Below are 57,671 nucleotides of genomic sequence, written 5' to 3'. Positions count from 1 at the left end.
CTGCCCGTGCCTTGCTGACTCGCATGGTGATGCGCACAGGGGATTTGTTTCGCGCTGATAAGCTGAATTATTCGGAGTTGGGGTGCCCGGAAGCGGAGGCGCTTGATGAGTTGATTGCTGGTGGTTGGCTGGATGCCGATCCCCTGCTGGCTCTGGATGACATTTTCCGTCTGTTCACTCTGGCTGAATTGCGCACGGCTTTTGCACCAATACTGGAGCAAGCCGGATTTGCCAAAAATCTTTCCAAAGCCCGAATGAAGGAAGTCCTGCAGGAAACCTATAGTGATGCTCGCAGGCTGGAGGAGTGGTTTGATGACGCGGTTTCCCCTGTGGTGCAGGTCAGTTACATGGCTTTGTTTGATCGCATTCGCCTGATGTTCTTCGGCAACCTACGCCAGAGCTGGTCCGATTTTGTGTTGGTTGAGCTAGGCCATCACCGCTATGAGCAGGTGGAGTTTACCCCCGAAGCACGGGCGTTCTCTCAGCGCAGCGAAGTGGATACTTACCTGGCTATGCATCATTGCCGGGAGAGCCTTGATGCTGGCGTACCCGCTGTTGAGGTTTGGGCTAATATTCCGGCAGCCACAGACAACTCCTGGCTGACCAGCCGTCGTGATCGTTTATTGCTTGAGTTGGGGGGGCACGCGGAGCGCCAGAATGATCGGGAGCTGGCTCTGCAGGCATTGGCCTGCAGTGGTCACCGGGAAGCAGGATTAAAGCGGTTGCGCCTTTTGGAGCGAATGAAACGCTTTGAGGAAGCCTGGGCTATCGCCGCTCAGTGGGGAAATGGAGAGTTAAGCGATGCCGAAGCTCAGGGTTTGGCTCGTATTATTAAGCGGCTGGCGAAAAAGGTAGGCGAGCCGGTTCCGTCCGCGCCGGCAAATCCTGAAATCCGGGAGTTCACGCTGACCCTGCCACAAACCGGTGGCTCGGTTGAAATAGTGGTTCGGGATCGTCTTTCCACGCCGGAAGCGCCTGTATTCTATGTGGAAAATACCCTGATCAACGGCCTGTTCGGCTTGCTGTGCTGGCACACCATATTCAAAGCCATTCCCGGTGCTTTCTTTCACCCCTTTCATACCGGGCCTGCGGATCTGGTGCGGGAGGATTTTGTGAGTCGCCGGCAAGCAGCGTTTGATGAGTGTTTTGCGGCGCTGAAGAATGGCAGCTATCGCCAGAAAATTCTGGATACCTACGCCGCCAAACAGGGCATCAATAATCCTTTTGTTGCCTGGCCAGCGCTGGATGAAGAATTGCTGAACCTGGCACTGGATAGAATTCCCGCCGCAGACTTGCAGATTATGTTTGAACGGATCTTATTTAATATTCGCGAACATCGTAGCGGGTTCCCAGATCTTATTAAGTTTTCCATGGAGATCGACGAAAATAAGCCCCGTTATGAAATGATCGAAGTAAAAGGCCCGGGCGACCGACTACAGGATCACCAGGTCCGCTGGCTGCACTTCTTTGCCCGCAAGGGCATTGCCGCCAGCGTGTGTTACCTGCGCTGGCAAGACTCCGAGGCAACGCCGTGAAGGTTGCAGTCAGAACCCTCTGCGAATTTGCCGCTCGTGAGGGCGATCTGGATTTTCGCTATACCCCGGCACCCAGTGCTGAAGAGGGCATTCTTGGCCACCAAGCCATTCAGGGAAAACGTGGGTATGGCTACAAAAGCGAGTATTCACTTACGGGTGAATGCATGGGGCTGGAGCTTTATGGCCGGGCGGATGTGTATAATCCACACTCTGGCCTGCTGGAAGAAATCAAAACCCACCGTGGCGACTTATCCAGAATCCGGCCCCACCAAAGGGCTTTGCATCGGGCCCAACTAAGAGCCTACGGTGCCCTGCTCTGCAAGCAGGAAAGCCGTAAAAGCCTGAAGCTGTCGCTGGTGTATTTCAATATCGGCAACAACCGGGAAACATCGGTGGCTGAAACTGCCACTGCCAAGGAGCTATGGCAAGAACTGGAAATCCTGTGCGGACGTTATCGGTTATGGGCAGAGCAGGAAGCCCACCATCGGGAGCAGCGGGACATTCGCCTTGGTGCTCTGCGTTTCCCGTTCAAACAGTTTCGCCCTCGCCAGCGACAGCTTGCTGAAACCGTCTACAAAAACACCGTAAAAGGTGAAACCCTGCTGCTGGAAGCACCCACAGGCTTGGGTAAAACTCTGGGCACCCTGTTCCCCGCGCTGATGGCCATGCCCACAGCCAAACACGACCGGCTGGCTTACCTCACCTGCCGAAACACCGCCAGGCAGTTGGCGGTGGATGCGGTAGAGCGCTTGCGGGCGGCACAGGATGACCCACATATCTGGCCCCTCCGCACTCTGGAACTGGTGGCCAAGACCGATGCCTGTGAACACCCGGATAAAGCCTGCCATGGGGATTCCTGCCCACTGGCCAAGGGTTTCTTTGATCGCTTGCCGGATGCCCGCGCCGAAGCCGCTCAGGTGGGCACAACGTTAACGCAGAAGGCGCTGGCCAGGATCGCCGTCGGTCACAATATCTGTCCTTACTTTTTGGCGCAGGAAATGGCGCGCTGGTGTGATGTCATCATTGGCGATGTGAACCGGATGTTTGATCAGTCTGCCCTGCTTCATGGACTCACCCGGCAGAACAATTGGAAAACCTCCGTTCTCGTGGATGAAGCCCATAACCTGGTGGATCGGGGCCGTGGCATGTATTCGGTACAGCTGGATCAACAACGGCTGCTGAAGGTGAGAAAAACCGCACCCAAGGCTCTGAAGCCTCATCTGGATCGCACCGCCCGGGCTTGGCAGGGGGTTATTCGTGATCATTCAGAAAATGGCGATACGCCAGTGTTTCTCGACAGCCTGCCTTCAGCATTGACCGGCAGCCTGCAGGGGTTGGTATCCGGGCTGTCAGATTACCTGGCCGACAACCCGCCGGATCTGGCCCTGCAGGAAGTCTTGTTTGAATCCGTTGCCTTTATGAAGCTGGCGGACACCTTTGGTGATCATTCCCTGTGCGAATTTCGCCGCGAAGGCCGGGGCCGGGCAAGCGTTACCATTCAGAATCTGGTGCCGGCGGATTTTCTGCGGGACCGATTTCAGGCCGCCGCCTCAGTATTGCTGTTCTCTGCCACCCTCAGCCCCGGCGTGTATTACAGGGACTTGCTGGGTTTGCCCGAGGACAGCCGTTTCATCTCTCTGCCCAGCCCCTTCAGTGCAGATCAGCTACGGGTTCAATTCACGCCAAATATCAGCACTCGACAGGCTCACCGCGAGGCATCGGTGGAGCCCATTTCAGAACTGATCGCGAAGCAATTTCGGGATCGCCCGGGGCACTACTTGGCGTTTTTCAGCAGCTTTAAATATCTGAATGAAGTGAGCAACGCACTGAGTTACTTCGCGCCGGATGTGCCCCAGCGTTCGCAGCATTCGGGAATGAGCCCGCAGCAGCGACAAGAGTTTCTGGCAGGGTTCCGGGAAGAATCCGGTAGCGTGGCGTTTGCCGTTCTCGGAGGCGTGTTCAGCGAAGGTATCGATTTGCCGGGCGAGCAGTTGATTGGCGCGTTTGTGGCTACCCTGGGCCTGCCGCCGTTTGATGCCTGGCATGAGATTCTCAAACACCGCCTGCACAAGCGCTTTGGTGCCGGCTATGACTATACCTACATGATTCCGGGTTTACAGAAAGTGGCTCAGGCCGCTGGCCGGGTGATTCGCACGCCGGACGATCGTGGGGTGATCTGGCTGATTGACGACCGCTTTATGCAGTCGCAGATTCGAGGGTTGTTACCGGAGTGGTGGTTCAAGACTGAGACAACTGAATAACGCTATCCCAGTCTTGAGGCTGAGCAGATTAGCCGAACTGGAAAAACGCCAGCTTGTTGCCGTCAGGATCTTTCACATAGGCACCATAAAACTGGTTTGGAATACGCTGTCCGGGCTCGCCGTCACAGGTTGCACCCAGTTCAATGGCCTTCTTGTAGTAGGTATCAACCGCTTCTTTCGAGCCTGGCTGCAAGGCCAGCATATTGCCGTTGCCCGGGTGGTTCGGGGAGCCGTCGAAGGGCGTGCAAACCGCCAGCATCGGGGAATTCATGCTTTCACCAATAAATGCGATGCGGCCCATATCCAGCAGGAGCTTCGCGCCCATATCTCCCAGAAGTTCGGTGTAGAACTTCTTGGCCTTTTCCATATCACTGACACCAATGGTGACGTATCCAATCATGTTCTAATCTCCTGTATCGCGCCTTTTGTACCTGCGCGGTTGGCGTTAAGCGGTTAGCCTGTCTTCCCACCGGAAATGTTTTGCCCAATGCAGGGCTTCCGGAAGTGGTAGAGGCTTGCTGTAGAAAAAGCCTTGGCCAAGATCGCAGCCAAGGTCAATCAGTTTGCGTTCAACGTCGGCATTTTCAATGCCTTCGGCAACCAGCCTTCTCTTGAAGCTTTTCGAGAGGCTTACGATAGCACTTACAATCATACTGTCGTCTGGGTCGCTCAACATGTCCATTACGAACGAACGGTCAATTTTGATCTCTTGCGCAGGCAGTCGCCGGAAATAGTCCAGAGATGAATACCCGGTTCCGAAGTCATCCAGAGAAATATCCACACCCAGTTCACGGCTGGCTTTCAGGTTTCTGAGGGCGGTTTCGGTGTCGTCCATTGCGGTGGTTTCAAGAATTTCCAGAATGAGACGGCTGCGTAACTCTATTGGGCAGTCTTCCAGCGCACTCGACAAATCGTCTTTGAACTCTTCGCTCAGGAAGTGGCAGGGGCTCAGGTTCACGCTCAGCGTGTATGGAAGATCTTGCCGGGCAAAGGCCATAAGCTGCTTTACCGCCTCGCGGATGACGAAATTCCCCAGGGTGCGTGCGTGCTCCGTGTATTCAATATGCTCAAGGAAATGCGCAGGGCTAAGAACACCCTCTTTCGGGTGGTTCCAACGAATGAGCGCTTCAAACCCGTTTACACAGTGGTGGTGGAAACAGATCTTGGGCTGGTAGTACAGCTCCATCTGCTGTTCGCGCAGGGCCGTGTCGATCTGTTCCAGCACCCGAACCCGCTCTTTTCGGGAAGAGTGCGACTGAAGGTCGAATATCTTGTAGCAGTTTTTGCCGGTTTCCTTGGCCGCATACATGGCCTGATCCGCATGACGGAGGAGCAGATCAGAATCCACGTTATCTTCCGGGTATACCGTAACGCCCATACTGCCGGAAACCTGCAGTACATGGTGCCGAAAGTTGATGGGCTGCCGGATAGCATCCAGAAGGCGTGCGTAAACCCGTTCATCGCCTACATCCCGCAGGATAGCCACAAACTCATCACCGCCCAGGCGAGCCACAATGTCGTGGCTGCGTACCGTTGCCTTGAGCTTTTCGGCAACGGATTTTAGAACCGCATCCCCTACAGCGTGGCCATGTTCGTCGTTGATGCTCTTGAATCCGTCCAGATCAATAAAGCATACAGACACCTGGCCATTTCTTTGGCCAGCTTCATAGAGTTCCTGCTCAAATAATTCGGTGAGCCGGTGGCGATTGGGCAGACCGGTTAGCGCATCGTAATTCGCGGCCAGTTCAAGATCTCTTTTATGGCTGCCCTTCTCCTCGTACAGACGTTTACGCTCGATCAGATTCCCGAGGGTTTGTGACAGAGGTGCCAGCTCGTCTGCAAGCTTCTGGGAGTATCCTTCGGCTCGGTTAGCCAGGCCAATCATGCCAAGATGAGTATCGCCGGAAAATACCGGGATACCTATGTATGTATTGATAGTCGGGTGCCCGGCAGGAAGGCCACCGCGCCGGGAGTCCTGGGACAGATCGTTGGAGATAATGGTCTCGCCGGACACCATGGGTAGCCCGAGAATATTGTCCAGGCGATCAAAAACCATGCCCCGGCGTTCCACGTCCTGGTACAGGGCCTGGGTTTCCGGGCTCCATGCGATGTTGGTAATAGCGCCTACCTTGAGAAACGGTGCGCCGTTGCTCTTATGCAGTACTTCGCCGATAAGCCCGAATTGGCTACCCGTGAGGGCGAGCAGGTCATTGAGCATCTGGCTGAATGCCGAGCGTTCATTGTCGCTTGTGAGGAATACACTCTGGGCCTGATGAATGGCCCGGTTGAGTTGGGAGACAGGTACATACTCGCTCTTATCCGACTCAATGTATGAGCGCTCCAGCTCCTCCTCCACCATGGTCGCCAGGGTGCGGAGAACATCCAGGTCTTTCTCGCTGAACTGCCGGGGCCTGTCGTCGATGATGCACAAGGTGCCGACTTTGAAGCCGCCAGGCTCGCGCACTGGCACGCCTGCATAGAAGCGGATATGCGGGCTACCCACCACAAAAGGATTGTTTCGGAACCGTGGGTCCAGGGAGGCATTTTCCACAACAAAAATATGATCCTGCCGTATGGCGTGATCGCAAAATGCTACCGAGCGAGGCGTTTCGGTAACTTCCAGCCCCTGATGTGATTTGAACCACTGACGGTCGTGATCCAGTATCGTGAACAGCGCTGTTCTGACCCTGTAGTGCTGGCGGGCGATTCGGGTAAGGCGTTCAAACCGTTCTTCCGGCGGAGTGTCGAGGATCCCCAGCCGTATAACCGCTGCGAGTCGTCTTTTTTCATTTTCCGTCACGTTCATTCAGGATCCTTGGAGAAGCCGGCGAATGAAATGTTAACAGATCGAGATTTGATACTTTGTGACATTTAGTGAACCGGGTGAGCGTGAAACCTTGATATAAGATAATAGCAGTAGGGGGTAATAGTGCGAGTGAAGGTGACTTTGTCACTGAACAAAATGCAGGGTGGGTCTAGTCTGGGTGAATACCGATGATAAAACCCATAAAGGAGCACTCCATCATGATCAAATCACTCAAAGTATTAGTTGCAGCGGCCGTTTTTGCGGTGGCACCCATCAGCACTCAGGCAGGAGATGAGAAAATGGTTGATGAAGTACTGGTGATTCTTTCAAGCGAATCCCTGCAAACCCAGGGTATGGCGATGGTGCTTTCCAACACCATGGCGCAGCAGGGTGCCAAGGTGAACGTGCTGCTGTGTGACAAGGCGGGCGATCTGGCACTGAAAAGCTACGAAGCACCGGCATTAAAGCCGAAAGATCTCACCCCCGGCCAGATGCTGCGTGGCCTGCTGAAGCAAGGCGGTGTTGCCAACGTTTGCGCGCTGTACCTGCCTAACAGTGACTATACCAAGAACGACCTGATTGACGGAGTGGGTGTGGCTATGCCACCGGAAATGGCAGGCCAGATGCTGAACCCGGCGATGCGTACCTTTACTTTCTAAGACCTTTCCACAGTTTGGTAAGGCATAAAAAAGCCGGCTCTGTTCAATTCAAGGGCCGGCTTTTTTGTGGCTGTCTGGTTAGTGAACGGCCAGCGTATCAGTGCTTTTCTGCTGGCTCGTCCAGATCCTCGTAGCCAGTCACCATGGGTTTGATGTGGCTGGTGAGGGTATGCCCCATGGTGGTCATGTACACGTGGGCGATGATGAACACCAGCATGGCGAAGGCCGCACCCGTATGAACCAGTGCGACAGTTTCAAGGCTGAGTGCGCCTGCAATTACCGCAGGCCAATCGTTGTAAAACAGATACAACAGGCCGCTTAACCAGATGATGGGTGAGATCACCAGCTTGAAGAACAGGTACGCCAGCCGCTGCAGCGGGTTGTGCTTGGCTTTGGTGGTTTTGCGGTAAGGGTGCTCGGCACCGGTAAAGGTGCCAATCAGATAGTAGTGCATCACCGCAAACAGGCCATCGCGGGTGGGCACATACTGGCGCCATTCACCGGTGGTGATGTGCCAGAAGATGGCAAACAACCAAAGCACAATCAGTGACCAGGCCGCGATGGTGTGCAACCGCGTGGCGTCACCGAAGCCCAGAAGCGAATAACTGCCGTGGATTTCGAAGCCGGTAATCAACAAGCTGAAAATCAGCAAAGCCTGAAACCAGTGCCAGAAGCGTTCAAAGCGCTTGAAAATCATTACCCGGCTCATGATTGCTTCCTCCTGCTGAATACCACACGGGCAAGGGCGTGAATCACAACCCCGGCAAGGGTCAACGCCACTACTAGCCAGCCGACTCTATCGAGCCAGGGGCTGCTGCTATGCCCCGGCATATAGATGCCACCAATGCCTGCCAGGCGGCTTTCTGCGGTATGGCAGGAGCTGCAGCGCAGAGCCTTATCTGCAGTTGGTACCATGTGGGTTATGGGCCAGTACATTCGGGTTTCAATAAAGTCGAAGTGACCGCTAAAGGGCAACCCGGATTTTTCGCTGGCAAACTCCAGGGCCTTGGGCCAGTCGTAGTTGCTCCATAGTGAAGCGTCATCAGCGCCAAATACGTGGGTTGCCAACAAGGTTTTATACTCGGTATCAAAAGGCTGTTTGCCCTGCATCAGCTTGAACGGCCAGATGCGCGAGCCGGGGTCGTTTGGCTCACCATCAAGCCGATTGATCTCCAGCGGCGGGTTATCAATATCGAATTGTTCATCTACCATGGTGTATTCAACGGTGCCATCAAACCAGGCGTAGTAAGGCATTACATTTTCGCCGTGGCGGAAGTCGCCCTTCTCGCTCAGATAGCTCACATGGCCATCTTCATCGTAGGTGGTAATGGGTTTGCTGTTTTCATCGAGCTTGCCGGCAGTGGACCAGTCCCACCACATTTTGGTTGGCACACCACCCCGGGCAAAAGCGGGTACGTGGCAGGTCTGGCATGCCACTTTGTTTACGTGATCGTTCAGTTTTTCTTTCTCATGGGGGGCCGGACCATGGCAGGATTCGCAGCTCGCCCGGCTGAGATCGGTGTGGCCGGGGATATCAATACCCAGGGTATCTTTGGCGTTTACCTGATAGCGACTTCCGGAAACACTGTGGCCCCAGGTTGAGTGACAGTCGGAACAACTGAAGTTGGCGCCATCTGGTGACATGTGTACGTCGAGAGAGCGGTCAGGTGACACTAGCGAGGAGTCGAGGTCGCCGTGTTTTACACCGTCGCCTCCACCACCGTAAAAGTGGCAGCTACCGCAGTTAGCCCGGCCCGATGCGCCCACATGCTGGGCGATGTTGGGCAGGTCTGGCGGCTGAACCATCTTGCCGCTGCCTTTGGGCCACTCTCTGGGTATATAGGTTGGGTCGCCGGCGAGAGTCGGGAACTTCCAGTAGTCGCCGGTGGTGTCGTGGCACACCAGGCAGTCCACGGCAGAATCCGCCTCTGGTGGCGGCTCATTCATATCCTTCCAGCCGTAGCCTACGTGGCAGGAGGTGCACCGGGGCTCGTTGGTAACAGCCATACCGCAAAAGCTGTTGATAACCTTGTTTTTACCCAGGGTTTGCCCGGTTTCCTTATGTTGATAAAGCCAGGTCCAGTGGGTGGTTTCCTTGATTTGCCCTGCCGCTTCGGTGTGGCACTCCAGGCAGGCTTCAGTTACCTCGCTGGCGTTTTCAAACGGGCCTTTGAGGGATTTGAATTTGGTGTGATCGGCGGTGGCAGGGCTGCGCTCAATCGCAGCCCAACCGGGGGTGCCTGCAAACATCAGCAGGGCGGCCAACGCGCTTACCACAAGGTATTTACCTGGGTAAGCCATGATCAACTTGGCCATGACGTCCTCCATGTTGTTATCAGTCTAAGGAATCGCCCGTGCCCTGTGAGTATAGCTAGTGTCAGGGCTGGTATATCTTTTCCGGATTAAGCGTCATGGACCATGGCAAGCCATCGTTCTGCCAACCGTTCACAATTCTCATGCCGGCTTTTTTGCCTTCTTTTGAGCTGCTGCCCTGAAAACCATGGTCGATGTATTTCACGTTGGTGAAACCGCGCTCAAGCAGAAAATCGGCACTGGGCTTGCCACGGGTTGAACCAGATCGGCACATGGTGACAATCAGGGCATCCTTGCTGAGCCCCTTATCCTTAAGTGCCTGCTCAACACTGGCGGTAAAGTCCGGGTTGGGATGCATGGCAAACCGGCCTTTGTCAGAAAGAAACTTGCTTCGATCGGCCAGCATGAAGGGAATGTTTTTGTCTGCCACATCGGTGAAGCCGATAAACATGATTTCAACCGGATCCCGCACATCAATGAACAGCATCTGGTCGCCCTGTGTCTGAACCAGGTCGTAGGTTTCCTGTGGAGTAAGAGAGAGGGCTTCATCCGCTGACGCATGAAAGCTCAGCCCGAAGGTTATGAGAAGTGCACTTAATAACAGCCTCATCGCGTTTTCTCCTGAAGTCGCAATACAGTAGGGGCAGCATTTACCATACCCCTGACAGGGCGGAAGTCTCAAGAGTTGGAATAAGCTTATAATCACAGGTTTGATCGAGATCAAAATAGTGGCAGGAGAGCTGCTACACTTAACCCTCTAATTCAGAAGGAGTGCATCCATTGTTGAACCGGCCCAGGCGGCATTATCCGGGCTTTTTGTCCCTTCTTGCCATATTGCTGACCATAAGCGGATGCGCCCTGCCACCCTTGGTGGATCGTACAGAAAGTTGGTCGGTACCCAGTGATCAAACTGCCGATACCCGGCTGGGGCGCGCAATCGCTCCTCTGGCCCTGGTGCACCCGGGCAAAAGTGGCGTGGTAATGCTCGAGAATGCCCACGACGCGTTTGCTGCACGAGTGCTATTGGCGGAAGGCGCTGAAGCGACCCTGGATGTTCAGTATTACATCTGGCAATACGACATCACCGGAACCATGTTGCTCGACGTGCTCTACCGGGCCGCAGAGCGAGGTGTGCGCGTGCGTCTTTTGCTTGATGACAATGGCATCTCTGGCCTTGATGAAACGCTTGCCGCATTGGATACCCATCCGAATATAGAAGTGCGCCTGTTTAATCCGTTCGTGGTGCGCAGTCCCAAATGGATAGGCTTTCTGACCAGCTTTTCGCGCCTGAATCACCGCATGCACAACAAATCATTTACCGCCGATAATCAGGCCACCATCATCGGCGGGCGCAATGTTGCTGATGAATATTTCGGAGCTGGCACGGGGGCATTGTTTGCGGATCTTGATGTATTGGCGATTGGACCTGTGGTGAGTGAGCTTTCTGATGACTTTGACCGGTATTGGTCAAGTGCCTCTGCCTACCCTGCCGCGTCTATTCTGCCTGTGCCAACAGATACGGATTTGGCGGGGTTTGTTGAAACAGCCAGAGAATGCAGCAACAGTTCCGAGGCAAACAGGTATGTGTGTGCGGTGGCTGAGTCAGAGTTTCTGAGAAACCTGTTGGCGGGCAACCTGGAGTACACCTGGGCACCGGTATCCATGGTCAGCGATGATCCTGCCAAGGTGCTGGGGAAAAAGCCAAAGAATGGGTCTATGAGCCGGCAGTTGGCCGAAGCCATGGGTAACCCCGAGCACTCGATAACACTGGTTTCGCCTTACTTCATACCTACCAAGGCCGGAGTAGAGATATTTCGCAGTCTGGAGCAACAAGGCATTCATGTGCGCGTGCTCACCAACTCCCTGGAAGCCAACGACGTCGCCATGGTGCATGCCGGCTATGCCAAGTACCGCAAACCGCTGCTGGAAGCTGGCGTACAACTCTTCGAGTTACGCAAAGTGCCCGGAGAAGAGCCAGTAGAGCGCAAGCTACAAGATAACCTGATGGGCAGCTCCTCTTCCAGCCTGCACGCCAAAACCTTTGCGGTAGATGGCAAGCGATTGTTTGTAGGTTCGTTCAATTTTGACCCCAGGTCGGTTCACATCAACACCGAGCTGGGCTTTGTGATTGAAAGCCCGGAACTGACCCAGATGATGGAAAGCCAATTTGAAGAACAAGCCCGGGTTACCGCTTATGAAGTAGTGCTGGATGAGTCGGGTGATTTGCAGTGGATAGAACGTAATGGCGGGGAAGAGATCCGGCACAGCCGCGATCCCGGGACTGGGCTATTCAAACGGATGCTGGTTTCGGTGTTCTCGTTTTTGCCGATTGAGCATTTGTTGTAACCATAGCCTATGCTTTTTGATGCGCGTCATTATGGCGTAAGAATTTTTCGCTATGATGTTAGCAGCCTAACTTTAACTGTAATAATTGACGCCTGCACCAGGGAAGAACAATGACCGGTTCAAAGTCCAAAGTTCGCCAGAAGCTTCTCATTACTCTCGCTGTGATTGCTGCGATTGCCTTAGTCGCCTGGCAGTTCTTGCCGGATAACGGCCGGCTTCCAGAACACATTGCCTCCGGAAATGGCCGCATAGAAGCTACTCAGGTAGACATTGCTACCCGTATTCCAGGCCGCTTGCAGAGCTTTTTTGTGGCTGAGGGCGAGCTGATTGATGCCGGCAGCGCGGTGGCCGAAATGGACACCGACGAATTGCAGGCAACCATGGCAGCGGCTCAGGCCAATCTGAATCAGGCAATAGAAGCCCAAAACCTGGCCCAGGCAATGGTCGTTCAACGTGAAAGCGAACTCCGCCTGGCGCGTGCAGACTTGAGTCGGATGGAAGCACTGGTGGACAAAGGCCATGTCTCCCGCGAGCAGCTGGATCGTGCCCGCACCACCGCTGAAACCGGTGAAGCTGCGCTACAGGCATCAAGAGTTCAGGTAGCCTCTGCCCTTGCCGGTATTGAAGCAGCGAGAGCCAGTATTCGTAAAGTTCAAACCACCATTGACGACAGCCACCTTATCAGCCCGATTGGCGGGCGTGTGCTCTACCGTCTGGCCGAACCCGGTGAGGTTTTGGCGGCCGGAGGCAAAGTGGCAACGGTGATCGACGTCACGGATGTGTACCTCACCATTTTCCTGCCCACCGCCCAGGCCGGCAAGGTTCGGGTTGGTTCCGAAGCTCGTATCGTTCTGGATGCTTTGCCCGATTACGTGGTGCCGGCTGAGGTGAGTTTTGTGGCGGCCGAAGCCCAGTTCACGCCCAAGGCAGTTGAAACCCGCAGCGAGCGCGAGAAGCTTATGTTCCGGGTGCGCATACGGATTAATGCAGAGCTGCTTGAAGCCTACCGCGACCGGGTTAAAACCGGTGTGCCGGGGGATGCCTATGTACGTGTGGATGAAAGCCAGCCCTGGCCGGAGCATCTGCAAGTGAACCTGCCCAATGGTTAATGAGCGTAATGCCGGCGCCTTGGATACAAAGCCGGTTGCCCGGCTGGAATCGATAAGCCACTACTACGGCAGTCGCACCGCCCTGCAAAACGTTAGTCTGGAGCTTCCCGCTGGCTGCATGGTGGGCCTGATTGGTCCCGATGGCGTGGGCAAGTCGACATTGATGGGCCTGGTCGCCGGCGCTCGCCAGTTACAGCAAGGGCGCTTGCAGGTTCTGGGTGGCGATATGGCCGATTCGCGCTTTCGTAGCGAAGCTGCACCGCGCATTGCCTATATGCCTCAGGGCCTTGGCGGAAACCTCTATCACACCCTGACCATCGATGAGAATATCGGCTTTTTTGCCGACTTGTTCGGTTTGCGAGGAAAAAACCGCGCCAGCCAAATTGACCGACTGCTTTCGGCTACCGGCCTGCTGGAGTTCCGCGACCGGCCCGCCGGCAAGCTTTCCGGTGGTATGAAACAGAAGCTGGGCTTGTGCTGCGCACTGATCCACAATCCGGAATTGTTGATTCTGGATGAGCCCACCACCGGCGTAGATCCGCTTGCCCGTAAACAATTCTGGGATCTGATCGACTCTATCCGCGCCCAGCAACCCATCATGAGCGTGCTGGTGGCCACCGCCTATATGGAAGAGGCCGAGCGCTTCGACTGGCTGGTTGCCATGGACGGCGCCGCGATACTGGATACCGGCTCCCCCCAGGAGCTGAAGCAGAAAACCGGCACAGACACGCTCGACGAGGCCTTTATTGCCTTGCTGCCGGACGACCGCCAGGAAACCGCCGGCACAAACCCGAAAACCGCAGCGCCGGCCGTAGTTTCAGCCGATGACATCCCGGCCATAGAGGCCCACAACCTCACCCTGCGCTTTGGTGACTTTACCGCAGTGAAAGACGTCAGCTTCACCATTCCCAAGGGCGAAATATTCGGTTTTCTGGGTTCCAACGGCTGTGGCAAAACCACCACCATGAAAATGCTGACGGGCCTGCTAACCCCAACCGAGGGCGAGGTCTCGCTGTTTGGTGCGCCTCTGGACTCCCGTGATCTGAGCACTCGCCAGCGCGTGGGTTACATGTCCCAGTCGTTCTCGCTCTACAGTGAGTTGACGGTGCGTCAGAATCTGGTGCTGCACGCCAAGTTGTTCCATATAGCGCCGGAGCGTATACAGCCCAGGATAGATGAGCTGGTTGAAGAGTTTGATTTGGCCGATGTGATGGACGAGCTTGCCGGCGATCTGCCGCTGGGGGTTCGCCAGCGGTTGTCATTGGCGGTGGCGGTGGTGCACTCGCCGGAGCTGTTAATTCTCGATGAGCCTACTTCCGGGGTGGATCCAGCTGCCCGCAACAATTTCTGGCGCCTGCTGCTGCGGTTATCCCGCGAAGACGGTGTCACCATTTTTATTTCCACACACTTCATGAATGAAGGTGAGCGTTGCGACCGGATTTCTCTGATGCACGCCGGCGAAGTGCTGGCCTGCGATACCCCTGCTGCACTGATTGAGCAGGCCGGGGCAGAGAATCTGGAAGGCGCCTTCATGCAAACGCTTGAGGCAGCCATCGATCCGTCCACAAGTCAGGGCGACGGTAAGGTACTGGGCACCGACAACGCCTCTCAGCCTCGTCACCGGCGTTTCAGCTGGCAAAGGTTGCTGGCATACGCCCGGCGCGAAACCCGCGAGTTGCTGCGCGACCCTATTCGTATGTCGTTTGCGTTCATCGGTTCAGCCTTGTTGATGATGATTCTGGGCTACGGCATTACGCTGGATGTGGAAGATCTGCCTTTTGCGGTTCTGGATCAGGACCAGAGCCCCCAAAGCCGCGATTACATAACCGCTGTGTCCGGCTCCCGGTATTTCATTGAGCAACCCGCGTTATCCAATGTGGAAGAGTTGGAACGGCGAATGCAGTCCGGCGAGCTCAGTTTGGCGCTGGCCATACCGCCGGGCTTCGGCAAGGATCTCAAGCGCGGCCGGCCCGCTGATATCGCCGTGTGGGTAGATGGCGCCATGCCGTTTCGTGGCGAAACCATTCAGGGATACATCCAGGGGCTGCACTTCAGCTATCTGAAAGATCTGGCGCTTCGCACCTATGGCGCCGTGCCAGCGCTGAGCCTGGTAACCATCGAATCCCGTTACCGCTATAACCAGGACTTCCGGAGCCTCGACGCCATGGTGCCGGCGGTGATTCCGATTTTGCTGGTGTTCATACCGGCCATCCTGATGGCCCTGGGTATTGTGCGGGAGAAGGAGCTGGGCTCGATCACCAATTTGTATGTAACACCGGTGAACCGGCTGGAGTTCCTGCTGGGTAAACAGCTGCCTTATATCGGGTTCAGCATGTTGAGCTATGTCAGCCTGGTGTTGCTGGCGATCTTCCTGTTTGATGTGCCCGTGAAAGGCGGCGTGCTGACCCTGACCCTGGGCGCTCTGCTGTTCGTAACGGCCACCACCGGTCTGGGCCAGGTTATCTCGGCCTTTGCCTCTACCCAGGTTGCCGCGCTGGCAGCCACCGCCATCGTTACCATACTGCCCACCATTCAGTTCTCCGGCATGACAGAGCCGGTGTCATCACTGGAGGGTGCCGGTGCGGTTATCGGCCAGTTCTGGCCCGCCACCTGGTTTTTGCAGATCAGCCGTGGTGTGTTTACCAAGGGGCTTACGTTTGCTGATCTGCAGCATTCTTTCCTGATCCTGGCGGCGTTTATTCCGGTGCTTACGCTGATGTCTGTGTTCCTACTTCGTAAACAGGGGCGTTGATGATGGAATCAATCGTCAATATCTGGAATCTGGGAATGAAAGAACTGCGCAGCATCTGGAGCGATAAGGTGCTGCTCGTGTTTGTCGTACTGGCATTTACCCTGATGGTCTATACCGCTGGCTCTGCTGGTTCCATGGAGCTGAACAACACGCCTGTTGCAGTTGTGGATGAAGACCAGACCGCGTTGTCTGGCCACATTATCGATTCCTTGCAGCAGCCCTGGTTTCTTGAGCCCGATCACATCAGCTTTGGCCAGATAGATACCGTGCTGGACAGCGGCAGCCACACCTTCGCACTGGTGATTCCAGAGGGCTTTGAGCGCGATATGCGCACCGGGCGTGTAACCAGCCTTCAGTTGAATATTGATGCCACGCGCATGACCCAGGCCTTCATCGGTTCCCGTTACATTGAGCAAATGGTCACCATGGAGGTGGCGGAATTCCTGCGCAGCGATAGCGACAGCGCCGTCCTGCCGATCAACCTGGTGATCCATGCGAGCTTCAACCCTAACCTGGAGGGCACCTGGTTTGGTGGGGTGATGGAACTGATCACCATGATCACCATGATCAGTATTATTCTGTCGGGAGCGGCGCTGATTCGGGAGCGCGAACACGGCACGGTGGAACACCTGATGGTGATGCCAATCCGGCCCTTTGAAATTATGGCGGCAAAGGTGTGGGCCAACGGCCTTATTGTGATGCTGGCCGCCATTTTTTCGGTGACGGTGATTATTCAGAATGTGCTTGCGGTGCCGATACAGGGCTCGTTGCTGCTGTTTTTTTTCGGGGCGCTAATCCACCTCTTCTCCACCACCGCTATCGGCATTCTGATTGGCACTGTGGCGCGGACCATGCCCCAGTTTGGCCTGTTGCTGATACTCACCATCATCCCCTTGCAGTTGCTCTCAGGCGGTATAACACCAAGGGAAAGCATGCCGGACCTGGTGCAGAACATCATGCTGGCCGCGCCCACCACCCACTTCGTCAGCATGGCGCAAGCCATCCTGTACCGTGGCGCGGGGCTGGAGGTGATATGGCCACAAATGCTGGCGCTGGCGGGTATAGGTGTGGTGTTTTTCAGTGCTGCGTTGGCGCTGTTCAGGCGGCATTTGTCGGTTTAGAGGCCTGTATCCGGCGGATTCATGCGGACAGGGTTCAAACGAAAAACAGGGCGGAGTATAGCTGGGGTAAAGCGGGAAAATGGTCGGCGTGGCAGGATTCGAACCTGCGACCCCTTCGTCCCGAACGAAGTGCGCTACCAAGCTGCGCCACACGCCGATCAACCGCCGGTATTATACGGATTCAATTGACTAATTCTAGCCCTGAGCCAGACAACAGGGCATCCGCAAATGCACTGAGATTATCGTATATCGCAACGCTTGCGCCGGGAATTGCGCGGGCTTTCAGACTGCGTTTTGTGTCTTTTCCATTGCCGGTTCGAACCAGTACAGGCTGGCAGTTTTCGGCAGCGCCTGCTTCCAGATCCTTGCGGCTGTCTCCTACCATAATGGCGCCTTCGAGGGTGTCCAGTTGCAGGTGATTCTGGATCTGCTCCAGTAACCCGGTAAGGGGTTTTCGACAACTACAGCCATCATCGGGATGATGCGGGCAGTAGGCGATGAACTCGACTTGGCCGCCCTCGGCTGCCAGTAACCGTGTCATTTTTTCGTGCATGCCATCCAGAATATCGGTGCCGTAAAAGCCCCGGGCTATGCCGGATTGATTGGTGGCAATGGCGATGCGATGGCCGGCTTTGTATAGCCGTGCCATCGCCTCAATACTGCCGGGAATCGGGTGCCAGTCATCTACTGTGCAAATGTAGCTGCCATCGTATTCGTTGATGACCCCGTCCCGGTCGAGGATGATCAGCATGGGTTAGCCAGCAGCAGGGAGCAGTGAGATATCAGCCACCCGCAAGAACAGGTTGTGCAGGCGGTTAAGCAGCGCAAGGCGGTTGTCCCGTACGGCCTCGTCATCAGCCATTACCATCACTTCGTTGAAGAAGTTGTCTACCGGATCATGCAGGCTTGCAAGGGATTGCAGCGCACCGGCGTAGTCGCCTTTCTCAAATAGCGGGAGCACCTTTTCGGCTTGATGATTCAGCTGGTCTGCCAGGGTTTTTTCGGCGGCGTCTTGCAACAGGCTGTTGTTGACGGTCTCACCAACGCTTTCACCACCCTGCTTGGACAGAATGTTGGAAACCCGCTTGTTCGCCCCGGCAAGTGCCAGAGCTTCTGGCAGCTGACGGAAGGCCTCCACAGCTTTTACCCGGCGGTCGAAATCCAGCGGGCGCGTGGGACGACGTGCGTGCACGGCGAGGAATACCTCTGCGCCAATGCCGCGCTCATCGTAATAGGCCCGGAACCGTTCCAGCATGTAATCAACAACGTTGGCGGCGGTATTTTCTTCGGTCAACCCGGTGAAGTTCTCTTCTGCCCATTCACAGCAGGTTTGCAGATCCAGAGGCAGTTCCCGCTCAATGATGATGCGCAGTACGCCCAAAGAGGCGCGACGCAGGGCGAAGGGATCACGGGTACCGGAAGGTGGCTGGCCAATGCCGAACAGGCCTACCAATGAATCCAGGCGATCAGCAATGGCAAGGGCGCAACTGGTGAGCGTGGTGGGCAGGCTGTCTTTGGCAAAGCGCGGCATGTACTGCTCGTTCATCGCTTTTGCCACATCGGCCGGCTCGCCGTCGTCGGCTGCGTAGTACTGACCCATGATGCCCTGAAGATCGCTGAACTCCAGTACCATCTCGGTTACCAGGTCGGTCTTCGCCAGCATGGCGGCGCGCTCGGCCAGAGCCGGGTCACTGCCAATCGCTGCAGCGATCTTACTCGCCAGAGCAGCTACCCGAACGGATTTGTCATAAATGCTGCCAAGCTTGTCCTGGAAAACAATCGGTTTGAGCCGCTCTACACGATCTTCCAGGCGGATTTTCCGGTCGTTTTCGTAGAAGAAGGCGGCGTCGGCGAGGCGCGGACGAATCACTTTTTCGTTACCGGAGACAACCTGAGAGGGATCTTTGCTCTCAATGTTGGCGACGGTAATAAACAGGGGCAGCATGTCGCCATTGTTGTCGACTACGTGGAAGTATTTCTGGTGCTCTTCCATGGAGGAAATCAGGGCTTCCGCAGGAACTTCCAGGAAGCGCTGGTCAAACCGGCCCATAAGCGGCACAGGCCATTCGTTCAGGCCGGTAACTTCATCCAGAAGATCTTCATTGATCACCACTTTGCCACCCGCCTCAGCTTCGGCAAGGGCGCTGACGCCAGCACGGATCATTTCCCGGCGTTTGGCGAAATCAGCAATCACGTAGCCTTCCTGCTCAAGGACAATTTCGTAGTCTGCCGGCGTTGGAATAATCAGCGCTTTCGGACAATGGAAACGGTGGCCCAGGGTTTTGTTGCCGGGCGTCAGTTCCATGATAGGCGTGTCAATAACCTTGTTGCCGTACAGCATCACCAGCCAATGAACAGGACGCACAAACTCTGTGCGGTGAGCACCCCAGCGCATGCGCTTGGGAATAGGCAGGGACGCCAGCGATTGCTCAACCAGCCCGGACATAAGATCGACGGTTGGCCTGCCCTTCTCTACGGCGCGATAGACCAGCCAGGCACCTTTATCGGTTTCCAGAGTGTCGAGCTGATCCGGAGTTACGCCCAGAGATGTGGCAAAGCCGGTGAGTGCGCGAGTGGGGTTACCGGAATCATCGAACGCAGCTGTTACCGCCGGGCCGCGCTTTTCAACCGGCTTGTCGGGCTGTGCATCAGAAAGATCGCGAATGCGCACGGCCATGCGGCGGGGCGTGGCAAAGGCTTCTACCTTACCGAATTCGATGCCGGCAGCCTCCAGGCCCTGGATAATACCCTGAGTGAATGCATCAGACAGTGGCTTGAGTGATTTCGAGGGCAGTTCTTCAACGCCCAGTTCGACCAGAAAATCCTGCTTTGCCATGATTATGCCTTTCCCTCTGCCTGTGGTGCCTGCTTCGCTTTTTTACCCTTCTTGCCGTTGGCCTTGTTATCGGCTGCATCGGCAATAGCCAATACTTCCTGGCGTAAGGCTTCCGGGGCTAGCGGAAAGCCGAGCTTGCGGCGGCTGTCGAAGTACGCCTGGGCCACGGCGCGGGCCAGAGTGCGCACGCGCAGGATGAAGCGCTGACGCTCGGTGACTGAGATAGCGTGGCGGGCATCCAGCAGGTTGAATGTATGAGATGCTTTCAAAACCTGCTCGTAGGCAGGCAGCGCCAGACCAGCTTCAATCAGCCGTGCACTTTCGCGCTCGTGAACATCAAAGCTCTGGAACAGAAACTCGACGTCTGCGTGTTCAAAGTTGTAAGTGGACATTTCCACTTCCTGCTGGTGGAACACGTCGCCGTATGTGACCACACCGTCCGGGCCTTCGGTCCACACCAGGTCATAAACACTGTCTACGCCCTGCAGATACATGGCAATGCGCTCAAGACCGTAAGTGAGCTCGCCGGTAACCGGATAGCATTCCAGGCCACCCACCTGCTGGAAATAGGTAAACTGGGTGACTTCCATACCATTCAGCCAGATTTCCCAGCCCAGACCCCAGGCGCCCAGCGTAGGCGATTCCCAGTTGTCCTCTACAAAACGGATGTCGTGAACCAGCGGATCGAGCCCCAGAGCGCGCAGCGAATCAAGGTACAGTTCCTGAATGTTGTCTGGAGAAGGCTTGAGCACTACCTGAAACTGGTAGTAGTGCTGCAGACGGTTGGGGTTCTCGCCATAGCGGCCGTCTGTGGGGCGGCGACTTGGCTGCACATACGCCGCATTCCAGGTTTCTGGCCCAATGGCCCGCAAGAAGGTAGCCGGGTGAAAGGTTCCTGCGCCCACTTCCATATCCAGGGGCTGAAGTACTACGCAGCCATGCTGCGCCCAGAAGTTCTGCAGCGCCAGAATCAAGCCCTGAAACGTCTTGATGTCTGGAGTGGTGCTGATCGTTGCCTTGTTTTTCGCCTGCTCTGTCACAACGTATGCCTGCTGATTCGGTCTGTGTGTGGCCCGCTCACAAGAGGACCATTCGGAAAAAGGCGCATTATACGCGCGCCAAAGCGGTATTTCTAAGTTGTCTTCATGCTGTTGATTTTGAACTAGAAGAAGGTCAGCCCTACGGCAAAGAGCTTCTCAACTTCCCGTACCCGGGATTTATCCACCAGGAACAGGATTACATGGTCGTCCGGTTGTACTCGCAAGTGGTCGTGGGCGATGAGTACTTCGTTGTGGCGCACAATCGCACCAATGGTCGCACCTTGAGGCAGATTGATTTCATCCAGGCGTCTGCCAACCACCTTGGAGGATCTATGATCTCCGTGGGCAATTGCTTCGATGGCTTCTGCAGCGCCTCTGCGTAGCGAGTGAACGTTTACAACATCGCCACGGCGTACATGGGTAAGCAAGCTGCCAATGGTGGTTTGCTGAGGCGAGATTGCTACATCAATCTCCCCACCCTGGATCAGATCCACATAGTCGGGGTTGTTGATCAGGGTGAACACTTTGCGGGCGCCCAGGCGCTTGGCCAGCAAGGAAGCCATAATGTTGGCCTCATCATCGTTGGTCACCGCAATGAACACATCGGTATTTTCGATGTTCTCTTCCAGCAGTATGTCCTTGTCTGCCGCATTACCTTCAAGAACCACTGTCTTGCGCAAGCCTTCGGAAAGCAGTACACAGCGATCATGATCTCGCTCAAGCAGCTTTACCTGATAGCGATCTTCCAGGGTATAGGCCAGGCGCTGGCCGATGTTGCCACCGCCGCAAATAAAGATCCGTTTGTAGTTCTTTACCAGCGGTTGCAGCTCGCTCATCACTGAGCGTATGTGATCGGCGCCGGCGATGAAAAACACCTCATCGCCATCTTCAAGCACTGTATCGCCCTTGGGCATAATCGCCCGATCCTTTCGGAAAATGGCGGCAACCCGGGTCTCGATTTTCGGCATGTGCGTGCGCAGGTAAGACAGCTCGCGGCCCACCAGCGGCCCGCCTTCAGTGGCGCGGATGGCAACCAGTCGAACCAGCCCTTTGGAGAATTCCAGTACCTGCAGAGCGCCGGGGTACTCAACCAGGCGCGTAATGTGCCGGGTAACAAGATGCTCCGGGCTGATCATCACATCGATGGGGAAACCGGTCTCCCTCCCGAACAGCTTTTTGTTCGACAGGTAGGCGCTGGCGCGGACGCGGCTGATCAGTTTGGGCGTGCTGTACAGAATGGAGGCAATCTGACAGGCAACCATATTGGTCTCGTCGCTGTTGGTCACAGCAATCAGCATGTCGGCATCTTCTGCGTTGGCTTGGCTCAGAACAGAAGGGTAAGAGGCCATGCCCTGTACGGTACGAATATCAAGGCGATCCTGCAGCTCCCGAAGCCGCACGGCGTCTGTGTCGATAACGGTTATATCGTTGGCTTCACTGGCCAGGTTTTCTGCCAGTGTGCCGCCCACTTGCCCGGCACCGAGGATCAGGATCTTCATGATTCAGGTTTCTCCAGCACGGCATAGAAGAAGCCGTCATGGCTGATTGGATCGGGGAGAAGCTGTCGCCCGGCGCCCATATCAGTCCCCCACTGAGCCTCCGGCTCAATAAGAACGGCACTGCTCTGCTGTTTAATAAACCTCTGGATTATACGGTGATTTTCCTGAGGGAACACGGAGCAGGTGGCATAGACCAATCGCCCTCCCGGCTTCAGTACCTTCCACATGGCTTCCAGAAGCCCAAGCTGTATGCTCGCCAAGGGCACTATGTCGGTTTCACGGCGCAGCAGTTTGATGTCCGGATGGCGGCGGATAACGCCGCTGGCGCTGCAGGGTACGTCGAGAAGAATGCGGTCAAAAGCCTGGCCATCCCACCACTGCTCAATATCTGCGGCATCCGCCTCCAGCAGGCTGGCGTGCAGATCCAGCCGGTCCAGATTTTCCTGAACCCTGGGCAAGCGCGCGGCGGATTCATCAATGGCGACCACTTCGGCAAGTTCTGCCTGGCTTTCCAGGATGGCGCAGGTTTTTCCACCCGGAGCCGCACAGGCATCAAGAACCCGTTGCCCCGGTGCGAGATCCAGCAGGGTGGTGCAAAGCTGCGCAGCTTCGTCCTGTACGCTCACGGCGCCATCGGCAAACCAGGGCAATTGATCCACTTGCACCGGCCGGCCAAGCTGGATGCCGTGGGGTGCAAAGCGTGTGGCACTGGCCTCAATGCCTGCTTCGTTCAGCAAGGCCAGATATTCATTCCGGCTGAAGCGCAGGGCGTTAACCCTGAGTGTCATGGGTGCCTGGGCGTTGTTGGCTTCGAGAATCGCCTGCCAGCTATCGGGCCAGTTATGGCGCAGCTTTTCGACCATCCAGCCGGGATGGCTGAAACGGCTGGCGTCATCTTGTGGTTCCGGGGCCCCTTCGCGTTCGGCGGATCGCAAAATACCGTTCACCAGGCCAGTAAGATGGGGCTTGTCGAGGGCGCGGCAGGCTTCCACCGATTCGTTCAGAACCGCGTAGGAAGCTTGCTGGCTGAAGCGGAGCTGGAAAAGGGCGACCAGCATCAGGTGGTGAACAATACGGTCCTGGCTTTTAATAGGCTTTTTAAGCCGGCTATTCAGCTCACTGTCGAGGCGGTGAAACCAGCGGCAGGTGCCGTAGCACAGGGCTTGAAGCGCTGGGCGTTCGTTGAGAGCAACCCGTTGCAGTGCCGGTGGCAGGCACTGGGACAAAGATTCACCGCATTCCACCGCCAGAAGAACATCCGCCGCAACGGCGCGCAGGGGTTGGTCGTAGTCGCTCATGTCAGCGCAGCTCCTGTCCGGGTAAAAGCAGTTGTTTGCCCCCGTTTATCAGGTCATTCACGCTCTGGGCGCGAGACCCTGGCAGCTGTAGGCGGGTGATGCGCAAGGTGCCGGTACCACAGGCAATATCAATGCCTTCCCGTTCACGGCTTATCACTGTGCCGGCCGGTTTGGCGCTTTGCTCTTCAATGGCAGTAGCTTCGTGTATTCGCAGCCGTTGCTCTTCAAAATCCGTATAGGTGCCCGGCCAGGGGTTGAAGGCGCGAATCAGGCGTTCAATGGCCAGAGCGCTCAACGACCAGTCGATATGGCCTTCTTCCTTGGACAGTTTGTGGGCGTAACAGGCCAGTTCGTTGTCCTGCACTTCGCCTTGGAGGCTGCCCTTTTCCAGCAGGTCCAAAGCCTCGATGATCGCCTGGCCACCTAGCTCGGCAAGGCGGTCGTGAAGGCTGCCCCCGGTATCATTGGCTCCGATAGGCGTTGCGGATTTCAGCAACATGGCGCCAGTATCGAGACCTTTGTCCATCTGCATGATGGTAATGCCGGTTTCTGCATCGCCAGCTGCAATGGCACGCTGTATCGGCGCCGCACCACGCCAGCGCGGCAAAAGAGATGCGTGGATGTTGAGGCAACCGTGGGCGGGAATGTCCAGCACGGCCTGGGGCAGGATTAGCCCGTAAGCCGCCACAACCATTACGTCAGGCCGAAGATTGGCCAGTTCCTGCTGGGCTTCCGGGGTTTTCAGGCTTTCCGGCTGGAATACCGGGATGTTGTTGTCCAGTGCAACCTGCTTCACTGGGCTGGGCTGGAGTTTGCGGCCACGGCCAGCGGGTCGGTCGGGTTGGGAGTATACGCCTACAAGGGTGTGGTGGCTGCCCAGCAGCGCTCTCAAAGCGGTTGCTGCGAAATCCGGAGTGCCAGCAAAAACGAGTCGCACGGTGTTGGGTCTCTGTCTCGTTGAATACGAAAAGACCGGGCATGGCCCGGTCCGATACTGTCGAAGCTTTTACACTATCCTCACGCGGCCATCAGGCACTATTCACGCACTTTGCTTTTGAAGCTTTTCCAGCTTCTTGCGAATGCGGTTGCGCTTGAGGTTGCTCAGATAATCTACGAAGAGCTTGCCGTTGAGATGGTCCATCTCATGCTGGATGCAAACCGCCAACAGGCCGCGAGCTTCGAGCTCAAATGGCTTCCCGTTACGGTCCAGTGCGCGAATCATGCAGTGCTCTATACGCTCTACATCCTCATAAAAGCCTGGAACCGAGAGGCAACCTTCCTGCATGGCTTCGAGTTCGCCATCCAGTACTTCAACCTGTGGGTTGATAAACACCATTGGCTCGCTTTTGTCCTCAGACAAATCCATAACGATGATCTGCTTGTGAACGTTGACCTGTGTCGCGGCCAAGCCAATACCGGGCGCATCGTACATGGTCTCGAACATGTCGTCGATCAGCTTGCGGTCGGCGTCTGTCAGTTCGTCTACCGGCTTGGCAATGGTGCGCAGACGGGGGTCCGGGTATTCAAGAATATCTAGTATCATAATGCTCGTACTTTTGGCCTGTATGACGAACGTCAGGAATTTCGGCTGACATTCTGAATGACTAACGGCTTTGGCTGACTTTTAACGTTGTCTTTTGTAACCGTGTGAAAGCGATCTCTGAAATGCGACAGCGTAGAGCGCAAATTGTTCCCTTCACACTATAAGATACGCAGCGCGTTGCCTCTGATGGGTACATTATCCACCATATTGTCGATTGAGTACAAACTGACCAGGTAATCGCTGAAATCTTCGGTAAATCCCATAGAATTTACTGGAGGAACAAAAGATAACATCACAATTTGCGAGACATCTTCTATAGTAAGTTGCATAACAACGTAATAAGCTGCAGAAAACTGGCTGCATCCTTACCAGAATGCATAGAATCAAGGCACGCGATCAAGGACTTAGACAATGAGGAAACTGCTGTACGCTCTGGCAGCCACTACGCTGCTATTAACCTCCTGGGCTCACGCCGCACCTGAACTGCGGTCTGATCATCCTGAGCGTTACACTGTTGTGAAGGGTGATACTCTTTGGGATATTTCAGGGCGTTTTCTGAGCAATCCGTGGTATTGGCCGGAAATTTGGCACGTTAACCCCCAGGTTGCCAACCCGCATCTGATTTATCCGGGCGATCGGCTTGCTCTGGTTTATATCGACGGCAAACCCCGCGTCACCAAGGTAACGTCGAACAACGGTGTTGTGAAACTGTCCCCGCAGGTGCGCTCTGAGCGGATTGATACACCTATCCCGGCTATTCCTCTGGATGCAATCAGCAGCTTTCTGACGGACACCCGTGTCGTCACCCCTGAGCAGATCGATGCGGCACCGTATATCCTCGAAGGTAAAGACGCACGCATAGTGCTCGGTGCTGGCGATCGGGTTTATGCCCGCGGCAAGAAGCCAGCTGATAAAGTTGGCGTTTTCCGTCGCAGCCAGGAATTTGTTGATCCGGATACCGGTGAGTTTCTTGGCCTGGAAGCGCGCAGCATTGCCCGTGGTGATATCTCTGCAGAAAACGGCGAAGTTCTGACTTTGGATCTGACCCGCTCCAGTGAAGAAGTGCGTATTGGCGACCGCTTGTTGGTTAATGAAGACCGTCGCCTGACCACCAGCTTTGTGCCCAGCTCTCCAGCTCAGGAGATTGAAGGCAAGATGATGTCAGTGGACGGTGGCGTTACCCAGATTGGCCAGTACAACGTGGTTACGATTAACCGTGGTGCCCGCGAAGGGCTGGAAGCCGGCAACGTGATGGCCATTCTCAAGAGTGGTAATCTGGCCCGCGATCCGGTTACCAACGAAACCATTGAGCTGCCTTCCGAGCGAGCTGGCTTGCTGATGGTGTTCCAGGTTTATGAAAAAATGAGTTACGGGCTAATTTTGCAGGCAACCCGTCCGCTTTCAGTGGGCGATAAGGTTACCAACCCCTGATTCAGTGATCAGTTAATTAAAAGCCGGGCCAGGATGGCCCGGCTTTGTTGTTTTCAAGGATGATGTTGTGTTTACCTTCCCCTCTGCGCAGTGGCTGTTTCTTACCTGTTTGCCTAAATTCGGGCGTACCCGCCGGCGAGCTATGCTCGCAACCATTCCCAACCTTGTTGAACTGCTCACCAAAAACGCTGCGACACTCCGGGCACTTGGCTTGCACACTGAAACCGTGGCGGCAATTCTGGCGTGGCAACAGCAGGACGAGACCAACGCCAGTGTTCGCACTACCCGGCAAGTTCTGTTGGCCTGTGAACGACATGCCATCGGCATCCTGAGCTGGCAAAGCCCGGACTACCCGGAAGCCCTTCGGCACATCCACGATGCCCCTCTGGTGCTATACACGCGAGGTGATGCCAGCCTGTTGAGCCGCGAACAGATTGGTATTATTGGCAGCCGTAACGCCACGCCTGCAGGCCTTGACCACGCCCGTTCATTTGCTGGAGAGCTGAGTGGGCGGGGGTTGCTGGTAACCAGTGGGCTGGCCTTGGGGGTTGATGGTGCAGCCCATGCGGGCGCTCTGGATGCCGGGCACCCCACCATTGCTGTTATTGGCTGTGGCCTTGATCGCATATACCCGAACCAGCACCGCCGGCTTGGTGAGCGGGTGATCGCGAATGGCCTGCTGGTGTCGGAATACCCGCCGGGTACACCGGCGAGGGCCGCACACTTTCCCCAGCGCAATCGCATTATCAGTGGTTTGAGTCGGGGCATTCTTGTGGTCGAGGCCGGGCTTAAAAGCGGCTCTCTTATCACCGCCCGCCTGGCGTTGGAGCAAGGGCGTGAGGTGTTTGCAATTCCCGGATCGATCCACAGTCCGGTGGCACGGGGGTGCCATTATCTGATCAAACAGGGTGCCCGGTTGGTAGAACAGGTAGACGATATTCTGGAGGAGCTGGGTGCCTCCTGGGCGCAACCGCTGGAACAGCATTCGCAAGCACCGGCTGCCAGCCTGCTGGCAGGTCTGGACAGCAGGGAAATCGCGGTGTTTGAGGCATTAGGGTATGATCCACAATCAACCGATACACTGTGTATGGCTACCGGTCTTCCGGCAGATCAGCTTGTCCAGTCCCTTCTGCTTCTCGAGCTTGAAGGATTGGTCAGTTCCGCCCCCGGAGGTTTCCAGAAAATCGCCTGAGCCCGGTGTGATGATTCACCCCGTTTTGGTCTGACAACATCAGCATGGCTGCACCCAACCCGCTAAACGATCAGCAGATACAGCTTGCTTGCAGCACAATCCTGCAAGGTGGCGTTATTGCCTACCCCACTGAGGCTGTGTGGGGTCTTGGATGTGATCCCTGGAATCTCCAGGCGGTCACCCGAATCCTTCAGCTCAAGAACCGGCCGGTTGAGAAAGGCCTGATTCTGGTGGCGGCGTCTGTGGAACAGATCCGGTTCCTGCTGGACCCTCTGCCCGAGCCTCTTCAATTGGCGGCACTGAGCCACTGGCCCGGCCCGGTGACCTGTTTGCTGCCGGACGTGAACCAACAGATTCCAGAGTGGGTGCGTGGCAGTCACAGCTCCATTGCAGTGAGAGTCAGCGAGCACCCTGTGGTTAAAGCTTTGTGTGAAGCTGCGGATATGCCTCTGGTTTCCACCTCCTGCAATCCCGCCGGGGAAGAACCAGCCCGAGATGCAGAGCAGGTGGGCCACTACTTCAAAGATCAGCTTGATCAGATTGTGCCGGGAGCCCTTGGCGGTAACCGGAAACCCAGCCGAATTATTGATATTGTTAGCGGTAAACAGCTTCGTTAGGAGAATTCATGCCACAGCAACCCGATAGCAACGCGGTTAAGCAGTATCTGCTTGAATTGCAGGATGCCATCTGTCAGCGCCTGGAAGCACTGGAAGGTGGTGCAGAGTTTGTACGTGATGCCTGGGATCGCCCGGAGGGCGGCGGCGGTGTGAGCCGAGTCATCAGCGACGGCCGTATTTTTGAAAAGGGCGGGGTTAACTTCTCCCATGTAATGGGTGCGACCATGCCTCCGTCGGCCACTGCCCATCGCCCTCATCTTGCAGGTGCACCCTGGGAGGCTATGGGTGTGTCTCTGGTAATTCATCCGAACAATCCCTACGTGCCCACCTCACACGCCAACGTAAGGTTCTTTATCGCTACGCCGGAGAAAGGTGAGCCGGTTTACTGGTTTGGCGGTGGTTACGATTTGACTCCCTACTACGGCTTTGATGAAGACTGTATACACTGGCACAAAACCGCCAAAGACGCCTGTGCGCACTTCGGAGACGATACGTATCAGCGCTACAAAGACTGGTGCGATGACTATTTTTACCTGAAGCACCGGGACGAGCCTCGCGGTGTAGGTGGCCTGTTTTTCGACGACCACAACACCGGCGATTTTGAGCAGGATTTCGGGCTGATGAAGTCCGTGGGCGACAGCTATATTGAAGCTTATGAACCTATCGTAAGGCGCCGCATGGATCAGGCTTACGGTGAGCGCGAGCGGGATTTCCAACTCTACCGGCGCGGGCGCTATGTGGAGTTTAACCTGGTGTACGACCGCGGCACCTTGTTTGGCTTGCAATCTGGTGGGCGCACAGAGTCTATTCTGATGTCGCTGCCACCGCTGGTGCGCTGGGATTACAGCCGGGTACCGGAGCCGGGCAGTGAAGAAGCACGCCTGACGGAGCACTTTCTGACCGGGCGCGATTGGCTTGCCGGTAACGCGACGTAAACGAGGTTAGCAATGAGCAACGAGCTTTACGCGGTGGTAGGCCACCCGATCAATCACAGCAAATCGCCAAGAATCCATAGTCTTTTTGCAAAGCAGACAGGCGAGCCCGTGGAATACACCGCCATTCAGGCGCCCCTCGATGGCTTTGCGAATACGGTGCGTCAGTTTTTTGAAAGTGGCGGCAAGGGTTTAAACGTAACAGTTCCTTTCAAGGAACAGGCGTGGGAGCTGGCAGACCAGCGCACGGCACGAGCTGAAAAAGCCGGTGCGGCCAATACGTTGTATCAGAACAGTGAGGGCCGATTGGTAGCCGACAATACTGACGGCCAGGGGCTGGTGCAGGACCTTACCGTCAATCATGGTATTCAGCTTAAAGGCGCAAACATACTGGTTCTGGGTGCAGGGGGTGCCGTACGTGGCGTACTGGGGCCGCTGCTTGCACAAAAACCTGCCAGTATGACTATCGCAAACCGCACAGTGGCCAAAGCTGAGGCACTGGCTACACTGTTTGCAGAAGATGCCGGCGCCACCATACTGAGCGCTTGTGGGTTCGAGGCGCCAGATCAGCCGTTCGACGTTATTATCAACGGCACCAGTGCCAGCTTGCAGGGAGACTTGCCGCCCGTTCGCACAAATGTGATTACGGCAGGCACGGTTGTTTACGACATGATGTATTCTCTGCAGACGACCACATTTAACCAGTGGGCTCTGGATAATGGAGCCGTTCGGGTATTCGATGGTTTGGGCATGTTGATTGAGCAGGCCGCTGAATCCTTCCGTGTATGGCGGGGCGTGCAGCCAGACACAGCATCAGTTATCGATGTATTGCGAAACGACTAAGACAGCAACCCGTAAGGGCTATCCATAAATGCTATCCATGAAGGGCTATGCATGGACATTCTTACCCTCGTAGGGCTTGTCGCCGGCATTCTGATTGTGATTCTGGCGATGCTGGCCAACGCCTCGCTTCTTACCTTCCTCAATTTGCCGGGGTTGGCCATTGTCATTGGCGGTACCTTTGCGGTCACACTCGTAAAATTCCGCATGTCTTCGGTGATGAGTGCTTTCCGCCTGGCCATGAGCGCCGCCTTTACCGACAAAGTTGAACGCCCTACCGACCTGATTCGCGAGTCTGGTGAGCTGGCCATGGTTGTGCGTAAAGAAGGTATTCTGGGCCTGGAAAATCATCGCACTAGCAACGAGTTTCTGCAGAAAGCCATCTACCTGTGTGTAGACGGCCACCCGCCTGAGCTGGTTGAAGAGGCCCTGGCTCAGGAATCCCAACAAATGGCGGAACGCTACGAGGTGGCAGAAAGAGTATTCCGGGGTATAGGCGAATCGGCACCGGCCATTGGAATGCTGGGCACCTTGGTGGGGCTGGTACAGATGCTTAACTCGCTGGACGATCCTTCTTCCATTGGGCCGGCCATGGCCATTGCCTTGCTGACAACCCTTTACGGTGCGTTTATTGCCCAGCTGATTGCCCTGCCTCTGGCCGACAAACTTCAGCTCAAGGCGGAAGATGAAAGCCGCAACCAGATACTGATCATCACTTCCATACGCAACATTATGCGTGGCGAAAACCCCAGAGTGATGACAGAGCTACTCTCCTCGTTTGTAACGCCCGAACACCGCAAAGGGCTGGTGCCGGAGCGGGAGGCCTGAGGTTTTGCAATCTATCCGGAAGGCCAGAAAGCCCAGGCAGAGCAACCAGACCCCTGCGTGGATCGTCACCTTTGCCGATCTCGCAACTCTGCTGCTGACGTTTTTTATTCTGCTGCTGTCGTTTGCGGAAATGGACATTGAAAAGTACAAAGCCATGGCCAACTCCATGTCTGTGGCCTTTGGGTCGGCCAACGTGCTGGGTGACGGTGTAGGCGGCTCACCGATTACCCTGGTGGAGTCCGATACCGTCTCCCTTCCGGAACCCACAGACTCCGAATCCCGGGAACCTGAATTTATCGATGAGCGGGCGCCGGAAACCGCAGACACCGTGATTTCCGGCGGCGTGATAGACCTGGCCAGCCGCATGATTCAGGAGCTGGAAAACGAGGTTGCTTCCGGGGCGCTGAGCGTGAATTACGACAAGAACAGAGTGGTTATCCGCTTCTCGGAGGAAGCCACCTTCCGCTCCGGCCAGGCAGCCATAAAACCTGATATGATCCCCATCATCGAGCGTGTGGTGGATGTGTTGGCAGGTTGCACCGGGGATGTACTGGTTTCCGGCTACACCGACGACCGGCCCATCTCCAGCAGCCGATACCGCTCCAACTGGGACCTTTCCGCCGCCCGTGCCGTGTCTGTTGTGCACGAACTGGTGATGAGCAAACAAGTGCCTGCTGAGCGCGTTGTTGCCGCAGGCCGAGCGGAAACCAACCCCCTGGCCCCGAATGATACCGCCGAGAACCGGGCGTTGAACCGCCGGGTGGAAATTGCCATCCGCGACCCGGAATGTGACGAGTCCATCTCGACCGGCGATCTGCCGGTAGAAATCCTGCCTTGAGCAATAACTGACGTAGTAAGGAGAGAGTGAATATGAGCGGCCCTGACAAACCCAAGGTCATCGGTGAAGAGTGGAGCGATGAGCGCGTTAAAGCCTACCTGCCAGGCCAGCCAAGCGAAGAGGGCTCGGACTACACTGCCCTGCTGAAGGCGTATCGGGCCATGAGAGCGGAAGATTTTGAGCGCTTTGTGGGTTTCTTTGTGGAAGCCGGCGGTAATCTCAATGCCACAGACGAGGCCGGAGAAACCCTGCTGGACCTTGTGTCACAGCATCGCAAGGGCACAGACTATGCACGGGCACTGGAAAGTGCCGGCGCCAAAAAAAATGCTGCGGCCGGGGGCTGACCCCCGACTGCAGCATTCAGCTTCAGAAGAACAGCACAGATTACTCGATATCAACCTCAATGGCCTTTGGCTCCTTGGGCTCCGACTTCTGCAGAGTCAGGGTGAGAAGGCCGTCTTTGAAGCTGGCTTTTACACTGTCCTCGTTTACGTTATCGGGCAGCGTGAAACGCCGCACAAAGCTGCCGTAGAAACGCTCAATACGGTGCAGCTTCTTGTCTTTGGACTCTTCTTCGTGCTTGCGCTCGCCTTCGATTGACAGCACACCTTCATGCACGCTCACCTTTACATCCTTTCGTTCCATGCCCGGCAATTCAGCCTCTATGGTGAAGGCCTGGTCGGTTTCCTTGATATCAACAGCAGGCGCCCAATCACTGCGGTTGAACAGATCCTTGCCCTCGCCACCGGCGCGCGACAAGCCAAACATCCGGTTATAGCGATTCATCAGATCTTCAAACTCATTGATCGGATTCCAGCGAGTAAGATTGCTCATGGGGACTTCCTCCTTTTCACATAAACACATATAAAAAAGATCAGCCTTGTTCCCGGAACTGCTTGCAACCCGGCTATCGCCGTTTGGATATCCGTGAACATCCGCTGTTATGGAATATATGAATGGCTCGTCACTTTTCAAGCGCCCATGAGGTTAAATACTGATCAGGATCAAGATTCCAGGTCAGCCAGATACTCATCCTTGAGCTTCACATAGTTGGCTGCCGTGTACGCAAAAAACGTTCGTTCCTTGTCCGTCAAAGCCCGCGCTTTCTTGCACGGTGAGCCCACGTAAAGATGCCCGGATTCCAGGGTTTTACCCGGCGGTACCAGGCAGCCGGCGGCTACAATCACCTCATCCTCCACCACGGCACCATCCATAATGATGCAGCCCATACCCACCAGCACCCGGTTGCCAATGGTGCATCCGTGCAACAATGCCTTGTGCCCCACGGTTACATCGTCCCCGAGAATGAGTGGCCAGCCGCCGGGGTTGAAGTCGCTGGCATGGGTAATGTGCAGTACCGAGCCGTCCTGAATGCTGCAACGGTCGCCAATGCGAATCTTGTGCATATCACCCCGCACCACGGTCATCGGCCAGATGGAGCAATCCTTCCCGGTTTTAACATCACCGATCACCACGGCACTGGGGTCTACCAGAGTGCGCTCTCCTAAATCTGGCGTGGTACCCTTGTGAGAACGTATATTGGTCATTACATATACCTTAGTTGCGTTTATCCGGGAGCTGGGGCGCCTGTGTAGAGGCTTTGCCAAAACCGTGCGGAGCCATGGATGGCGGAGCCGAGCCTACATGGACGTATTTACGGCGTGTTTTGGCAAAGCCTCTACGCAGGCGCCTGCCACCGAAGACAGATCTAAATGAAGCTACCTCACATTTGAACAGCTGAGAAGGGGATCCATGAATAACCCGTTACTGACTGACGACTTACTGCCAAAGTTTGACCACGTGCGCACCGAGCACATGGAAACGGCCATTGACCAGATACTCAGCGAAAACCGCGTGAAAATCGCCAGCCTGGCTCAGAATGAAGATCCCTCCTGGGATACCTTGGTTCAGCCCATGCAATCACTTGAAAACAAGCTGAGCAACGCCTGGTCGGTTATCTCGCACCTCAACAGCGTGATGAACAACGACGACCTGCGCAAAGTTTATAAAAACTGCCTGGAAAAGCTCACCGAATACAGCACCGAAGTCAGCCAGAACTCAGCCCTGTGCGAAGCTTACAAAAAGCTCGCAGCCCGGGATGATTTCAGCGAACTGAGCGAAGCCCAACGCAAAGCCGTGGATAACACCCTGCGAGACTTCCACCTTGGCGGCGTGGATCTGCCGGATGATCAGAAAAAGCAGTACGCGGACCTTTCCCGCGAGCTGTCGGAACTGACCAACCGCTTCAGCGACAACGTGCTGGATGCCACCCAGAACTGGTTCAAACACATTACCAATGTAGAAGAACTGGCCGGCATTCCGGAATCTGCCCTTGAAGGCGCCAAGCAGGCTGCCAGCCAGAAAGAACTGGATGGCTACGTGATCACCCTGGATTTCCCCAGCTTCTTCCCGGTTATGACCTACTGTGACAACCGCGAGCTGCGCCACGAAGTCTACGAAGCCTTTGTTACCCGCGCCTCAGACGTAGGGCCGGACGCCGGAACCTGGGACAACACCCAGGTAATGGCCGAAATCCTCAAGCGCCGACACGCATTGGCCAAACTATTGGGCTTCAACAACTACGCCGAGCGGTCACTGGCCAAAAAGATGGCCCGTGATACCGACGAAGTTCTGGGCTTTCTTAATGAGCTGGCGGCCAAATCCAAGCCAGTTGCAGAGAAAGACTATGCGGAACTGAAAGCCTTCGCCAAAGATGAGCACGGCCTGGATGACCTGAAGGCTTGGGATATTGGCTACTACAGCGAAAAGCTTCGCCAGCAGCGCTATGACATTTCCCCCGAAACCCTTCGCCCCTGGTTTCCTGTGGATAAAGTGGTGCCAGGCTTGTTCCGGGTTGCGGAGAAGCTGTTTGATATACAGATTGAAGCCAAGCCGAACGTAGAAACCTGGCACGAAGATGCCACCGCCTACTGCATCAGCCGCAACGGTGAGCCCATCGCCTGGTTCTACTTTGACCTGTTTGCCCGCCAGGGCAAGCGTGGTGGCGCCTGGATGGCCGATTGCCGGGTACGCTGGCGCGATCAGCGCGGCGCACTGCAATTGCCGGTGGCTTTCCTCACCTGCAACTTTACGCCACCGGTGAACGGCAAACCGTCGTTGCTCACCCACGACGAAGTAACCACCCTGTTCCACGAATTTGGCCATGGCCTGCACCACATGCTTACGCAGGTGGAAGTCATGGACGTATCCGGCATCAACGGCGTCGCCTGGGATGCGGTAGAGCTGCCCAGTCAGTTCCTGGAAAACTGGTGCTGGAACCCTGAGTCTCTGGCCTTGATTGCCAGCCACCACGAAACCGGCGAGCCTTTACCGGAAGACTTGCTGCAGAAGTTGTTGGCGGCCAAAAACTTCCAGTCCGGCATGGCTATGGTGCGGCAGTTGGAGTTCTCCCTGTTTGATTTCCGCTTGCATGCGGAATTCACAGAAGAGGCGCCCACCAACCCGCTGCACATGCACCGTACTGTGCGTGATGAGATTGCGGTAGTGGAAGCCCCGGAGTTCAACCGCTTCCCCAATGCCTTCTCCCACATCTTCGCTGGCGGGTATGCTGCGGGTTACTACAGCTACAAGTGGGCGGAAGTGCTGGCAGCCGATGCTTTCTCATTGTTTGAGGAAAACGGCATTTTCGATCCTGAAACCGGACGGGCTTTCTTGCAGAACATTCTGGAAAAAGGCGGGTCACAGGAACCAATGGAGCTGTTCAAAGCCTTCCGTGGCCGTGAGCCGCAGGTGGATGCCTTGTTGAAGCAGACCGGCATTACAGACGAAGCGGCCTGATCCAATTCTCTCCGGTGGTTGTTACAGCCACCGGAGACCTATTCTGGAGTTACGTTATGGCGACCCCCAAACGTTTTATAGCCGGTGCGGTGTGCCCCCGCTGTGCTGAGATGGACAAGATCATGATGTTCACCGATGACAACGACGAGCAGATTCGCGAGTGCGTGGCTTGTGGTTTTACCGATGCCATCTCGGATGTTGAGGTGCCTGAGAATGCTGAACTGGAGACTCGGGTTAATCAGCGGGATAACCAGGATGACCATACGGTTAAGCAGGTTGTTTTCTTTAAGGCTGGGTCTGAGGACTAGGGATTAAAGATTAAGACTTGTAGCCTGCTGGCTTAGCGGGGATCGAGGCCGCGGCGATATATTTTTCTTCTGGGAAAAAAGAACTCGCTGCGCTCAGACATTTTTTTCCCGGCAGAAAAACATCTCCCCACGTCCTCTTGTTCATACTACGAGGGCAACTCGGGTTAAAGGATAAGGACGTTCAAATCGTTCGGTACGGTTTGGATTTCAGATTCTAGATTTCAAATTCCAGACTATGGTTTCTCATATTCGGAGCTGGCAACACTAGAAATACTGACAGGAATGCTTCCCCTCTCTCCATTTTTCCCTAGCGATATCTGTCCTGTGTGCCTAGAGGGTGCGGTGGGTCTTTTCTGGCGGGAAAAAATGTCTGAGCGCAGCGAGTTCTTTTTTTCCAGAAGAAAAGACCCACCGTGACCTCGTAGCCCCCAAAACCAGCAGGCTACGAGAAAGGAAGGCTAACTCCAAAATTAAAGAACCATAGCCGCCAACCACCCAAATCCAAGCAGCGGCAGGTTGTAGTGCAAGAACGTGGGCACTACCGAATCCCAGATGTGGTTGTGCTGGCCGTCTACGTTCAGGCCGGCGGTGGGGCCGAGGGTTGAGTCGGAGGCTGGGGAGCCGGCATCACCCAGGGCGCCGGCGGTGCCGACCAGGGCAACGATGGCTAGGGAGCTGAAGCCCATTTCCAGAGCCAGAGGCACGTAGAGAGCGGCGATGATGGGGATGGTGGAGAAGGATGAACCGATGCCCATGGTGATCATCAGGCCTACCAGCAGCATCAGCAGAGCGGCCATGGGCTTGTTGTTGCCGATGATGTCTACAGAGCTTTGTACCAGCGTGGCGATTTCGCCGGTTTCCCGCATTACTTCCGCAAAACCAGACGCAGCGATCATGATAAAGCCGATCATGGCCAGCATTTTCATGCCTTCAGTAAACAGGTCGTCAGCTTCTTTCCACTTAACCACGCCGGAAAGGTTGAACAGCAGGAAGCCCGCCAAAGCACCGAGGATCATGGATTCCAGCCAAAGCTGAACCACGAAGGCCGCCACAATGGCGACAACGGCCATGAACAATGTGCCGGAGCTGTAGGATACGTTTACGCGTTCGGTGCGAGTGATAGCTTCCAGATCGTATTCACGGTCGCCGCGGTAGGTGAAGAATACCGCAACCAGCAGGCCGCAGAGCATGCCCAGGGCAGGTAGAGCCATGGCGTGCATAACGCTAAGGCCTTCAGTTTCACCGCCGTTGGTGCTGATTTTGGCCATCAGAATGTCGTTCAGGTAAATGCCGCCGAAGCCGATGGGCAGGAACATGTAAGGCGTGATCAAACCGAAGGTGAGCGCACAGGCCACAAGCCGACGGTCCATTTTGAGTTTGGCCATCACGTACAGCATGGGTGGTACAACCAGCGGAATGAACGCGATGTGGATCGGGAGGATGTTCTGTGACGACAGGGCAATCAGCACCAGCACGCCAATAATCATGTAACGCACGCTTTTAGCCGCAGCGCTGTTTTCCTGCTGGCCGACCATGGCCAGGGTTTTGTCTGCCAGCGCGTGGGCCAGGCCGGATTTGCCTATGGCAACGGCAAAAGCACCGAGGGTGGCGTACGAAAGAGCAACTGTGGCACCGCCGCCCAACCCGTTATTAAAGGCCGCAATGGTGGCTTCAAGGGACAGTCCCGCAATCAGGCCGCCAGATACGGCACCTACGATAAGGGCAACAACAACGTGGATGCGGGCCAAACTCAGCACGAGCATGATCAGCACCGCGGCAACGACGGCATTCATGGGAAAACTCCGAGTACGCGTGGTGGATTATCCGGCCCTCTCGCGAAGGCTGGCATTATGAAAACGCGGTAATGTGCAGTAATTGGCCAGCTGAGTCAAAAGACTTGTGTAACCGTCAGTCCTTATCAATCCGGGCAAAACGCGGAACCTGCTCGCCCGCCACGTTTACCGTTTCCCGGAACATGCTGAGCGGGCGCACCCACAGGCTGTAGTCGCCATACAGGCAACGATAAACCACCAGCTTCTCTTCGGTTTCGCTGTGACGGGCAATATCGATTACTTCGTAATCCATGCCTTTATAGTGTCGGTAGCGGCCAGGCCGGATCTCGATCTTTTTTTCAGTCATTCTGTGCTCTTCCCTATGGTGGCAGTGGCTCTTGGTGGTTGTTAAAGATGCCTGATGTCCGGGTACATTGGCAAAAGCCGTTTAATCAGCTGATTTTGAGCAGCAGTGGGTATCCGGTTTTTTTCCATAGCCAGAATAAGGTTTTCTGCCAGCGCATTAAACTGAGTCGCTGTGACCCCCATATCCGCATGCAACTCTCGCATTTCCCGCCCGGTGTAGGTGCAAGGACCGCCACTGAGCTCACACAGCTGGTCAGTCAGGTTGCGGTGGAACTGGGCAACGTTCATGCCTTTGAACTGATGGTTAATGCGTTCGTCAGCCACAATCAGGTAGAGCAAATCTTCTACCACATCGGCAATCCCGGAGCGTTCACCGAGTTGCATATAAAGGCGGTTATCCGGCTCGTGCTGAACGCTCTGGCAGCCGCCCAGAACAAGCCCTGTTGTGATTAAAAGTGCGGCAATGGTTGTCTTCGTTATGCGCAGGCCCATGATCAGAAACTCCCCTGCAAAGACAGATAAATACCCTGCTGGTCTTCCAGGGTGGCGATATCGCCAAGGTTCACAAATGCAGCTGTGACCGCCAGGCGGCGATCCGGCACCCAGGCAATAAACATATCCCACCAGTCGTCTTCGCGGGCAAAGCTCAGGTTGTCGGGCTTTTGTCGGTACTCGGCTCCCACCAGCCATTGTCGGTTAATAAATACGCCAACACCGGCTTCTGCCATTATTTCATAGCCGTTGTTCAAGTCGCCGCCAAAACCCAGCAACCCGCCCTGATTGGCTCGGGTGCCCCGTAAAGTGCCGTTCACCAGAAGGTTACGGCCAAATACAGCGGCAAAAAATACTTTGGAGCCAGAGAAGTACACATCGGTGCCGTTGTCGTCCCGGGCGCCGATGGCGTTTGGCACGGTGAAATCCCGTTGTCGCTTGTGTTGTACACCCGCTGACCACTGCCCCCAGGGGCTGTAGAGAACATCGCCAGCCAACCGCACCTTCACACCAAAAATATCCTGGTTTAGTTCATCCTGTTCCAGCCCGAAGCCGTTTTTCAGGGTGAATACCAGGCTGTCCAGATCCAGAGTCTGGCGCGCGATGGTTACTTCAACCCGATTGTTCCAGTTCAAGCCAGCACCAGTAACAGCCAAGCTGTAGTCGTCGACCTCGGCGCGGCTGAGGGCCAGAGTGCCGCCCCACTCTTCGTCACTGGCGTAGCTTCCAAGCATGGCCCAGGGCACCAGGCCGCCGCCCGCGCTGCCTTCTATGGTTGTGACGCCGCCGGTTGCCCAGATGCGGCTACCCACATCGGCCATAACCGCGGGAGAAACCAGAAGCCCAAGAGCCATCAACGGCACAAGCGTTCCGGTCCACAGTTTTTTAATAGGTTGTGCAACAAGGCGCGTCATTAAGAATGCTCCTGAGACATATCGGCCAGCTCGTGCTGGCGCTCCAAAAGACTAGCGGCTGTCTGCATAAGGTCAGCCCTGGAAACCGGGCGGCTAAGGAAAAAGCCCTGGCCTACGTTGCAGCCCCAGGACTGCAGCAGCTTCCAGGTTTCCAGGTTCTCGATACCTTCTGCGACCACCTTCAAGCCAAGGCCGTGGGCCATGTCGATGGTGGATTTCACAATCAACTGGTCCTGAGGTTCAGCATTCAGCTTCAAAACAAAGGATTTGTCGATTTTCAGCTCCTGAACCGGCAGTTTACGTAGCTGGGACAGCGAAGAGTAGCCGGTGCCAAAATCGTCAACGGACAGCGTAACGCCCAGATCCCGCAGGCGATTTAACGTTGCCATGGCTTCTACCGGGTCGTCCATCAGTGCGCTTTCTGTGACCTCAAGCGTGATGCGATCCATGCTGTGGTGCCAGTCTGCGAAGGTTCGGGCTACGCGTTCGGCCAGCCCCGGCCTGGTCAGATCCATTGCGGAAAGATTGATCGCCACACCCGCATCCAGGCCCCCGTGGAACCAGGCGCGGGCCTCATCGGCCACCCGTTGTAAAATATGATCCGTCAGCTCGTGGATCTGGCCAGACTGTTCTGCCAGAAAGATGAATTCTTCCGGCGAGATAAAGCCCAGCTCCGGATGTATCCAGCGCACCAGTGCTTCCACCTGAAGCAACTTGCCTGTGTGGTTGTCCAGCTTGGGCTGGTAGTTCATGTGCAGGCCATTGTTGCGGATGGCGCTGTGCAGGTCGGAAATCAATTTGAGCTCGCGCAGGTGGTTTTCGTCCTGGCCTGGTTCGTAACGTGTGATCGCGCTGCCCTGTTGCACGGCTTGCTCGAATGTCAGGTTCACACGGCGCCTCAGCTCATTTGTATTAGACGCGTCGTTGGGCAGTTGCATGGATATCAGGGTGGTACGTAGTGAAAACGGCGTGCTATCAACATTCAGAGGTGATTCCGCGCTGGCGTGCAGGCCCTTCGCTCTTTGATCCAAAGCCTCCGGGCTGCACGCTGGCAGCAATGCCAGAAATTCACCGCCACCGGTTCGTGCGATATGGTGGGCATCGGAGAGTTCGTCCCGCAGCCGTTGCGACAGGCCAAGTAGCACTTTGTCGCCGAATTCAATGCCGAGGGCATCGTTGATGTCTGAAAGATCGTTCACACGCAGCCCTATCAGACTACAAGGTTGTCCTGTCCGGAAGCCTTCCGTCGCCATGTGCATCAAGGCATTACGGTTCCCGAGCCCGGTTACTTCATCATGGGTTGCAGCATGGCGGATTTCGGCTTCGCGCCGGCTGAGCTGGGCCAGGGTATCCCTCAAGGTATCCCGTAGCTGCAGGAGTTCACCGCCGGTTCGGATGTTTGGCGCGTGCGGGTTTAGCCCCTGCCCCACGGCGCGGGCGTACTGGGCAAGCTGCAACACCGGCCTGCCCAGATAGCGTGCTACCAGCAGTGCAAGAACGGTGGCAAACACCATAATCGCCGCCACCAGCAGAGCTATTTCAAGAGCCCGGCTGTAGTAATTCTGCAGGCTGGCTTCCCGGCTGATCATCAGGATAGCCTCAAAGGCACCTTGTCCGGAGGCACCGAGATTGAGTGTGCGTGTAAAATAGCGAGCGCTTTCGATGAAATTGCGGCCACCTGCCGATTGGAGCAATGCAGGGTCCATGGCGCTGTTGATATCCGATGATGCCGCAAAACTGGTGAAGCCACTTGGGCTGTCTGCGCTTGTGCGGAAAATGATGGAGCTGCCACTGAGCCTGGCAATGATGTCTGCCAAGTCCTGATCAAGCTCGAACCCCGCCACCAACCATGCCCGCAGCCCTGGCGCCTCAACCGGAACAGTCAGTACTTCATAGCCACGCTGGTCAATGGCCAGGAGTGAGCGGCCAGAGCCGTTTTGGCGGGCATTGGTGAGTTGTGAGGGGGCAATGTCCGGCAGATCCCGGCGCAGGGTGGATGCCAGAAGCTCGCCTCGTTGGTCCAGTAATAATGCGAAATCTGCCCCGGCGCGGCCACTATGGTTTTCCAGAGCGCTGCTGAGTGTGGCCGGGTCGCGGCTGGCGATAGCAGAGCGAAAGCCGAAATCACGCACAACCACGTTCAACCGGGAGAGTTCCAGATCGGTGCGGCGGGCGATTACTTCGTTGGTCAAACGCTCGGCTATGGTGAGCTGTTCCAGAGCTCTGCTTTTTTCATCTTCGAACAGGTACACCATCAAGAGTGCACCGATCAACAGGCTGACCAGAGCCACCAACGCGACCATGGCTGTAACCAGACGGCCGCGGAATCCGATGCGGTTAGCCAAGCGGCCCATCAAAGCTCCTGAAAGCGTTTCTGAAGGTGATCCAGAGGGCCATCATGCCGTGGCTCCGGGTCTAGCTCAATGGGGATGGATGTTGTGGAAACGCCCGCCAGACTGGTGACATCGATTTCCCGGATCACCGGCCTTGTGTTGTCTGGCAAACGGGGGTGCCAGATATTCAGGTCAAGTGCGCCGGGTGCCGGAGCGGAGCCAAAATCGAGTAGGAGGCTTACCTCGCCCTGCTCGTTGGTTTGCCCGATGGCGCGGGTGTCTGCCACCACAATGAACGCCTGCATATGGTCGTGAATATTGCAGCCCAGCTCGACAATGCCTGGCTGGTCAAATACAACCGGGGCCTCAGGCTTGCCCGCGTAGAGTTCAAGATTAAAGGGCTTTGCCGGCGAGAAGGAATACACATGGTGCTGAGTGTTGTCCCGGTTCGGGAAGTCTACTTTGGAACCGGTGGGTATGATCAGCACGTGGGGGTGAAACATGCGATCTTTCTGAACCACTTCTGTCTGAATGGGGGCCGCGCGGCTGCTATCTTGCGTGAATACCACCGCACCTGTTACCGGGCCCGTGCCGTCGGTGATCTGAATTCGTACCGTTAATTCTTCTGCCAGCGCAGGGGTGAGCAGCAGACACCCTGCCAGCAGCAAAACGGTTTGCTTTGTCATGTTGATAAAAACCTTTCAATTGCCCGGAGTTTGCTGCCCGGGTCAGGTCAGGCTGGAGCCCAGCGAAAAGCGGATATGATTGCGGGTCAGGAGGTTCTCCCAGTAGCGTCGCATCCAGCTCCAGGCGTCGTTGTTTACCTGTTCAACGAAGGGGTCCAGATTGAGTTCATAGTAATCCGGCGTACCGGCAATCTGCAGCACGGTCACGGTTATTGAGTCGTCCAGTTCGTTTGCGAAGGGTTCGCCAATAAGCTCGTGAACCAGCAGGTTAGCACGAGTTGCTTCAATATCGACAAGCCCTCCGGTTCGTATGGAGTGGTTGTTTTCGTGCATCTCTTCCATCAGGCGGTGGCAGAGGTAGGCGCGTATCAGAAGGCCGTCCAGGCCATCGTAGTGTAAAAGCAGTACCGAGGGCTCTGTGAAGTAGCCGATGGCAGCTTTCACAAAAGGGTCAAACAGCTGGGCGGTGCCGGCTTCCTGTGCGCAGGCATCCACACACTCTATCAGCCGCGGTGCCATTTCTATGTATTCAATGGCGAACTGAAACAGGCAGGCGGCAGGCTGGTAGCCCTCAATGGTGACGGCCGAGGGCAATGCTGTTGCCTTTTTATGCAACTGCTTCAGAAAGGTTCCAGTGCGCGCTTCCTTGCGCCGCGCGTGGTCAATGATTTCCAGAACTGCCTGTGGGGTCATTTGAGGACATGCCAGTGTCTGAACAAGTTGAGGTCGCAAGGCGCCTCCCGTATCGGGCAGTGGGTAACCGGGCAACTGTGCTGCGGCGGGTTGCCACCAAATACCGGCACGAGGCGCCCTTCTTTTCTGACAAGTGTAGACGAGATTTGGCGTGCTGCGATTTCTGGAGTGTCAGATATTGTTAACATTTGCACATCGGCTACCGGACGCTGAACCACCGATCGTTGCGGGTGTGTGACCAGCAGAGCAAACCCATACTGGCTGCGCGGGCAAGCATCAGGCAGATCAGAGAAAACCACAGGCCGTGATTTCCCCAGCCGGTAGTAAGCCACCAGATGGGGGCAAACACCCCCAGTGCTGAAAATAACATGGTGTTTTGCATATCCCGGGTGCGTGTTGCGCCGATGAACACCCCGTCAAACAGAAAACCCCAAACAGACGCAAAAGGTAGTAACCAGAGCCAGGGCAAGTATTGCCAGGCTGTGGTGCGAACTTCCTCAATACCGGTCAGCAGCGCGATCAAGCTGCGACCTCCGGCTATGAACAGAATTGTCAGTAGCAGAGACCCCCAGAGAGACCAACGCAAGGCACAGCGAAACACCACCATAAAGCGGCGCCTGCTGTTTCGGCCAACAGCTTCACCGATCAGGGCCTCAGCCGCATTGGCAAAGCCGTCCAGGGCATTGGAAATCAACAGCAGGAAGGTGATCAGCACCGCGTTGGCTGCCAGAATGGTGTCGCCCTGACGAGCACCTTGGGCCGTGAAAAATGCCAGCACCAATAAAAGCGCAATGGTGCGAACCATGATGTAGCGGTTCACTTGCAGGATGGCCAGGTAGTCTGAAAGAGTGCCGAATAGGGCCCGGGTAAGTCTTTGCCCGTCAGGCATACGCTGCAGAACGATAACGAAACCGATGATGGCGGCACCGTACTCTGCGATCACAGTAGCAATGGCTACACCCCGGCTGTTCCAGCCCAGCACCGTCACGAAGAACACATCCAGCACAATGTTCAGGCCGTTGGCCACGATCAACATGATCATCGGCCCACGGGCATACTGAGTACCAATCAGCCAGCCCACCAGCGTGTATTGGCACAGTACCGCCGGGGCACTCCAGATACGAATTGCCGCATACTCGGCAGCCAGGTCGGTGACTTCCGGGCTGGCGTTCATCAGAGTCAGCCCGATCCGGATTAGTGGTTGATGGCACAGAATCAGCAACAGGCCGATACCCACCGCCAACATCACCGAGCGTAAAAGCAGGGCAACCTGGCTGAAGCTGTCGCGCTTGCCCCAGGCCTGAGCGGCCAGCCCGGTAGTACCCATGCGCATAAAACCAAAGGTCCAGTACAGGATGGTGAACAGGTTGGCGCCAACCGCCACGGCACCGAGATATTCCGGGCTTTCCAGATGCCCAAGTACAGCCGTATCCACCAGACCCAATAATGGAACGGTGAGGTTGGTGAGCATCAATGGCCATGCCAGTGCCCATAAACGCCTGTCTGTAACCGACAGTTTAAATGCCATATTCCATTTGCTTCTTAAAGGGGCGTGTTTAGTCTTTTTGGGTTTAGCGACTTTTTAGTGTTTTTTTGATCTGTGTCTATACTCGATTGTGATGTATCCATAAGCAGGCTTTCACTCTGCGAATTTCCGGCGAATGCGAGCGCCGGCGAAAGAGTAGAGGGATTACGCAAAATCCGACAAGAATAATACTCTGTGGAGACACAGTATGCGCGTGCACGCTCAGCGGGTAGGTGCCCTTTCAGGCGGTTTATTGTTTCCCGCGTTGTCCATGGCGGACTGGACGGTAAACATGACCCCCGGGGTAACCGGTACCAGTAACGATATATTCGACCTTCATATGACCATTTTCTGGATCTGCGTTGCCATTGGCGCCGTGGTTTTCGGGATCATGTTCTGGTCTATCTTTGCCCATCGCAAGTCCCAGGGCGCAAAACCTGCCAATTTTCATGAGAATACGATGGTCGAGGTCCTCTGGACGCTCATACCGCTTGTCATTCTCGTCATTATGGCAATTCCCGCCACCGCCACCCTGATTGATATGTACGACACCACCGAGTCGGATATTGATATCAAGGTAACCGGCTACCAGTGGAAGTGGCAGTACGAATATATCAACGAAGATTTTGGCTACTTTTCCAATCTCACAACTCCGTCAGATCAAATCAGAAACCGACAGACCAAGGGCGAAAACTACCTTCTGGAAGTGGATAACCCCATGGTGATTCCGGTGGGCAAGAAGGTTCGCTTCCTGCTGACGGCAAACGATGTGATTCACTCCTGGTGGGTGCCTGATTTCGGTGTAAAGAAGGATGCCATTCCCGGCTTCATCAACGAAGCCTGGACCCGTGTAGACAAACCAGGCACCTATCGGGGCCAGTGCACAGAACTGTGCGGCAAAGACCACGGCTTTATGCCAGTGGTGGTGAAAGCCGTCCCAGAAGAGGAATACAACACCTGGGTTGCCGATCAGAAAGCGGCAGCCGAGAAAGAGCGTGAGCTGACCCAGAAAGACTGGACCATGGATGAGCTGATGGAGCGTGGCGAAAAGGCTTACGCGACAGCTTGCGCAGCTTGTCACCAGGTTAATGGTAATGGTGTGCCCCCTGCATTCCCGGCACTCAGAGGCAGCGCAATTGCGACCGGAGACATAGCCGCGCACATCGATGTTGTCGTCAACGGTGTGTCAGGTACGGCAATGCAGGCCTTCGGCGGACAGCTTAATGAAGCAGATCTTGCGGCCATCATTACCTACGAGCGTAATGCCTGGGGTAACAAGATGGGTGACATGGTCACGCCAAAAGAAATCTTCGATTACAAGAACCAACAGTAATCAACGCCAGATAACAGATATCACCAGCCACAATAATTGGCGGTAACGGGGGTTTTCATGAGTGCGGTTGCAGGTACCCACGCACAGGATCATCATCACGGCCCGGCTCGCGGCATCAGCCGTTGGCTGCTGACCACGAACCACAAAGATATCGGGTCCATGTACCTGATATTCAGCTTCACCATGTTCCTTTTAGGGGGAACCATGGCCATGGTTATCCGGGCAGAATTGTTCCAGCCCGGGCTGCAGATTGTTCAGCCGGAATTCTTTAACCAGATGACCACCATGCACGGCCTGATTATGGTCTTTGGTGCGGTTATGCCGGCGTTTGTCGGCCTTGCCAACTGGATGATACCGCTGATGATTGGCGCGCCAGACATGGCATTGCCAAGGATGAATAACTGGAGTTTCTGGCTGCTGCCCTGCGCCTTCCTGATTCTGGTTTCAACATTGTTCATGGAGGGTGGCGCACCTAACTTCGGCTGGACCTTCTACGCACCTCTTTCTACGACCTACGGGCCGCCAAGTACCACCTTCTTTATCTTCGCCATCCACATCATGGGTGTGTCGTCGATCATGGGCGCGATCAATGTGATTGCCACGGTACTGAACATGCGGGCGCCGGGCATGACGTTGATGAAAATGCCCATGTTTGTATGGACCTGGCTGATTACTGCGTTTCTGCTGATTGCGGTAATGCCGGTGCTGGCGGGTGTGGTCACCATGATGCTGATGGACATCAACTTCGGCACCAGCTTCTTTAATGCAGCGGGCGGCGGCGACCCGGTGCTGTTCCAGCACGTATTCTGGTTCTTCGGACATCCGGAGGTTTATATAATGATCCTCCCGGCATTCGGAGCCATCTCCCAGATCATCCCGGCATTTTCCCGCAAACGTCTGTTTGGCTATGCCTCCATGGTCTATGCCACAGGTGCTATCGCGCTCTTGTCATTCCTGGTGTGGGCTCACCACATGTTCACCGTGGGCGTGCCATTGGCAGGGCAGCTCTTCTTCATGTACGCCACCCTGCTGATTGCCGTACCCACAGGGGTGAAGGTGTTCAACTGGGTGGCAACCATGTTCCGGGGCTCACTCACATTTGAAGCCCCCATGCTGTTTGCCATCGCCTTCGTGATCCTGTTTTCCATCGGCGGCTTCTCCGGCCTTATGCTGGCGATTGCACCGGCCGACTTCCAGTACCACGACACCTACTTTGTAGTGGCTCACTTCCATTATGTCCTGGTGCCAGGTGCGATCTTCGGTATCTTTGCGTCGGCTTATTTCTGGCTGCCCAAGTGGACTGGCTATATGTATGACGAAACGCTGGCCAAAACCCATTTCTGGCTGTCATTTGTCGGCATGAACCTGGCCTTCTTCCCGATGCACTTCCTGGGTCTTGCCGGTATGCCGCGCCGGATTCCGGATTACGCCCTGCAGTTCGCCGACTTCAATATGGTGTCGAGCATTGGTGCCTTCATGTTCGGCGCGACCCAGTTGCTGTTCCTTCTGATTGTTGTTAAGTGCGCCAGAGGCGGTGTTAAAGCACCAGCCAAGCCTTGGGAAGGTGCAGAAGGGCTTGAGTGGACAGTGCCCTCGCCGGCGCCTTACCACACCTTCACCACGCCACCCGATGTGAAATAGGAGGCTGACAAAAATGGCTGAGCAACCGGCAAACAAAACCGTACCTCCGCGCAGCAATGCGCGGGTTATCGGTTGGTGTCTTGCCAGCGTGGCCGGAATGTTTGCCTTCGGCTTTGCGCTAGTGCCTTTGTATGACGTGTTTTGTGAAATCACCGGCATTAACGGAAAGACCAGCGGCCGCTACGAGTCTACCGAGCGCCCGGTTGCAGACATGAGCCGCACCATCAAGGTGCAGTTCCTGGCCCAGAACGGGCCGGACATGCCCTGGATATTCCGGCCGGTTGCTCGCAGTGTTGAGGTACACCCCGGGGAGGCCACCACCGTGAACTTCTACGCGGAGAACCCGACCGACCGGGATATGGTTGGGCAAGCGGTGCCCAGCCTGTCGCCATCGGAGGGTGCGCTGTATTTCCACAAAACCGAGTGCTTCTGCTTCAACCAGCAGCCACTGGCCGCAGGCCAGAATACGGAAATGCCTCTGGTGTTCATTGTGGATCAGGATTTGCCCAGCCACATAACGAAACTGACACTGTCCTATACGCTTTATGATCAGGGCGAGCCCCAGGCGGCCGTCATAGAAACTACAAGTACAAAAAACAAAACAATAATCGATAACGGATAAGCCATCGGAGATTGCTATGGCGGATTATCAGAGCTATTACGTTCCCGAACAGAGCAAGTGGCCCATTATTGCTACGGTGGGCCTTGGCGTCATGTTATATGGTGCGGCCTCAATTATGGTCGCCAGCAATCAGGGGGAAAGTACCGGTAGTGCCTGGATGATTTTCTGGGCCGGCATATTGGTTATGATTTACATGCTGTTTGGCTGGTTTGGCAGCGTCATCAAAGAAAGCCGTTCCGGCCTTTACAGCCCGCAGATGGACCGCTCATTTCGCTGGGGCATGAGCTGGTTCATATTCTCGGAAGTCATGTTTTTTGCGGCGTTTTTTGGCGCCTTGTTTTACGCCCGGGTGTTTGCAGTGCCCTGGCTCGGGGGTGAGGGCGATCGCGGCAGTTCCAATATGCTTTGGGAAGGTTTCCAGGCTACCTGGCCGTTGATTAACAACCCGGATCCGGAAGCCTATCCCGCGCCAAAGTCGGTTATCGGCGCTTGGGGTCTACCGTTGGTAAACACCATTCTTCTTGTTACCTCATCGTTCACTATAACGGTCGCTCACCACGCCATTAAAGCGGATAACAGAAAGAAACTGAAAATCTGGCTGGGGGCAACCATTGTGCTGGCCCTGGTGTTTCTTTTCTTCCAGGCCGAAGAATACATGCACGCCTATCAGGATCTTAACCTGACGCTGCAATCCGGCATCTACGGCAGCACCTTCTTCATGCTCACTGGCTTTCACGGCTTTCACGTGATGCTGGGTACCCTGATGCTGATCATCATGTTTATGCGAATTCAAAAAGGGCATTTCACAGCAGACAACCACTTTGGTTTTGAAGCGACGTCCTGGTATTGGCACTTTGTGGATGTGGTCTGGTTGGGCTTGTTCGTGTTCGTATATGTCATATGACACAACAAGGGTTTGCAGTCAGGGAGTCGGATGTAGCGTCAGGCTCCCTTGCCAAAGCGACAGCAGAATAACCGCCAACAAAAGCACGCTAAGGGTTACCCGTACAGCAAGAGAATTTACCACCCGGTTAGTTTTGCCGCCGTCTTTTATGAGAAAGAACAGGCCACTGAAAAGGCTGAAGATAACGGCGAGCATGAGGAAAATAATAAGGGCTTTGAGCATAAAAAGATCTCTGGTTTTTGTTCTGATTGAAGCCAAACGCACTATAGCAGACCATGACTGAGGCAAAACAAAACACTCGAAAATGGCAGCTGAACTGGCGGTTGATGGTGTTTACCGGGGCCTTTCTTCCGCTACTGGTGGGTTTGGGTATATGGCAACTGAACCGGGCTGAAGAAAAGCAGGTTTTGCTTGAGCAGTGGCAGCAAGAAGCACAGGATCTTGATTGGCCGGAACAGGCGGCCAGCGGGCTTGATAGCGGCAGGCCAGTTACGGTTACCGGGCTCTACGGTCAGCGCAGCTGGCTGCTGGATAACCGGACCCGCGACGGCATTGCAGGTTATGAGGTTCTGACGGCGTTCTACCCACTGCAGGGCCCTGCAGTTCTGGTAAACAGAGGTTGGGTCGGGGCACCGAGAACGCGAAATGAATTGCCGGATGTTACTCCCCCCGAAGGCGTCTTCAGTTTGACCGGACGGATAAGCCCTTACCCGGAGCCACCGGTACTGTCCTCAAAATCAGCAATTGACGAAGGATGGCCCCGCAGAGTGCAGGCGTTACCCGGGTCGGTTGCAAGAGCTGAAATCCCCGAGTTGCCCGGTGCTATTATCCGTCTTGCGAGCGGCGAGCAGCCGGGCGCCTATCGTGCGGATTGGGAACCAGACCTCATGGGGCCACAAACCCACTATGGATATGCGACACAATGGTTTGCGCTTGCACTGGTGCTGACTATATTGAGTGTAGTCGCGAGTTATCGAAAGACAGGAACCAATAATGACAATGACAATAGCTAACGGGTTACCGCAGCAAGACGAAACAGAAGGCCCCACTCCGGAACAGGTCCGCCGGGGTCGGCGTACAGCTATGTTGCTATTTGGTTTGGGTTTCGGGCCAATGATTCTGGCCACTATCATGTTCTACACCGGCTGGCTGAACCCCGCAGGGCATACGAACCACGGCACGCTGATCAGCCCGACGGTGCCCGTGGCCGCGCTCAACCTTGAGACACTTTCCGGCGTACCTCTGGCCAACCGTTTCGTTTCTGGCAAAACAGACCCTCAGTGGCTGCTGGTTGTTGCTGCTGGCGAATGTGACAGCCGCTGTGAAGAACTGCTCTACCTCGCCCGGCAGGCCAATATTGCCCTGGGAAAAAACGCTAACCGCGTATCGAGAGCTGCTGTGCTGGGTGGTATTACCGGCGATCTGGCGGCGCGCTGGCCAACCGAGTACCGCTTGATGGAACGCCTGAGGCCTGTTCCCGGCAAAACGCCGGCCTGGCCAGCTGGAATTAACCCGGAAAAAGAGCCGCGCATCATGCTGGTAGACCCTTTTGGCAATGTGATGATGCACTACGGCCCGGAGAACTCCGGCAAGGACATGCTCAAAGATCTGAAACACCTGCTTAAACTGTCACAGGTGGGCTGAGGCTCAGCCCGGAGGAGTTACCTTGACGCATCTGTCTACCGGCAACCAGCCTAACGCCAAAGCCATGGCAAACTGGGCGACTTTCTCAGTGCTTCTCGCCATTGTCGTCATCATGCTGGGCGCCTGGACCCGGCTGGTGGATGCCGGGCTGGGTTGCCCCGACTGGCCTGGATGCTATGGCTTCATGACAGTGCCTCAGAGCGACACACACATTGCCATAGCCAATGCCCGGTTCCCCGATTCTCCGGTGGATGTGGCCAAGGGCTGGCCGGAAATGATCCACCGGTACGCCGCCGGCACCTTGGGGCTTGTGGTGTTCGGGCTGGCCGCAAGCGCCGTGCGTAAACGCCGCAGCGGTGTACCCGTGAAGCTGCCGCTCTTTATTGCAGGTTTTATTCTGTTGCAGGGCGCGTTCGGAATGTGGACGGTCACGCTGAAGCTTTGGCCCCAGGTAGTTGCGCTTCACCTTCTTGGAGGCTTTACCACCTTGAGCCTGCTCACATTGCTGGTGCTGCGGCTAAGAAAGTTCTCGGCAATACAGACCAACTCCGCTAAAACACTGCCCGAAGAGCATCCGACCCCCCCTGCGGCGACGTCGCGACTCACGAAACTCCGCCCCTGGCTCTATGGCGGCTTGTTGCTGGTTATTCTGCAAATTGCCTTGGGGGCCTGGACGGCAGCCAACTATGCGGCCGTCGCCTGTACCGACTTGCCCACCTGTCAGGGTGAGTGGTGGCCAAAGGATATGGACTTCCAGCATGGCTTCGATATAACCCAGCATGTGGGCCCCAACTATCTGGGTGGGCAACTCACAGCCCATGGCCGGGTAGCCATACACGTAACCCACAGAGTTGGTGCTCTGGTAGTTCTGGGGTATTTCGCTGTTTTACTGACCCTGATCTGGCGTAGAAGCGCCAGTCGCGAACTGCGCCGCCCGGTACTGCTTGTTTCTGCAGCGCTGGTGGCCCAGATCACCCTGGGGCTCGCCAACATTGTTTTCCATATTCCCCTGCCGATTGCAGTGGCTCACAACGCCATGGGCGCCGGGCTGCTGCTATCGGTGATATACCTGATCTGGCAGCACAATCTGCTGCCCCAGGCACATGCTGCAAGAGCAACACATACAACAATAATGCATCAGGAGATTACGGCATGAGTGAGCAAGTGGACGTACTGCCGGCCCGCAACCCAACCAGCCAATCCGCACGCGCCATATCCTGGCGAGATTATCTGGAGCTGACCAAGCCCAACGTAGTGGCCTTGATGATCCTGACATCCGCCATTGGCATGCTCTTGGCCACTTCCGGCCTGCCCAGCCTGAGCGTGCTGATATGGGGCAACCTGGGCATAGCCTTTCTTGCCGGCGCTGCCGCCGTGGTCAACCACGTGGTCGACCAGAAAATAGATACCGTAATGGCCCGAACCCGCAAGCGCCCTGTGGCTACCGGTAAAATCTCTCCGGTAGAAGCCATAGTGTTCGCTACACTGCTGGCCAGCGTAGGCATGGTGGTATTGATGTGGCAGGTGAACCATCTCACCGCATGGCTTACTTTGGCCTCTCTGGTAGGTTATGCCGGCGTTTATACACTGTTCCTGAAACGGGCAACGCCCCAAAACATCACCATCGGTGGCCTCGCCGGCGCCATGCCGCCATTGCTCGGCTGGACAGCAGTAACTGGCCAGGTAGAAGGCCATGCCCTATTGCTCGTTCTCATCATCTTCGCCTGGACTCCCCCGCACTTCTGGGCCCTGGCTATTCACCGTAAAGAGGAATACGCCAAAGCCGGCATTCCCATGTTGCCGGTCACCCATGGTAATAAGTTTACTGAACTGCACATTCTGCTCTACACCCTGATGCTGTTGGCAGTCAGCCTGCTACCTTTCGTCACAGGTATGTCCGGCTGGATATATCTCGCTGGCGCGCTCGCTCTTGGCCTACGCTTTCTGCAGTACGCCATACGCCTGCTAAAAGGCGACGACCGCCGAGTGGCACTTAACACCTTCAAATACTCCATCACTTACCTGATGGCCCTGTTTGTGGTACTCCTTGTAGACCACTACGTGTTTTTCTGACTTGGTGCAGACGCGCCAGCAGGAGGGATGCCTTTTCTTCCGGGAAAAACAACTCGCTGCGCTCAGACATCTTTTTCCCTGCAGAAAAGGCATCCCTCCTACTGTCGCTGCGTTACCGTAGAGTTTGCCATTAGGAGTAATAATGAATCGTTCATTGAAGGTCACGCTGTTTGTACTTCTGTTGTTGGTGGTACTCGTATTTGGCCTGGTTATTGGTCGGCAGGTATTCCTGGTGGACAGCGGGGAGCCCACGCCTGCTCCGGATCTGGCTGAAATGAACACCTATGTTTATGACCAACCGCGGCCACTTGTCGAGTTCACGCTAACGAACGAAAACGGCGAAACCGTCACCCGTGAGAGTCTCCAGGGTAAGTGGACCTTTGCTTTTGTTGGCTACACCAACTGCCCGGATATCTGCCCGGCGGCCATGGCGAACCTGCGACGCACCGACAAGCTACTTTCGAAAGACTTGCCCCAGCCGGATTACCTACTGGTCACAGCCGACCCGGAACACGACACGCCTGAAAAGCTGAAAGCCTATACTGGATTTTTCGGCGAGAATTTCCACGGGTTGACCGGGGATCTGGAAACATTGCGAGCACTGGCGCAAAGCCTGAGTGCCGTGTTTGTACACCGAGACGTCGACGGTGAACTGCTTGTAGATCACAGCGGGCATTTTGCGCTGATAAATCCGGATGGCCAATTGGCGGCACTGATTCAGCCACCCCACAACCCGGAACATCTGGCGGAAGCGTTCGAACGCATTTACCTGTGGGCAAAAGCCAACAGGGAGAACCCGCGTACCTGAGGCGGATAAGCAGCCTGTTCTGCTAAGGTCCGACTGACATAGCTCTGCGACTCGCATAGACTGCTCGGCTGAAAATGCATTCGCCGGAACCGACAGTATGTACAAGCAGAACACCACAACTCTGAAAGAACTCTTTAGCGTTCTGGCTGCGGGTGCCATTGTGCTTATGGTTGTGCACACACTGGGCCGCTTTGTTTACACCCCGCTGTTGCCCTACCTGATCGACGACGGCCAGCTCACCGCGCCGGAAGGCGCAGCAATCGCCACCTGGAACTATTTAGGCTATCTGATGGGTGCCATGCTGGCGATTCGCTGGCATAGGGTTAGCCATATCCGCATTTTGCTGCCCGCGTTTCTCGTCGTTCACGTTATAACCACGATCTTCGTTACCCAAACGGACAACCTGACAGCCATCTCCACCGCCCGCTGGTTGAATGGTGTCGCTAACGGAGTTGTTTTCGTGCAGGCACCTGCATTGATTCTGGAATGGTTGGTGCTGCGCAACCGTTCGAGCATGAGTGGGTTGGTCTACGTTGGGGTGGGGCTGGGCTTGCTACTCTCCAGTGGACTCGTTACCGGCACTGCAGATTGGCTGGAAGGTGCTGCACGCTGGTGGCCAGTGGCTCTGGCATCCATTCCTTTGGCCATTTGGGGCGCTCGCCGCTTGATAAAGCTCGACGTGCCAGATCAGGTGCCTGGCAATGATGGCAAAGTGAAAGCCAAAACCCCGTTAATCGATCGCGCCAGCATTCCTCTGTTTCTGTCGTACGCGGGCGCAGGTCTGGGTTACATCCTTCCCATGACCTTTCTGCCACTGCTGGCAAAGCTCGAGCTCGACGCCGAACACTGGCTGCTTGATGGGGCCTGGCTAATCGTAGCCTTGTGCACAATTCCTGCCGCCTGGGTGTGGAATAAGCTGGGCACGAAAATGGGCGATATACCTGCGTTGAAGCTGAATTTCCTGATTCAGCTTGCGGGTGTGCTGGCAGCCGTTATCGTGCCCGGCGCCCTAGGCCTGTTGTTATGTGCAGCACTGGTAGGAAGCACGTTTCTGGGAACGGTGCTGCTCACCCAGCGGCTTGGGCGTGCCCTGCATCCACATCAAGGGCCCCGGTTGTCTGCAGCCATGGTCGCCCTCTACGGGTTCACCCAAATGGCTGGTCCTTGGCTAACCAAACAGTGGCTCGACGCCGGCGGCACTCTGGTATCCGCTTTCGGTATAGGTGTCGGGGCGCTGGTTTTCGGATTACTTTTTGTGTTTTTTGTTCCAAGGCCTGAAGCTTGGCACGCAAGAACAATTCCGCACGATTGATAGCCGTGCTCCCAATAGACCACATCCTCCCAGAGCTGAAACACACCCTGCAGCAAGCCACCACGGCCCTGCTGCAGGCACCCCCGGGCGCAGGTAAAACTACGCGGGTACCCTTGGCACTGCTGGCTGAACCTTGGCTGCAAGGCCGTAAAATCCTGATGCTTGAACCCCGGCGTTTGGCAGCTCGTTCCGCGGCCAGATTCATGGCATCGCGGCTGGGTGAGCAGCCCGGGCAAACTATTGGTTACCGCACGCGCCTGGACACCAAAATATCTGGCCTGACACGCATAGAAGTTGTGACCGAAGGCATACTCACCCGGCTGATCCAGAGCGACCCCATGCTGGAAGACTACGCCGCTGTGCTCTTCGATGAATTCCACGAACGCTCTCTGCAGGCCGACCTCGGGCTGGCACTGGTGCGCGAGACACAAGAAGCACTGAGGGAAGATCTGCGAGTACTGGTGATGTCCGCCACACTGGACACAGCCCCCATTGCCCGCCTGCTCGGAGATGTACCCGTATTAAGCAGCGAAGGGCGAGCCTTTCCTGTGGAGGTGTTCTATCGCCCGGCGCCCACCACGCAGCGCTACCCAAGGCTGGTCGATCAGGTCGTTGCAGTTGTATCCGAAGCTCTGGCGCAGCAACCCGGCTCGGTGCTGGTGTTCCTGCCGGGTGCAGGAGAGATTCTCCGGGTGGCTCAAGCGTTGGCCGGGCAGGTAGCCTCGAACGTTGTCATCGCGCCTCTGTTCGGCAACCTGAAAGCGGCAGAGCAGGATCAGGCCGTTGCGCCGGCTGCAGAGGGCACTCGCAAAGTCGTGCTGGCAACCGCTATCGCAGAAACTAGTCTGACCATTGAAGGCGTGCGGGTGGTGGTGGACAGCGGCCAGCAACGCCGAGCTGTGTTTGACCCAAATAGTGGCATGACACGGCTGATTACTGGCCGGGCTTCCAAAGCTTCCGCAGAGCAACGGAAAGGTCGCGCAGGCCGGGTAGAGCCGGGTGTGTGTTACCGGTTATGGAGTGAGTCGGAACAGTTCGGGCTGGCAGACTTTACGCCACCAGAAATTCGTGAGGCCGATCTGGCGCCACTGGTGCTCGAACTGGCCCAGTGGGGCGCCCGAACGCCGGATAACCTGGTGTGGATCGACCCGCCCCCACCCGCCCATTGGCAGCAGGGTGTGGAACTTCTGCAGTGGCTGGACATGCTGGATGATGACGGCGCAATCACCGATCACGGAAAATCAGCGCGGGGGTTGGGCATTCACCCCAGATTGGCGCACATGGTCTTACTCGGGCGATCGCTTGGGCTGGGCAGGCTGGCGGCGGAGCTGGCCGCGTTGCTGGAAGACAGGGACTTGCTGGGCCCGGGTGCCGGTGCTGACATGCATGAACGCATCCGCGCCCTTCGCGGAGAGCGAGGTTCTCAACGTATAGACCCGCACCGTCTTCAGGCACTGCGCCAGCAGGCCAGGCGTTTGTCAGCGTCTGGCGATAATGAAAAGAACGAACAAGAACTCATGCCAACGGCCACGGAAGTGGGGCGTTTATTGGCGCTCGCTTACCCGGATCGCATCGGCAAACGCCGCCCCGGAGATACACCACGCTACCAGCTCAGCAACGGCAAAGGCGCACTACTGCGAGACGACGATGGGCTGGCCCGGCATGAATGGCTGGTGGCGGCAGATCTGGACGGTAAGGCCAGAGAAGCAAGGATTTATCTGGCAGCGCCAGTGGACCTTGCAACGCTGGAAGCCGATCTCGCGGCTCATATTCGAGAGCAGGATGAAGCGGAATGGGATGATAAACGCGGCACAGTGATCGCCCGCAAAACACGCAGGCTGGGGGCACTGCTCCTTGCCGAAAAACCGCTGGCAAAACCCTCACCGGAACTGATTCAGCAGGGCATACTCGCCGCCGTTCGGCGCAGAGGCCTGGATAACCTGCCCTGGACGCCCGCTGCCCGGCAGTGGCAGGCGCGAGTTGCTATGCTGGCCAGGCACTTTCCCGGGCAGTGGCCGGATGTCAGTGATCAAGCCCTGACAGAATCTCTGGAAGAATGGCTTGGGCCCTTCCTGAGCGGCATCAGCCGCTGGTCTGATCTGGCCAAACTGAACCTGCAGAATGCCCTGAGCAGTGTGCTGGACTACCCGCAACAGCAGCAGCTGGGGGAGTTGGCCCCAACCAGCCTGACCATTCCCACCGGCAGCTCCGTAACCCTGGATTACACCGCAGAGAATGGCCCGGTATTGGCGGCCAAGTTGCAGGCCCTGTTTGGCTGGTTAACGACACCTGCGGTTGCGGGCGGCAAAGTGCCTGTGCTGATTCACCTGCTTTCCCCGGCCCAGAGGCCGCTGGCGGTTACGGCCGATCTGGCCAGCTTTTGGGTTAACGTTTACCCCCAGGTGCGCAAAGACACCCGTGGCCGCTACCCCAAACATCCCTGGCCAGAAGACCCGCTAACCGCTGTTGCCCAGCAGGGCGTTAAACGAAAGCCCCGCCAATAACTACTTGATCATTTTCCGGCTGTTGCTGAGGTACTGTTCGCCGGCGGTGCGCACGGTATCCGGGTCTGCATGCTCGGAGGCCTTGTGGACTTTCTCCAGAGTATCCTCAAGTGCATCAATCTCGTCATCCAGCTTTTGCAGGGCATT

52 protein-coding genes and 1 tRNA gene (2 of these 53 running past the window's edge) are annotated in these 57,671 nt (G+C 56.0%); 28 read left to right on the top strand and 25 right to left on the bottom strand.

Features of this window, described 5'->3' with window-relative positions:
• Together RKA07_RS02595 and RKA07_RS02590 are read left to right on the top strand one after the other, a co-directional pair.
• A protein-coding gene (locus RKA07_RS02595; RefSeq protein WP_310965474.1) for a VRR-NUC domain-containing protein crosses the window boundary here: on the top strand, positions 1–1,535 show its 3' portion. 160 nt of this gene lie to the left of the window's left edge; only the last 1,535 of its 1,695 coding nucleotides appear in the window; its start codon lies off the left edge, out of view; the stop codon is at positions 1,533–1,535.
• Positions 1,532–3,796: a helicase C-terminal domain-containing protein gene (locus RKA07_RS02590; RefSeq protein WP_310965473.1), complete on the top strand. Its 2,265-nt coding sequence runs from the start codon at positions 1,532–1,534 to the stop codon at positions 3,794–3,796. The genes RKA07_RS02595 and RKA07_RS02590 overlap by 4 nt, the downstream gene beginning before the upstream one ends.
• Before the next feature lie 28 nt (positions 3,797–3,824).
• On the opposite strand, the gene RKA07_RS02585 is transcribed toward RKA07_RS02590, so the two are convergent.
• Together RKA07_RS02585 and RKA07_RS02580 are read right to left on the bottom strand one after the other, a co-directional pair.
• Positions 3,825–4,196 carry a VOC family protein gene (locus RKA07_RS02585; RefSeq protein WP_310965472.1) on the bottom strand — a complete coding sequence of 124 codons (372 nt, stop codon included), beginning with the start codon at positions 4,194–4,196 and terminating at the stop codon, positions 3,825–3,827.
• Between the two features lie 45 nt (positions 4,197–4,241).
• Positions 4,242–6,602 (bottom strand): sensor domain-containing phosphodiesterase, encoded by a 2,361-nt coding sequence (locus tag RKA07_RS02580; protein WP_310965471.1) that lies wholly within the window; start codon positions 6,600–6,602, stop codon positions 4,242–4,244.
• Positions 6,603–6,820: 218 nt separating this feature from the next.
• Here RKA07_RS02580 and RKA07_RS02575 point away from each other — a divergent pair, with 218 nt between their 5' ends.
• Complete coding sequence (locus tag RKA07_RS02575; protein WP_200201590.1) at positions 6,821–7,261, top strand: DsrE family protein; 441 nt, start codon at positions 6,821–6,823, stop codon at positions 7,259–7,261.
• 97 nt (positions 7,262–7,358) lie between these two features.
• On the opposite strand, the gene RKA07_RS02570 is transcribed toward RKA07_RS02575, so the two are convergent.
• The 3 genes from RKA07_RS02570 to RKA07_RS02560 form a co-directional block, all read right to left on the bottom strand.
• Positions 7,359–7,970 (bottom strand): cytochrome b/b6 domain-containing protein, encoded by a 612-nt coding sequence (locus RKA07_RS02570; protein WP_310965470.1) that lies wholly within the window; start codon positions 7,968–7,970, stop codon positions 7,359–7,361.
• A complete protein-coding gene (locus RKA07_RS02565) occupies positions 7,967–9,577 on the bottom strand; it encodes a tetrathionate reductase family octaheme c-type cytochrome (protein WP_310965469.1) in 1,611 nt (536 codons plus the stop codon). Before RKA07_RS02565 ends, RKA07_RS02570 begins: the two co-directional genes overlap by 4 nt.
• Before the next feature lie 61 nt (positions 9,578–9,638).
• Positions 9,639–10,184, bottom strand: a complete 546-nt coding sequence (locus RKA07_RS02560; protein WP_310965468.1) for a rhodanese-like domain-containing protein — start codon at positions 10,182–10,184, stop codon at positions 9,639–9,641.
• A 170-nt stretch (positions 10,185–10,354) separates the two neighbouring features.
• Between RKA07_RS02560 and RKA07_RS02555 the strand changes: the two genes are divergently transcribed.
• From RKA07_RS02555 to RKA07_RS02540, 4 genes are all read left to right on the top strand, one after another.
• Positions 10,355–11,920 carry a phospholipase D family protein gene (locus RKA07_RS02555; protein WP_435404604.1) on the top strand — a complete coding sequence of 522 codons (1,566 nt, stop codon included), beginning with the start codon at positions 10,355–10,357 and terminating at the stop codon, positions 11,918–11,920.
• Between the two features lie 110 nt (positions 11,921–12,030).
• Positions 12,031–13,029: an HlyD family secretion protein gene (locus RKA07_RS02550; RefSeq protein ID WP_310965467.1), complete on the top strand. Its 999-nt coding sequence runs from the start codon at positions 12,031–12,033 to the stop codon at positions 13,027–13,029.
• Positions 13,022–15,781, top strand: coding sequence for a ribosome-associated ATPase/putative transporter RbbA (gene rbbA / locus RKA07_RS02545; protein ID WP_310965466.1), 2,760 nt, complete (start codon positions 13,022–13,024; stop codon positions 15,779–15,781). Before RKA07_RS02550 ends, rbbA begins: the two co-directional genes overlap by 8 nt.
• Before the next feature lie 2 nt (positions 15,782–15,783).
• Positions 15,784–16,902: an ABC transporter permease gene (locus tag RKA07_RS02540; RefSeq protein WP_310965546.1), complete on the top strand. Its 1,119-nt coding sequence runs from the start codon at positions 15,784–15,786 to the stop codon at positions 16,900–16,902.
• Positions 16,903–16,982: 80 nt separating this feature from the next.
• On the opposite strand, the gene RKA07_RS02535 is transcribed toward RKA07_RS02540, so the two are convergent.
• From RKA07_RS02535 to def, 8 genes are all read right to left on the bottom strand, one after another.
• Positions 16,983–17,059 (bottom strand) — tRNA-Pro (locus tag RKA07_RS02535).
• 24 nt (positions 17,060–17,083) lie between these two features.
• A complete protein-coding gene (gene gmhB / locus RKA07_RS02530; protein WP_310965465.1) occupies positions 17,084–17,653 on the bottom strand; it encodes a D-glycero-beta-D-manno-heptose 1,7-bisphosphate 7-phosphatase in 570 nt (189 codons plus the stop codon).
• Between the two features lie 3 nt (positions 17,654–17,656).
• Complete coding sequence (glyS, locus tag RKA07_RS02525; RefSeq protein WP_200370798.1) at positions 17,657–19,738, bottom strand: glycine--tRNA ligase subunit beta; 2,082 nt, start codon at positions 19,736–19,738, stop codon at positions 17,657–17,659.
• Between the two features lie 2 nt (positions 19,739–19,740).
• Complete coding sequence (glyQ, locus tag RKA07_RS02520) at positions 19,741–20,748, bottom strand: glycine--tRNA ligase subunit alpha (protein WP_200201691.1); 1,008 nt, start codon at positions 20,746–20,748, stop codon at positions 19,741–19,743.
• 152 nt (positions 20,749–20,900) lie between these two features.
• Complete coding sequence (gene trkA, locus RKA07_RS02515; protein ID WP_200370796.1) at positions 20,901–22,277, bottom strand: Trk system potassium transporter TrkA; 1,377 nt, start codon at positions 22,275–22,277, stop codon at positions 20,901–20,903.
• On the bottom strand, positions 22,274–23,575 hold the full coding sequence (gene rsmB / locus RKA07_RS02510; protein ID WP_310965464.1) for a 16S rRNA (cytosine(967)-C(5))-methyltransferase RsmB: 1,302 nt from the start codon (positions 23,573–23,575) through the stop codon (positions 22,274–22,276). The genes trkA and rsmB overlap by 4 nt, the downstream gene beginning before the upstream one ends.
• A 1-nt stretch (position 23,576) precedes the next feature.
• On the bottom strand, positions 23,577–24,512 hold the full coding sequence (gene fmt, locus RKA07_RS02505) for a methionyl-tRNA formyltransferase (RefSeq protein WP_310965463.1): 936 nt from the start codon (positions 24,510–24,512) through the stop codon (positions 23,577–23,579).
• Positions 24,513–24,614: 102 nt separating this feature from the next.
• Positions 24,615–25,121, bottom strand: coding sequence for a peptide deformylase (gene def, locus RKA07_RS02500; protein WP_200201690.1), 507 nt, complete (start codon positions 25,119–25,121; stop codon positions 24,615–24,617).
• Between the two features lie 408 nt (positions 25,122–25,529).
• Between def and RKA07_RS02495 the strand changes: the two genes are divergently transcribed.
• From RKA07_RS02495 to RKA07_RS02460, 8 genes are all read left to right on the top strand, one after another.
• A complete protein-coding gene (locus tag RKA07_RS02495; protein ID WP_200201571.1) occupies positions 25,530–26,549 on the top strand; it encodes a LysM peptidoglycan-binding domain-containing protein in 1,020 nt (339 codons plus the stop codon).
• A gap of 67 nt (positions 26,550–26,616) precedes the next feature.
• Complete coding sequence (dprA, locus tag RKA07_RS02490; RefSeq protein ID WP_310965462.1) at positions 26,617–27,741, top strand: DNA-processing protein DprA; 1,125 nt, start codon at positions 26,617–26,619, stop codon at positions 27,739–27,741.
• A gap of 44 nt (positions 27,742–27,785) precedes the next feature.
• Positions 27,786–28,358 carry an L-threonylcarbamoyladenylate synthase type 1 TsaC gene (gene tsaC / locus RKA07_RS02485; RefSeq protein WP_200201570.1) on the top strand — a complete coding sequence of 191 codons (573 nt, stop codon included), beginning with the start codon at positions 27,786–27,788 and terminating at the stop codon, positions 28,356–28,358.
• An 8-nt stretch (positions 28,359–28,366) separates the two neighbouring features.
• Entirely contained in the window at positions 28,367–29,293 is a 927-nt protein-coding gene (hemF, locus tag RKA07_RS02480) for an oxygen-dependent coproporphyrinogen oxidase (protein ID WP_310965461.1), read from the top strand.
• 12 nt (positions 29,294–29,305) lie between these two features.
• A complete protein-coding gene (gene aroE, locus RKA07_RS02475; protein WP_310965460.1) occupies positions 29,306–30,133 on the top strand; it encodes a shikimate dehydrogenase in 828 nt (275 codons plus the stop codon).
• A gap of 51 nt (positions 30,134–30,184) precedes the next feature.
• Positions 30,185–30,958: a motility protein A gene (locus tag RKA07_RS02470; RefSeq protein ID WP_200370786.1), complete on the top strand. Its 774-nt coding sequence runs from the start codon at positions 30,185–30,187 to the stop codon at positions 30,956–30,958.
• Between the two features lie 4 nt (positions 30,959–30,962).
• Positions 30,963–31,796: a flagellar motor protein MotB gene (locus RKA07_RS02465; protein ID WP_310965459.1), complete on the top strand. Its 834-nt coding sequence runs from the start codon at positions 30,963–30,965 to the stop codon at positions 31,794–31,796.
• 32 nt (positions 31,797–31,828) lie between these two features.
• Complete coding sequence (locus RKA07_RS02460; protein ID WP_310965458.1) at positions 31,829–32,140, top strand: PA4642 family protein; 312 nt, start codon at positions 31,829–31,831, stop codon at positions 32,138–32,140.
• Positions 32,141–32,180: 40 nt separating this feature from the next.
• On the opposite strand, the gene RKA07_RS02455 is transcribed toward RKA07_RS02460, so the two are convergent.
• Both RKA07_RS02455 and RKA07_RS02450 read right to left on the bottom strand, forming a co-directional pair.
• Positions 32,181–32,630: an Hsp20/alpha crystallin family protein gene (locus RKA07_RS02455; RefSeq protein WP_310965457.1), complete on the bottom strand. Its 450-nt coding sequence runs from the start codon at positions 32,628–32,630 to the stop codon at positions 32,181–32,183.
• Between the two features lie 170 nt (positions 32,631–32,800).
• Positions 32,801–33,343, bottom strand: a complete 543-nt coding sequence (locus tag RKA07_RS02450; protein WP_310965456.1) for a gamma carbonic anhydrase family protein — start codon at positions 33,341–33,343, stop codon at positions 32,801–32,803.
• A gap of 205 nt (positions 33,344–33,548) precedes the next feature.
• Between RKA07_RS02450 and prlC the strand changes: the two genes are divergently transcribed.
• Complete coding sequence (prlC, locus tag RKA07_RS02445; protein ID WP_310965455.1) at positions 33,549–35,594, top strand: oligopeptidase A; 2,046 nt, start codon at positions 33,549–33,551, stop codon at positions 35,592–35,594.
• 56 nt (positions 35,595–35,650) lie between these two features.
• Positions 35,651–35,902 (top strand): YheV family putative zinc ribbon protein, encoded by a 252-nt coding sequence (locus tag RKA07_RS02440; protein ID WP_310965454.1) that lies wholly within the window; start codon positions 35,651–35,653, stop codon positions 35,900–35,902.
• A 470-nt stretch (positions 35,903–36,372) separates the two neighbouring features.
• On the opposite strand, the gene RKA07_RS02435 is transcribed toward RKA07_RS02440, so the two are convergent.
• The 8 genes from RKA07_RS02435 to RKA07_RS02400 form a co-directional block, all read right to left on the bottom strand.
• Positions 36,373–37,695 (bottom strand): Na+/H+ antiporter family protein, encoded by a 1,323-nt coding sequence (locus RKA07_RS02435; protein WP_200201561.1) that lies wholly within the window; start codon positions 37,693–37,695, stop codon positions 36,373–36,375.
• Positions 37,696–37,810: 115 nt separating this feature from the next.
• A complete protein-coding gene (locus RKA07_RS02430) occupies positions 37,811–38,041 on the bottom strand; it encodes a DUF1653 domain-containing protein (protein ID WP_200201560.1) in 231 nt (76 codons plus the stop codon).
• Between the two features lie 41 nt (positions 38,042–38,082).
• Positions 38,083–38,532 (bottom strand): group I truncated hemoglobin, encoded by a 450-nt coding sequence (locus RKA07_RS02425; RefSeq protein WP_310965453.1) that lies wholly within the window; start codon positions 38,530–38,532, stop codon positions 38,083–38,085.
• A 2-nt stretch (positions 38,533–38,534) separates the two neighbouring features.
• Complete coding sequence (locus RKA07_RS02420; RefSeq protein WP_417538987.1) at positions 38,535–39,386, bottom strand: DUF3034 family protein; 852 nt, start codon at positions 39,384–39,386, stop codon at positions 38,535–38,537.
• A gap of 59 nt (positions 39,387–39,445) precedes the next feature.
• Positions 39,446–41,800 (bottom strand): putative bifunctional diguanylate cyclase/phosphodiesterase, encoded by a 2,355-nt coding sequence (locus RKA07_RS02415; protein ID WP_310965451.1) that lies wholly within the window; start codon positions 41,798–41,800, stop codon positions 39,446–39,448.
• Positions 41,800–42,465 (bottom strand): methylamine utilization protein, encoded by a 666-nt coding sequence (locus RKA07_RS02410; protein ID WP_200370773.1) that lies wholly within the window; start codon positions 42,463–42,465, stop codon positions 41,800–41,802. The genes RKA07_RS02415 and RKA07_RS02410 overlap by 1 nt, the downstream gene beginning before the upstream one ends.
• 42 nt (positions 42,466–42,507) lie before the next feature.
• A complete protein-coding gene (locus RKA07_RS02405; RefSeq protein ID WP_310965450.1) occupies positions 42,508–43,158 on the bottom strand; it encodes a hypothetical protein in 651 nt (216 codons plus the stop codon).
• Positions 43,159–43,357: 199 nt separating this feature from the next.
• On the bottom strand, positions 43,358–44,686 hold the full coding sequence (locus RKA07_RS02400) for an MATE family efflux transporter (protein WP_310965449.1): 1,329 nt from the start codon (positions 44,684–44,686) through the stop codon (positions 43,358–43,360).
• 205 nt (positions 44,687–44,891) lie between these two features.
• Here RKA07_RS02400 and coxB point away from each other — a divergent pair, with 205 nt between their 5' ends.
• From coxB to RKA07_RS02380, 4 genes are read left to right on the top strand one after another with little or no spacing between them, the layout of a single operon-like run.
• On the top strand, positions 44,892–46,016 hold the full coding sequence (gene coxB, locus RKA07_RS02395; protein ID WP_200370769.1) for a cytochrome c oxidase subunit II: 1,125 nt from the start codon (positions 44,892–44,894) through the stop codon (positions 46,014–46,016).
• Positions 46,017–46,073: 57 nt separating this feature from the next.
• Complete coding sequence (gene ctaD / locus RKA07_RS02390; protein WP_200370768.1) at positions 46,074–47,657, top strand: cytochrome c oxidase subunit I; 1,584 nt, start codon at positions 46,074–46,076, stop codon at positions 47,655–47,657.
• Between the two features lie 13 nt (positions 47,658–47,670).
• The gene (locus tag RKA07_RS02385; RefSeq protein ID WP_200370767.1) at positions 47,671–48,279 is read left to right on the top strand and encodes a cytochrome c oxidase assembly protein; all 609 of its coding nucleotides are present in this window, start codon (positions 47,671–47,673) and stop codon (positions 48,277–48,279) included.
• Between the two features lie 16 nt (positions 48,280–48,295).
• Positions 48,296–49,183, top strand: coding sequence for a cytochrome c oxidase subunit 3 (locus RKA07_RS02380; RefSeq protein WP_200370765.1), 888 nt, complete (start codon positions 48,296–48,298; stop codon positions 49,181–49,183).
• An 18-nt stretch (positions 49,184–49,201) separates the two neighbouring features.
• On the opposite strand, the gene RKA07_RS02375 is transcribed toward RKA07_RS02380, so the two are convergent.
• Positions 49,202–49,405, bottom strand: coding sequence for a twin transmembrane helix small protein (locus tag RKA07_RS02375; RefSeq protein WP_200370763.1), 204 nt, complete (start codon positions 49,403–49,405; stop codon positions 49,202–49,204).
• Positions 49,406–49,458: 53 nt separating this feature from the next.
• On the opposite strand from RKA07_RS02375, the gene RKA07_RS02370 reads away from it, so the two are divergent.
• From RKA07_RS02370 to hrpB, 7 genes are all read left to right on the top strand, one after another.
• A complete protein-coding gene (locus tag RKA07_RS02370) occupies positions 49,459–50,196 on the top strand; it encodes an SURF1 family protein (protein WP_310965447.1) in 738 nt (245 codons plus the stop codon).
• Entirely contained in the window at positions 50,177–50,827 is a 651-nt protein-coding gene (locus tag RKA07_RS02365) for a redox-active disulfide-containing membrane protein (protein WP_435404603.1), read from the top strand. The genes RKA07_RS02370 and RKA07_RS02365 overlap by 20 nt, the downstream gene beginning before the upstream one ends.
• Positions 50,828–50,891: 64 nt before the next feature.
• Complete coding sequence (locus RKA07_RS02360; RefSeq protein ID WP_310965544.1) at positions 50,892–51,983, top strand: COX15/CtaA family protein; 1,092 nt, start codon at positions 50,892–50,894, stop codon at positions 51,981–51,983.
• Entirely contained in the window at positions 51,980–52,900 is a 921-nt protein-coding gene (cyoE, locus tag RKA07_RS02355; protein WP_309044122.1) for a heme o synthase, read from the top strand. Before RKA07_RS02360 ends, cyoE begins: the two co-directional genes overlap by 4 nt.
• A gap of 142 nt (positions 52,901–53,042) precedes the next feature.
• Complete coding sequence (locus RKA07_RS02350) at positions 53,043–53,708, top strand: SCO family protein (RefSeq protein WP_310965446.1); 666 nt, start codon at positions 53,043–53,045, stop codon at positions 53,706–53,708.
• 97 nt (positions 53,709–53,805) lie between these two features.
• The gene (locus tag RKA07_RS02345) at positions 53,806–55,020 is read left to right on the top strand and encodes a YbfB/YjiJ family MFS transporter (protein ID WP_200370755.1); all 1,215 of its coding nucleotides are present in this window, start codon (positions 53,806–53,808) and stop codon (positions 55,018–55,020) included.
• A 5-nt stretch (positions 55,021–55,025) separates the two neighbouring features.
• A complete protein-coding gene (gene hrpB / locus RKA07_RS02340; RefSeq protein WP_310965543.1) occupies positions 55,026–57,524 on the top strand; it encodes an ATP-dependent helicase HrpB in 2,499 nt (832 codons plus the stop codon).
• Here the strand turns inward: hrpB and RKA07_RS02335 are convergent, their stop codons facing one another.
• Positions 57,525–57,671: the 3' portion of a DUF6746 family protein gene (locus RKA07_RS02335; RefSeq protein ID WP_200201544.1), read on the bottom strand. Its footprint extends 222 nt past the window's final position; the window shows 147 of its 369 coding nt (coding positions 223–369); its start codon lies beyond the right edge, outside the window — the gene reads right to left on this strand; the stop codon is at positions 57,525–57,527.

Origin of the sequence: Marinobacter xiaoshiensis (assembly GCF_031631795.1) — a bacterium.
GTDB lineage: Bacteria > Pseudomonadota > Gammaproteobacteria > Pseudomonadales > Oleiphilaceae > Marinobacter > Marinobacter xiaoshiensis.
This window is presented reverse-complemented; position numbering and strand designations above follow the sequence as displayed.

Excerpts from the sequence above, each read along its gene's own strand:
- gmhB (WP_310965465.1), bottom strand. The coding sequence starts at position 17,653 with ATGCTGATCATCCTCGACCGGGACGGGGTCATCAACGAATACGATGGC.
- prlC (WP_310965455.1), top strand. The coding sequence starts at position 33,549 with ATGAATAACCCGTTACTGACTGACGACTTACTGCCAAAGTTTGACCAC.
- RKA07_RS02455 (WP_310965457.1), bottom strand. The coding sequence starts at position 32,630 with ATGAGCAATCTTACTCGCTGGAATCCGATCAATGAGTTTGAAGATCTG.
- RKA07_RS02565 (WP_310965469.1), bottom strand. The coding sequence starts at position 9,577 with ATGGCCAAGTTGATCATGGCTTACCCAGGTAAATACCTTGTGGTAAGC.
- RKA07_RS02450 (WP_310965456.1), bottom strand. The coding sequence starts at position 33,343 with ATGACCAATATACGTTCTCACAAGGGTACCACGCCAGATTTAGGAGAG.
- RKA07_RS02400 (WP_310965449.1), bottom strand. The coding sequence starts at position 44,686 with ATGGCATTTAAACTGTCGGTTACAGACAGGCGTTTATGGGCACTGGCA.
- RKA07_RS02415 (WP_310965451.1), bottom strand. The coding sequence starts at position 41,800 with ATGGGCCGCTTGGCTAACCGCATCGGATTCCGCGGCCGTCTGGTTACA.
- RKA07_RS02575 (WP_200201590.1), top strand. The coding sequence starts at position 6,821 with ATGATCAAATCACTCAAAGTATTAGTTGCAGCGGCCGTTTTTGCGGTG.
- RKA07_RS02560 (WP_310965468.1), bottom strand. The coding sequence starts at position 10,184 with ATGAGGCTGTTATTAAGTGCACTTCTCATAACCTTCGGGCTGAGCTTT.
- RKA07_RS02360 (WP_310965544.1), top strand. The coding sequence starts at position 50,892 with ATGGCAAACTGGGCGACTTTCTCAGTGCTTCTCGCCATTGTCGTCATC.
- rsmB (WP_310965464.1), bottom strand. The coding sequence starts at position 23,575 with ATGAGCGACTACGACCAACCCCTGCGCGCCGTTGCGGCGGATGTTCTT.
- hemF (WP_310965461.1), top strand. The coding sequence starts at position 28,367 with ATGCCACAGCAACCCGATAGCAACGCGGTTAAGCAGTATCTGCTTGAA.
- aroE (WP_310965460.1), top strand. The coding sequence starts at position 29,306 with ATGAGCAACGAGCTTTACGCGGTGGTAGGCCACCCGATCAATCACAGC.
- trkA (WP_200370796.1), bottom strand. The coding sequence starts at position 22,277 with ATGAAGATCCTGATCCTCGGTGCCGGGCAAGTGGGCGGCACACTGGCA.
- RKA07_RS02425 (WP_310965453.1), bottom strand. The coding sequence starts at position 38,532 with ATGGGCCTGCGCATAACGAAGACAACCATTGCCGCACTTTTAATCACA.
- RKA07_RS02435 (WP_200201561.1), bottom strand. The coding sequence starts at position 37,695 with ATGAATGCCGTCGTTGCCGCGGTGCTGATCATGCTCGTGCTGAGTTTG.
- RKA07_RS02345 (WP_200370755.1), top strand. The coding sequence starts at position 53,806 with ATGTACAAGCAGAACACCACAACTCTGAAAGAACTCTTTAGCGTTCTG.
- RKA07_RS02440 (WP_310965454.1), top strand. The coding sequence starts at position 35,651 with ATGGCGACCCCCAAACGTTTTATAGCCGGTGCGGTGTGCCCCCGCTGT.
- RKA07_RS02540 (WP_310965546.1), top strand. The coding sequence starts at position 15,784 with ATGGAATCAATCGTCAATATCTGGAATCTGGGAATGAAAGAACTGCGC.
- RKA07_RS02375 (WP_200370763.1), bottom strand. The coding sequence starts at position 49,405 with ATGCTCAAAGCCCTTATTATTTTCCTCATGCTCGCCGTTATCTTCAGC.
- RKA07_RS02580 (WP_310965471.1), bottom strand. The coding sequence starts at position 6,602 with ATGAACGTGACGGAAAATGAAAAAAGACGACTCGCAGCGGTTATACGG.
- RKA07_RS02430 (WP_200201560.1), bottom strand. The coding sequence starts at position 38,041 with ATGACTGAAAAAAAGATCGAGATCCGGCCTGGCCGCTACCGACACTAT.
- RKA07_RS02405 (WP_310965450.1), bottom strand. The coding sequence starts at position 43,158 with ATGACCCCACAGGCAGTTCTGGAAATCATTGACCACGCGCGGCGCAAG.
- cyoE (WP_309044122.1), top strand. The coding sequence starts at position 51,980 with ATGAGTGAGCAAGTGGACGTACTGCCGGCCCGCAACCCAACCAGCCAA.
- rbbA (WP_310965466.1), top strand. The coding sequence starts at position 13,022 with ATGGTTAATGAGCGTAATGCCGGCGCCTTGGATACAAAGCCGGTTGCC.
- glyS (WP_200370798.1), bottom strand. The coding sequence starts at position 19,738 with ATGGCAAAGCAGGATTTTCTGGTCGAACTGGGCGTTGAAGAACTGCCC.
- RKA07_RS02365 (WP_435404603.1), top strand. The coding sequence starts at position 50,177 with ATGACAATGACAATAGCTAACGGGTTACCGCAGCAAGACGAAACAGAA.
- RKA07_RS02470 (WP_200370786.1), top strand. The coding sequence starts at position 30,185 with ATGGACATTCTTACCCTCGTAGGGCTTGTCGCCGGCATTCTGATTGTG.
- tsaC (WP_200201570.1), top strand. The coding sequence starts at position 27,786 with ATGGCTGCACCCAACCCGCTAAACGATCAGCAGATACAGCTTGCTTGC.
- RKA07_RS02380 (WP_200370765.1), top strand. The coding sequence starts at position 48,296 with ATGGCGGATTATCAGAGCTATTACGTTCCCGAACAGAGCAAGTGGCCC.
- RKA07_RS02460 (WP_310965458.1), top strand. The coding sequence starts at position 31,829 with ATGAGCGGCCCTGACAAACCCAAGGTCATCGGTGAAGAGTGGAGCGAT.
- RKA07_RS02410 (WP_200370773.1), bottom strand. The coding sequence starts at position 42,465 with ATGACAAAGCAAACCGTTTTGCTGCTGGCAGGGTGTCTGCTGCTCACC.
- RKA07_RS02350 (WP_310965446.1), top strand. The coding sequence starts at position 53,043 with ATGAATCGTTCATTGAAGGTCACGCTGTTTGTACTTCTGTTGTTGGTG.
- RKA07_RS02420 (WP_417538987.1), bottom strand. The coding sequence starts at position 39,386 with ATGGCTCTTGGGCTTCTGGTTTCTCCCGCGGTTATGGCCGATGTGGGT.
- RKA07_RS02570 (WP_310965470.1), bottom strand. The coding sequence starts at position 7,970 with ATGAGCCGGGTAATGATTTTCAAGCGCTTTGAACGCTTCTGGCACTGG.
- coxB (WP_200370769.1), top strand. The coding sequence starts at position 44,892 with ATGCGCGTGCACGCTCAGCGGGTAGGTGCCCTTTCAGGCGGTTTATTG.
- RKA07_RS02550 (WP_310965467.1), top strand. The coding sequence starts at position 12,031 with ATGACCGGTTCAAAGTCCAAAGTTCGCCAGAAGCTTCTCATTACTCTC.
- RKA07_RS02370 (WP_310965447.1), top strand. The coding sequence starts at position 49,459 with ATGACTGAGGCAAAACAAAACACTCGAAAATGGCAGCTGAACTGGCGG.
- RKA07_RS02495 (WP_200201571.1), top strand. The coding sequence starts at position 25,530 with ATGAGGAAACTGCTGTACGCTCTGGCAGCCACTACGCTGCTATTAACC.
- ctaD (WP_200370768.1), top strand. The coding sequence starts at position 46,074 with ATGAGTGCGGTTGCAGGTACCCACGCACAGGATCATCATCACGGCCCG.
- RKA07_RS02585 (WP_310965472.1), bottom strand. The coding sequence starts at position 4,196 with ATGATTGGATACGTCACCATTGGTGTCAGTGATATGGAAAAGGCCAAG.
- RKA07_RS02385 (WP_200370767.1), top strand. The coding sequence starts at position 47,671 with ATGGCTGAGCAACCGGCAAACAAAACCGTACCTCCGCGCAGCAATGCG.